At 42.9% G+C, this 57,671-nt stretch carries 48 protein-coding genes and 1 tRNA gene (2 of these 49 running past the window's edge); 36 read left to right on the forward strand and 13 right to left on the reverse strand.

From position 1 onward, the window contains the following. The 4 genes in view from DXN04_RS22200 to DXN04_RS22215 are tightly spaced (at most 18 nt apart) and all read left to right on the forward strand, a layout consistent with a single transcriptional unit that may run on beyond the window. Positions 1–64, forward strand: partial view of a thioredoxin family protein gene (locus DXN04_RS22200; protein WP_116855598.1) — the final stretch only. It extends 380 nt beyond the left edge of the window; the window shows 64 of its 444 coding nt (coding positions 381–444); the start codon falls outside the window, past its left edge; its stop codon occupies positions 62–64. Further along, positions 48–1,004, forward strand: a complete 957-nt coding sequence (locus DXN04_RS22205; RefSeq protein WP_116855599.1) for an FAD:protein FMN transferase — start codon at positions 48–50, stop codon at positions 1,002–1,004. The genes DXN04_RS22200 and DXN04_RS22205 overlap by 17 nt, the downstream gene beginning before the upstream one ends. Then, a complete protein-coding gene (locus DXN04_RS22210; RefSeq protein ID WP_116855600.1) occupies positions 1,001–1,225 on the forward strand; it encodes a DUF4266 domain-containing protein in 225 nt (74 codons plus the stop codon). Before DXN04_RS22205 ends, DXN04_RS22210 begins: the two co-directional genes overlap by 4 nt. 18 nt (positions 1,226–1,243) lie before the next feature. Further along, entirely contained in the window at positions 1,244–2,443 is a 1,200-nt protein-coding gene (locus DXN04_RS22215; RefSeq protein ID WP_116855601.1) for a DUF3570 domain-containing protein, read from the forward strand. Between the two features lie 126 nt (positions 2,444–2,569). Here DXN04_RS22215 and nudK read toward each other — a convergent pair whose 3' ends face one another. Beyond that, positions 2,570–3,148, reverse strand: a complete 579-nt coding sequence (nudK, locus tag DXN04_RS22220; RefSeq protein WP_116855602.1) for a GDP-mannose pyrophosphatase NudK — start codon at positions 3,146–3,148, stop codon at positions 2,570–2,572. A 571-nt stretch (positions 3,149–3,719) separates the two neighbouring features. On the opposite strand from nudK, the gene DXN04_RS22230 reads away from it, so the two are divergent. The 8 genes from DXN04_RS22230 (at position 3,720) to DXN04_RS22265 (ending at position 13,928) form a co-directional block, all read left to right on the forward strand. Then, the gene (locus DXN04_RS22230; protein ID WP_116855604.1) at positions 3,720–8,066 is read left to right on the forward strand and encodes a CusA/CzcA family heavy metal efflux RND transporter; all 4,347 of its coding nucleotides are present in this window, start codon (positions 3,720–3,722) and stop codon (positions 8,064–8,066) included. A gap of 14 nt (positions 8,067–8,080) precedes the next feature. Continuing rightward, positions 8,081–9,280, forward strand: a complete 1,200-nt coding sequence (locus tag DXN04_RS22235; protein ID WP_116855605.1) for an efflux RND transporter periplasmic adaptor subunit — start codon at positions 8,081–8,083, stop codon at positions 9,278–9,280. Between the two features lie 183 nt (positions 9,281–9,463). Then, positions 9,464–11,143 (forward strand): sodium:solute symporter family transporter, encoded by a 1,680-nt coding sequence (locus DXN04_RS22240; protein ID WP_116855606.1) that lies wholly within the window; start codon positions 9,464–9,466, stop codon positions 11,141–11,143. An 853-nt stretch (positions 11,144–11,996) separates the two neighbouring features. After that, complete coding sequence (locus DXN04_RS22245) at positions 11,997–12,218, forward strand: YdeI/OmpD-associated family protein (protein WP_116855607.1); 222 nt, start codon at positions 11,997–11,999, stop codon at positions 12,216–12,218. Further along, positions 12,215–12,643 (forward strand): response regulator transcription factor, encoded by a 429-nt coding sequence (locus DXN04_RS22250; protein WP_116855608.1) that lies wholly within the window; start codon positions 12,215–12,217, stop codon positions 12,641–12,643. The genes DXN04_RS22245 and DXN04_RS22250 overlap by 4 nt, the downstream gene beginning before the upstream one ends. Positions 12,644–12,713: 70 nt before the next feature. Next, the gene (locus DXN04_RS22255) at positions 12,714–13,235 is read left to right on the forward strand and encodes a DUF4199 domain-containing protein (protein WP_116855609.1); all 522 of its coding nucleotides are present in this window, start codon (positions 12,714–12,716) and stop codon (positions 13,233–13,235) included. 1 nt (position 13,236) lies between these two features. After that, the gene (locus DXN04_RS22260) at positions 13,237–13,662 is read left to right on the forward strand and encodes a YciI family protein (protein ID WP_116855610.1); all 426 of its coding nucleotides are present in this window, start codon (positions 13,237–13,239) and stop codon (positions 13,660–13,662) included. 14 nt (positions 13,663–13,676) lie between these two features. Then, on the forward strand, positions 13,677–13,928 hold the full coding sequence (locus DXN04_RS22265; RefSeq protein ID WP_116855611.1) for a helix-turn-helix domain-containing protein: 252 nt from the start codon (positions 13,677–13,679) through the stop codon (positions 13,926–13,928). A gap of 108 nt (positions 13,929–14,036) precedes the next feature. Here DXN04_RS22265 and DXN04_RS22270 read toward each other — a convergent pair whose 3' ends face one another. After that, entirely contained in the window at positions 14,037–15,449 is a 1,413-nt protein-coding gene (locus DXN04_RS22270; protein ID WP_116855612.1) for a S41 family peptidase, read from the reverse strand. A 462-nt stretch (positions 15,450–15,911) separates the two neighbouring features. Between DXN04_RS22270 and DXN04_RS22275 the strand changes: the two genes are divergently transcribed. The 11 genes from DXN04_RS22275 to DXN04_RS35860 all read left to right on the forward strand — a co-directional run bounded on the left by DXN04_RS22275 (position 15,912) and on the right by DXN04_RS35860 (position 28,235). Beyond that, entirely contained in the window at positions 15,912–16,499 is a 588-nt protein-coding gene (locus DXN04_RS22275) for a class I SAM-dependent methyltransferase (RefSeq protein WP_147320032.1), read from the forward strand. A gap of 26 nt (positions 16,500–16,525) precedes the next feature. Beyond that, positions 16,526–18,946: an outer membrane beta-barrel protein gene (locus tag DXN04_RS22280; RefSeq protein WP_116855614.1), complete on the forward strand. Its 2,421-nt coding sequence runs from the start codon at positions 16,526–16,528 to the stop codon at positions 18,944–18,946. A 155-nt stretch (positions 18,947–19,101) separates the two neighbouring features. Next, positions 19,102–19,275 carry a hypothetical protein gene (locus DXN04_RS34870; protein ID WP_158569106.1) on the forward strand — a complete coding sequence of 58 codons (174 nt, stop codon included), beginning with the start codon at positions 19,102–19,104 and terminating at the stop codon, positions 19,273–19,275. 61 nt (positions 19,276–19,336) lie between these two features. Further along, positions 19,337–20,692 carry a radical SAM/SPASM domain-containing protein gene (locus DXN04_RS22285; RefSeq protein WP_116855615.1) on the forward strand — a complete coding sequence of 452 codons (1,356 nt, stop codon included), beginning with the start codon at positions 19,337–19,339 and terminating at the stop codon, positions 20,690–20,692. A gap of 13 nt (positions 20,693–20,705) precedes the next feature. Next, positions 20,706–22,937, forward strand: a complete 2,232-nt coding sequence (locus tag DXN04_RS22290; protein ID WP_199415111.1) for a peptidase domain-containing ABC transporter — start codon at positions 20,706–20,708, stop codon at positions 22,935–22,937. Beyond that, positions 22,937–23,416 (forward strand): hypothetical protein, encoded by a 480-nt coding sequence (locus tag DXN04_RS22295; protein WP_116855617.1) that lies wholly within the window; start codon positions 22,937–22,939, stop codon positions 23,414–23,416. The genes DXN04_RS22290 and DXN04_RS22295 overlap by 1 nt, the downstream gene beginning before the upstream one ends. Then, a complete protein-coding gene (locus DXN04_RS22300; RefSeq protein WP_116855618.1) occupies positions 23,413–25,128 on the forward strand; it encodes a galactosyltransferase-related protein in 1,716 nt (571 codons plus the stop codon). The genes DXN04_RS22295 and DXN04_RS22300 overlap by 4 nt, the downstream gene beginning before the upstream one ends. A gap of 50 nt (positions 25,129–25,178) precedes the next feature. Continuing rightward, on the forward strand, positions 25,179–26,249 hold the full coding sequence (locus tag DXN04_RS22305; protein WP_147320033.1) for a glycoside hydrolase family protein: 1,071 nt from the start codon (positions 25,179–25,181) through the stop codon (positions 26,247–26,249). A 50-nt stretch (positions 26,250–26,299) separates the two neighbouring features. Beyond that, positions 26,300–27,094: a DUF3405 domain-containing protein gene (locus tag DXN04_RS22310; RefSeq protein WP_116855620.1), complete on the forward strand. Its 795-nt coding sequence runs from the start codon at positions 26,300–26,302 to the stop codon at positions 27,092–27,094. 44 nt (positions 27,095–27,138) lie between these two features. Further along, on the forward strand, positions 27,139–28,032 hold the full coding sequence (locus DXN04_RS22315; RefSeq protein ID WP_116855621.1) for a beta-1,6-N-acetylglucosaminyltransferase: 894 nt from the start codon (positions 27,139–27,141) through the stop codon (positions 28,030–28,032). A 68-nt stretch (positions 28,033–28,100) separates the two neighbouring features. Further along, the gene (locus DXN04_RS35860) at positions 28,101–28,235 is read left to right on the forward strand and encodes an SEC-C metal-binding domain-containing protein (RefSeq protein ID WP_394337846.1); all 135 of its coding nucleotides are present in this window, start codon (positions 28,101–28,103) and stop codon (positions 28,233–28,235) included. Between the two features lie 138 nt (positions 28,236–28,373). Here the strand turns inward: DXN04_RS35860 and DXN04_RS22325 are convergent, their stop codons facing one another. Beyond that, positions 28,374–28,601, reverse strand: a complete 228-nt coding sequence (locus DXN04_RS22325; RefSeq protein ID WP_147320034.1) for a hypothetical protein — start codon at positions 28,599–28,601, stop codon at positions 28,374–28,376. 127 nt (positions 28,602–28,728) lie between these two features. Here DXN04_RS22325 and DXN04_RS22330 point away from each other — a divergent pair, with 127 nt between their 5' ends. The 5 genes from DXN04_RS22330 to DXN04_RS22350 all read left to right on the forward strand — a co-directional run bounded on the left by DXN04_RS22330 (position 28,729) and on the right by DXN04_RS22350 (position 31,747). Beyond that, positions 28,729–29,487 carry a hypothetical protein gene (locus DXN04_RS22330; RefSeq protein ID WP_116855624.1) on the forward strand — a complete coding sequence of 253 codons (759 nt, stop codon included), beginning with the start codon at positions 28,729–28,731 and terminating at the stop codon, positions 29,485–29,487. A gap of 11 nt (positions 29,488–29,498) precedes the next feature. Next, positions 29,499–29,903 (forward strand): DUF5675 family protein, encoded by a 405-nt coding sequence (locus DXN04_RS22335; protein WP_116855625.1) that lies wholly within the window; start codon positions 29,499–29,501, stop codon positions 29,901–29,903. Between the two features lie 56 nt (positions 29,904–29,959). Further along, positions 29,960–30,124, forward strand: coding sequence for a hypothetical protein (locus DXN04_RS22340; RefSeq protein WP_199415112.1), 165 nt, complete (start codon positions 29,960–29,962; stop codon positions 30,122–30,124). A gap of 375 nt (positions 30,125–30,499) precedes the next feature. Next, entirely contained in the window at positions 30,500–31,363 is an 864-nt protein-coding gene (locus DXN04_RS22345) for a hypothetical protein (RefSeq protein WP_147320035.1), read from the forward strand. Between the two features lie 117 nt (positions 31,364–31,480). Beyond that, entirely contained in the window at positions 31,481–31,747 is a 267-nt protein-coding gene (locus DXN04_RS22350; protein WP_116855628.1) for a hypothetical protein, read from the forward strand. Between the two features lie 241 nt (positions 31,748–31,988). Here DXN04_RS22350 and DXN04_RS22355 read toward each other — a convergent pair whose 3' ends face one another. The 3 genes from DXN04_RS22355 to DXN04_RS22365 all read right to left on the reverse strand — a co-directional run bounded on the left by DXN04_RS22355 (position 31,989) and on the right by DXN04_RS22365 (position 34,405). Next, positions 31,989–32,411, reverse strand: a complete 423-nt coding sequence (locus tag DXN04_RS22355) for a VOC family protein (RefSeq protein WP_116855629.1) — start codon at positions 32,409–32,411, stop codon at positions 31,989–31,991. Positions 32,412–32,415: 4 nt separating this feature from the next. Then, a complete protein-coding gene (locus DXN04_RS22360; RefSeq protein ID WP_116855630.1) occupies positions 32,416–33,771 on the reverse strand; it encodes a serine hydrolase domain-containing protein in 1,356 nt (451 codons plus the stop codon). An 85-nt stretch (positions 33,772–33,856) separates the two neighbouring features. Beyond that, a complete protein-coding gene (locus DXN04_RS22365; protein ID WP_116855631.1) occupies positions 33,857–34,405 on the reverse strand; it encodes a hypothetical protein in 549 nt (182 codons plus the stop codon). 214 nt (positions 34,406–34,619) lie between these two features. On the opposite strand from DXN04_RS22365, the gene DXN04_RS22370 reads away from it, so the two are divergent. The 8 genes from DXN04_RS22370 (at position 34,620) to DXN04_RS22405 (ending at position 46,703) form a co-directional block, all read left to right on the forward strand. After that, entirely contained in the window at positions 34,620–35,201 is a 582-nt protein-coding gene (locus tag DXN04_RS22370; RefSeq protein WP_116855632.1) for an RNA polymerase sigma factor, read from the forward strand. Positions 35,202–35,274: 73 nt separating this feature from the next. After that, entirely contained in the window at positions 35,275–36,408 is a 1,134-nt protein-coding gene (locus tag DXN04_RS22375) for a FecR family protein (protein WP_116855633.1), read from the forward strand. Positions 36,409–36,684: 276 nt separating this feature from the next. Next, positions 36,685–40,236: a SusC/RagA family TonB-linked outer membrane protein gene (locus tag DXN04_RS22380; protein ID WP_116855634.1), complete on the forward strand. Its 3,552-nt coding sequence runs from the start codon at positions 36,685–36,687 to the stop codon at positions 40,234–40,236. 11 nt (positions 40,237–40,247) lie between these two features. Beyond that, complete coding sequence (locus DXN04_RS22385; RefSeq protein WP_233525663.1) at positions 40,248–41,609, forward strand: RagB/SusD family nutrient uptake outer membrane protein; 1,362 nt, start codon at positions 40,248–40,250, stop codon at positions 41,607–41,609. Between the two features lie 2 nt (positions 41,610–41,611). Next, positions 41,612–42,547 carry a discoidin domain-containing protein gene (locus DXN04_RS22390; protein ID WP_116855636.1) on the forward strand — a complete coding sequence of 312 codons (936 nt, stop codon included), beginning with the start codon at positions 41,612–41,614 and terminating at the stop codon, positions 42,545–42,547. A gap of 261 nt (positions 42,548–42,808) precedes the next feature. Then, positions 42,809–43,942, forward strand: coding sequence for a TlpA disulfide reductase family protein (locus DXN04_RS22395; protein ID WP_116855637.1), 1,134 nt, complete (start codon positions 42,809–42,811; stop codon positions 43,940–43,942). A 180-nt stretch (positions 43,943–44,122) separates the two neighbouring features. Next, on the forward strand, positions 44,123–45,382 hold the full coding sequence (locus DXN04_RS22400) for an erythromycin esterase family protein (RefSeq protein ID WP_116855638.1): 1,260 nt from the start codon (positions 44,123–44,125) through the stop codon (positions 45,380–45,382). A 187-nt stretch (positions 45,383–45,569) separates the two neighbouring features. After that, entirely contained in the window at positions 45,570–46,703 is a 1,134-nt protein-coding gene (locus tag DXN04_RS22405; protein ID WP_116855639.1) for an SIR2 family protein, read from the forward strand. Positions 46,704–46,957: 254 nt separating this feature from the next. On the opposite strand, the gene DXN04_RS22410 is transcribed toward DXN04_RS22405, so the two are convergent. The 7 genes from DXN04_RS22410 to DXN04_RS22440 form a co-directional block, all read right to left on the reverse strand. Then, positions 46,958–47,030, reverse strand: a tRNA-Lys gene (locus DXN04_RS22410). 39 nt (positions 47,031–47,069) lie between these two features. Further along, positions 47,070–48,113 carry a LacI family DNA-binding transcriptional regulator gene (locus DXN04_RS22415; protein ID WP_116855640.1) on the reverse strand — a complete coding sequence of 348 codons (1,044 nt, stop codon included), beginning with the start codon at positions 48,111–48,113 and terminating at the stop codon, positions 47,070–47,072. Between the two features lie 27 nt (positions 48,114–48,140). Further along, positions 48,141–49,331 carry a sugar MFS transporter gene (locus DXN04_RS22420; RefSeq protein ID WP_116855641.1) on the reverse strand — a complete coding sequence of 397 codons (1,191 nt, stop codon included), beginning with the start codon at positions 49,329–49,331 and terminating at the stop codon, positions 48,141–48,143. Positions 49,332–49,333: 2 nt separating this feature from the next. After that, positions 49,334–52,612, reverse strand: a complete 3,279-nt coding sequence (locus DXN04_RS22425; protein ID WP_116855642.1) for a GH92 family glycosyl hydrolase — start codon at positions 52,610–52,612, stop codon at positions 49,334–49,336. Continuing rightward, positions 52,612–53,739 (reverse strand): DUF4185 domain-containing protein, encoded by a 1,128-nt coding sequence (locus tag DXN04_RS22430; protein ID WP_116855643.1) that lies wholly within the window; start codon positions 53,737–53,739, stop codon positions 52,612–52,614. Before DXN04_RS22430 ends, DXN04_RS22425 begins: the two co-directional genes overlap by 1 nt. 2 nt (positions 53,740–53,741) lie before the next feature. Beyond that, complete coding sequence (locus DXN04_RS22435) at positions 53,742–54,845, reverse strand: prolipoprotein diacylglyceryl transferase (RefSeq protein ID WP_116855644.1); 1,104 nt, start codon at positions 54,843–54,845, stop codon at positions 53,742–53,744. Between the two features lie 4 nt (positions 54,846–54,849). Further along, a protein-coding gene (locus DXN04_RS22440) for a SusC/RagA family TonB-linked outer membrane protein (RefSeq protein ID WP_116855645.1) crosses the window boundary here: on the reverse strand, positions 54,850–57,671 show its 3' portion. The gene runs 319 nt beyond the window's last position; only the last 2,822 of its 3,141 coding nucleotides appear in the window; its start codon lies beyond the right edge, outside the window — the gene reads right to left on this strand; its stop codon occupies positions 54,850–54,852.

The following is a 57,671-nucleotide window of genomic DNA, read 5'->3' on the forward strand; positions in this document are numbered from 1 at the left end:
CAATACAAGTCCTGCTGGTTTTGTAGACCAGCTTAAAACCAGCTGTAATGGAGCACGAAAATGATCTTGTATGCTTATCCGAACAGGTATACCGGAGAGTACTGAAGCTGATGGGCAATCGTTTTGAGCTGACAGTAGTCTGCGAAAACGAAACAAAAGCAACAGCACATATCAATGCAGCAGTAGCAGAAATTCGTCGTATTGAACAATTACTGACCACCTTCAGTGATGACAGTCAGACCAGTTTAATCAACCACTACGCCGGTATTCGCCCTGTAACAGTAGATAAAGAAGTCTGTGACCTGATCTTACGGGCCGAAAAAATTTCCCGTATCACACAGGGTGCTTTTGACCTCAGTTACGGATCGGTCGATAAAAGTCTCTGGAATTTCGACAAACAAATGACCAGTTTGCCCGATCCCGCTACTGCAAAGCAAATGGTACGCCTGATCAACTACCGGAATATACGGGTAGACATTACTTCCCACCAGGTTATGTTGCTTGAAAAGGGAATGCGTATAGGCTTCGGCGGTATAGGCAAGGGATATGCTGCTGAACAGGCGAAACTGCTCCTGCAAAAAAGAGGTGTCAGCAGCGGCATTGTAAATGCAGCCGGGGACCTTACTGCCTGGGGCATGCAGGCCGATGGCAAACCATGGACCGTAGGCATTGCAGATCCGGATAGTAAACACCATCCCTTCTCCTACCTCAATATCTCCAACCAGGCCATTGCCACCTCGGGGAATTATGAAAAGTATGTAATCATCGATGGGAAAAAATACTCACATACAATTGATCCTAAAACAGGTCTGCCTGTAACAGGGATCAAAAGTGTTTCCATTATCAGCACCAACGCTGAACTGGCAGATGCAATGGCGACTCCTGTCATGATCATGGGTATCAAAGCCGGCCTGAATATGATCAACCAGATCAGGCAGATCGCCTGCATTATTATCGACGATCAAAACAGATTATTTACTTCCGATAATATCCAATTACAATGACTAAACACACCCGTAAAATGCTACTGCTGGGCGGCATTACCCTCACCCTGCTGGCATCCTGTACCGTCGTAAAAGAATACCAGAAGAATCGCCTGAATGATGGAGAAATGACGCTGGGTAACCGAAAAGTTGAAAAGACTGAACTGAGTTTCGAATCCTACCGGGAAGGTGCTTCCGGCGCTAATGGCGCTAAAAGTGGCGGAGGATGTGGTTGTAACTAAAAACAAGCGACTGGCACTATGAAAAAAATAAACCTGGCTATCCTGGCAATGTTCGCAGGCATCCTGTATGCGAATGCACAGGCACCTGCCGATACCGGTACTTATAAAAACCGGAAATTACAATTGGAAGAAGTGAATATTGTCTCCAGCTACTACCACCAGGATGGTGATCATGCTGCAGTCACCGGTGGCATTGGCTCCCAGCGGCTCACTGACCTGTCCAACTCCATCCAGGTAACACTCTCCAAATATGATGTACATGACAGGAAGCATACCTGGAACCTCGAATTGGGCATTGATCATTACACGTCTGCTTCTTCTGACAATATCGATCCTAAAACGATCTCTTCTGCATCCTCCGCTGATACCCGCTTCTACCCTTCCGTATCCTGGGAAATGGAAAATAAAAATGGAAGAACCCTGGGAGCAGGCGTATCATTCTCTCATGAATTTGACTACCAGTCCGTCGGTGCGAACCTGTTATTCGCACAAAAGACGCGTAATAAAATGGGGGAATTCTCGCTGAAATTACAAACCTACCAGGATAACCTGAAACTGGTTTATCCGATTGAATTAAGAACCAACAGCAATGGCGGATCCGGTGAAGGAGAAGACTATGCTACGGCAGGCAGGAAAACATATAGCGGCACTGTCTCGTGGTCCCAGATCGTCAATAGCCGGTTCCAGCTGATGCTGTTAATGGACGTGATCTACCAGTCTGGTTACCTGGGTTTACCCTTTCACAGGGTTTATTTCAATGACAACAGCGTGCATGTGGAGAAACTACCGGATAGCAGGCTGAAAATTCCCCTGGGGATCAGGGCAAATTATTTCCTGGGAGACAAGATAGTGCTGAGAGGATACTACCGCTATTACCATGATAACTGGCAGATAAACGCGCATACGGTGAGCCTGGAAACATCCGTGAAGCTCTCTCCTTTCTATTCACTCACTCCCTTTTACCGGTATAATCACCAGCAGGGTACCAAATACTTTGCCGCATACCAGGCGCATAGCAGTGCCGATGAATATTATACCAGCAACTATGACTTATCTACTTTTGATAGTCACTTCTTTGGCGCAGGTATCCGCATTATCCCGCCACATGGAGTATTCGGTATGCAGCATTTTAATATGCTGGAACTAAGATATGGACATTATAATCAGAGTAATGGCTTGCAGGCGAACAGTATTTCTTTAAACCTGAAGTTCAAATAAAGATAAAATAAAAGAGCCTGTATCAAAAGTAATCTGCATATATTGAGCATTACATAAAAGAAATTCTCACTATCTGCTACTCCAATTAAACCCGGAAATTTTACTTTTGATACAAGCTCTTTTTTATTATATCAATGCATTCAGCTTCGCATATTGCAGGAGCATAATAGTTTTACCATCCCTGATCTCCCCCTCACTGATCATCTGCATTGCCTTATCCAATGTGATCTCCAGTACCTCGATGTCCTCCTGTTCATGAGCAATCCCTCCCCCTTCAGTTACTTTCATCTCTTTCGTATATTCCGCCACAAAGAAATACAGGATTTCAGTCACAGATCCCGGAGACATGTATGCCTCAAAGATCTTACGAACAGCGGTGATCTTATACCCCGTTTCTTCCTCCGTTTCTCTCCTGATGCAGTCTTCCGGGTTATCTTTATCCAGCAGGCCTGCACAGGTTTCGATCAGCATCCCGCTTTCATTGCCATTCAGGTAAGAAGGAAGTCTGAACTGTTTGGTGAGGATGACAGTTCCCTGTTCTTTGTTGTATAATAATATGGTGGCACCATTACCCCGGTCGTAGGCTTCCCGGGATTGTGTTTCCCATTGGCCATTATTTTTGAGGTATTCGTAAGTCACTTTTCTTAAGGTGTACCAATTATCAGAGAGTACTTCTGTTTTGAGGATTTTTATATGGTGTGGCATGCTGCGAATGTAAAAAAGTCTATACTAAGAATTTGTTAATATCATGACTTGATTAAATTCGAAATTTACAAACAGATATGTTTATATTTGCCGGATGAAATGGGCATCTTTCATATTTTGTTTCATTATCCTGACGCAGGCCTTCTGGCCATGTTCAGATACCTTGTTGCCCGAAACACACATTCATGCGCAACAGGCGCAAAGGGAAAGTAAAAAAGAAGCCGGTTCTGATCTATGTGGACCGCTTTGTACCTGCAGCTGTTGTGCCACCCCATCCATTGTTCAACTGGCAGCTAATATTGCAATCAGGCTGCAAATTTTATCTCCCCTTTATAGCGAATATACCCCCGCTGAATTTAGTGGAGTTGCAATGAGCATATGGCAACCTCCCCGATTGAATGCATAATTACTACAGGCCCATGCCGGGCATTTTTCCTTTTTTTTTGATGCAATGGCTTTGACCGGAAGGTCAATACTTGTGTTGCTATATACCTATCCCTGCTGCCATACAGGCCGGATGGGTGTATGCACATCTCTGCCTGCATGCATTTTACATTTCTATTAAAGCAATATGCTAAATAAAATTATCAGGTTTTCGATCGATCATAAACTGATCATCGGACTCTTTATGCTTGGATTAATTATATGGGGAATTTACTCCCTGAAAAAACTGCCGATTGATGCTGTACCTGATATTACCAATAACCAGGTGCAGGTGATCACCTCCTCTCCTTCTCTTGCTGCCCAGGAAGTAGAGCGACTCATTACATTTCCTGTTGAGCAGGTGATGTCTACTATTCCGGAGCTGGATGAGGTACGTTCTATTTCAAGGTTTGGCTTGTCGGTAGTGACGATTGTGTTTCATGACGACGTGGATATTTACTGGGCACGCCAGCAGGTCAATGAAAAACTGGCGGAGGCGAAGAACAACATTCCCGGGAACCTGGGCAATCCTGAGATCTCACCTATTTCCACTGGTCTTGGAGAGATTTACCAATATGTGATCTCTGCTAAACCCGGTTATGAAAAGAAATATGGTGCGAGGGAATTGCGCAGTTTCCAGGACTGGATTGTACGACGGCAGCTCCTGGGCACACCCGGTATTGCTGAGGTGAACAGTTTCGGCGGTTTGCTCAGGCAATATGAAATAGGGTTGGATCCCGACAAACTGAGAAGCTATAACCTGAGCATTACTGATGTATTCAATGCACTGGAGATGAACAACAGGAATGCAGGAGGTGCTTACATTGATAAAAAGCCCAATGCTTACTTTATACGGACGGAAGGACTGGTAGGCAGTATAGACGATATCAATAAGATTGTAATTACAAACACAGCTGCCGGTTTACCGGTTTTGGTGCGGGATGTGGCGACTGTGCAGATAGGGAACTCCATCCGCTATGGTGCATTGACAAGAGCAACGGCTGATATGAACGGAGAGGCAGTAGGTGGTATCGTCATGATGCTGAAAGGTGCCAATGCGAACCAGGTGGTTAAAGAAGTAAAAGCCAGGATCGCAAGAATCTCGAAAACGCTGCCGGATGGAGTGATCATTGAACCCTTCCTGGATCGGAGCGCACTTGTGGACAGGGCCATTGGAACGGTTGCTAAAAACCTGGTGGAGGGTGCGCTGATAGTGATCTTTGTGCTGGTACTTTTTTTAGGCAACCTACGGGCGGGACTGGTCGTTGCCTCCGTGATTCCGCTGGCTATGTTATTTGCGATAGCCATGATGAATGTATTCGGCGTATCGGGCAACCTGATGAGTCTTGGAGCAATTGATTTCGGACTCATTGTGGATGGGGCCGTGATTATCGTAGAGGCAACCATGCATCATTTGGGGATGCGGAATGCCGGGCGGCTCAGCCAGCAGGAGATGGATACAGAAGTATATGCATCCGCTGTTAAGATTCGTTCTGCAGCCGCATTTGGGGAAATCATCATCCTGATTGTTTACCTGCCGGTGCTGGCGCTGGTTGGCATAGAAGGTAAAATGTTCCGGCCCATGGCGGAAACAGTTTCCTTTGCGATCCTGGGCGCGTTTATTCTTTCCCTCACCTATGTGCCCATGGTGTCGGCATTGCTGTTAAGCAAAAATACTGCCCTTAAAACTACTTTCTCCGACAGGATGATGTTGGCTATTCATAAGGCATATGATCCGGTTATAAAGGCTGCAATTAAGAAAAAAACAGGGGTGGTTTGTATTGCCATTGGCATGCTGGCTGTCAGCATCTTCGTTTTCACCCGCATGGGCGCGGAGTTCATTCCCTCCCTGGAGGAAGGGGATTTTGCAGTAGAGACGCGCTTATTGACGGGGAGTTCCCTGTCTCAGACCATTGACAAGGTCAACCAGGCATCTGCTATCCTGGTAAAACAATTCCCGGAAGTGAAAGAAGTGGTAGGCAAAATCGGGGCTGCGGAAATCCCTACCGATCCTATGCCCATGGAATCCTGTGACCTCACCATTGTCCTGAAGGATAAGGATCAATGGGTATCTGCAAAGAGTCGCGAAGAGCTGGCGGAGAAAATGAGCGAGGCACTAAAACTTGTACCCGGTGTAAGTTTTGGGTTTTCCCAACCTATCCAGTTGCGCTCCAACGAACTGATCTCAGGTGTAAGACAGGATGTGGGGATTAAGATCTTTGGCGATGACCTTGATGTGCTGACGGAATTATCGAAAAAGATCGGAAAGATTGCTGCCGGCGTGAGTGGTGCAAAAGACCTGTACCTGGAACAGGTGGAAGGCCTGCCACAGATTATCGTTAAGATCAACAGGGACAGAATTGCGCAGTATGGACTGAATATAGAGCGTGTAAACCAGGCGGTGACCGCAGCTTTCGCCGGGCAATCTGCTGGTCTCGTGTATGAAGGGGAACAGCGGTATGATATGGTGGTAAGGTATAACCAGCAAAACCGCCAGAGTATAACGGATGTAAAGAACATTTATGTAACAGCACCTTCGGGTATCCAGTTGCCGCTGGATCAGCTGGCAGAGATCACCTTCGAACCCGGGCCAAACCAGATCCAGCGGGAGGACACCAAGCGCAGGATCATTGTGGGCCTGAATGTGAGGGGAAGGGATATCCAGGGTGTGGTCAATGAAATACAAACCAGGATCGACCAGCAGATAAAACTGCCTACGGGATATTATATTACTTATGGCGGACAGTTTGAAAATCTCCGGGAGGCCAGTTCACGTCTTTCGGTAGCGGTGCCGGTTGCACTGGCACTGATCCTGCTTTTATTGTATTTCACATTTGGATCTGTCAGGCAATCTCTGCTCATTTTTAGCGCTATTCCTATGGCGGCAATAGGGGGCATCTTCGCATTGGTACTACGTGGCATGCCATTTAGTATTTCAGCAGGTGTTGGGTTTATTGCACTCTTTGGAGTGGCCGTGCTGAATGGGATTGTATTGATCACTGAATTTAACCGCTTGAAGATGGAGAATAAATATTCGCTCAGCGAAGTAGTGCTGAAGGGGACCGCTATCCGCCTAAGGCCGGTATTGATGACAGCTACAGTGGCTTCCCTGGGTTTCCTGCCGATGGCTATTTCCACGGCAGCAGGTGCTGAAGTGCAGAAGCCACTGGCGACCGTAGTGATAGGAGGATTAGTCACCTCCACCATCCTGACTTTGATTGTACTGCCTGTCTTGTATATCATTTTTGAAAGCTGGAAAAAGAAAAAAGTGATGACCTTACCGCTTGTATTGGTTTTACTTTTGTCCCTTCCTGCTATGAGCCAGGATTCAAAACCGCTTCGTATGGAGGATGCTGTGGAACTGGCGCTCCGGAATAACCAGGGCATCAGGTCATCATCATTGGAGGTAGACAGGCAACAGGCACTGAAAGGCACTGCTATTGATTTAGGTAAGACGAATGCTGACTTTCAATACGGGCAATTTAACAGCAACAGCCGGGATAATAGTATTACTATCTCCCAGGGCATTCCTTACCCGGGTGTATTTAAAAACAGGAGCCTCTTAGCCGAAGCCAGGATTGAGGGAGCTAAACGGGGAGTTGCTGTAAGTAAGAATGAGCTGACCTACGCAGTGAGGAGTGCCTATACCCAACTCTCCTACTATTATGCACTACAGGAATTATATGAACAACAGGATTCCATTTTCGGCAGATTTCAAAAAGCAAGTGCACTTCGTTATCAGACCGGGGAAACCACACTACTGGAATCTACCACTGCACAGACCCAATATAACGAAGTACGTAACCAAATGGAAAAGAACCAGGCCGATATCCGCGCTTATACGGCGGAATTAAAACGGCTGTTGAATACAGACGATTCCATTACACTGTCAAAACAGGATTTCAGGCAGGATCACCTGGAGCTTACAGACAGCTTATCACTGGCCAATCCATTGATTGCACAGCAGCAACAGCAGGTGGAAATAGCAGACAAAACAATCCGGCTGGAGCGTTCACTTTCAGCCCCTGATTTTTCCATTGGTTATTTTAACCAGTCGATCATTGGTAGCCAGACTATCAACGGACAGGATGTATATTTTGGTGGGGGCAAGCGTTTCCAGGGGGTACAGGCAGGCATTGCAATTCCTATATTTTATAAGCCTTATGCAGCAAAAATAAAAGCGGCCAGGATTGAAAAACAAGTAGCGGAAAGCCAGTTGGGCCTGTACAAGGCGAACCTGAAAGGCGCGCTTAGCCAGTCATACCAGGAGCTGTTGAAGAATGCCCGGAGTATTGATTATTATGAAAAAAGTGCCATCCCCAATGCGATGCTGATTTTAAAACAATCACAGCTGGCATTTCAGAATGGTGAAATTGGCTATATAGAGCTCATGCAAAGTCTTAAAACATCTTCGGACATCCGTTTGGGTTATCTGCAGGCAATTAACCAATATAATCAATCCGTTTACCGAATCAAATACCTGGCGGGTATCTAACCAATATAAAAAGTATGAAGAAGAACTATCCATTCATTATAGCTGCTATACTCATGTTGAGTGCATGTGGCGGAAATAAATCTGATAAAGCAGCGGAGACCGGCGAAGCCCAAAAACCGGAGATGGAGAACACAGTAGCCGTGTCACAGGCCCAATACCAGGCAATCGGTATTCAACTGGGTGCTGCTGAAATGAAGCCTGTGAGTGGCTTACTAAAGGTAACAGGGTATATAGACGTGCCTCCACAGAACCTGCAGAGCATCACCACGCAAATGGGCGGTATCATTGTATCTACTCCCTTGTTGCAGGGAAGCAGTGTCACCAAAGGTCAGGTGATAGCTACGCTGGAAAACCAGGATTATGTTCAGTTGCAACAGGATTACCTGGAGAGCAGGAGTCAGCTCGAACTGAATGAAGCGGAATATGAAAGGCAGCAAACGCTCGCCAGTGAGCAGGTGAATTCCCGCAAGACGCTGCAGCAGGCAAAGAATCAATACCAGGTGGCACAGGCCAGGGAAAGTGCCCTACGTCAGCGCCTGCAGCTGATCAACATCAATGCAGCTTCGCTGACGGCAGGTAATATCCGGAGCAGGATAAATATCTATTCACCTATCAGCGGTTATGTAACGAAGGTAAATGTGAATAGTGGCAAGTTCGTGAATCCGAATGATGTGATGTTCGAGATTGTGAACGGGGCGGAGCTGCATGTGGAACTGAATGTATTTGAGAAAGATGCCGCCCTGCTGAAAGCGGGGCAGCAGGTAAGGTTCACACTGTCAGGCGATAATACGGAAAGGAAAGCGGTGATTCAGCTGATAGGTCGTGAGATCAAGCCGGATAAAACCATTACGGTGCATGCTATTGCAACAGCTGGCAGCAATGCATTTGTACCGGGGACTTACCTGACAGCACAGATTGAAATCGGGCAGAAGCAGGCCTTGACCCTGCCTGAAAAGGCGGTGGTGGAATACAGTGGAAAGAAGTACATTTTTGTGGCGGCAGGGGGAGCGGACAATGGAGATAAGGGGAAAATAATGACTGAACAGCCGGACAGTGCTACCTATTATTTTGAGATGCAGGAGGTGACGACAGGTGAGGCAGATTCAGGGTATGTACAGGTAGAGTTGCCAGCCAATAAAGATGTGAATGGGCGGATTGTGCTGAATGGGACTTATGACCTGTTGTCGAAGTTGAAGAATAGTGAGGAGGAGTAAAAACAGCGTGCAAACATGGTTTCTCCTAACGGGGTTTATCAATACCTGTTTATTACCTGTATCTTGTTTGAGCCAATCCAGAATTACCAAACAGCATGACCACAATCAGCCGCCATTTAAATTTTCTGAACCATCTTCGGACGTTGCCATTCTGGCAAATGAAAATTTAAATATCAAACAGCTATGTTACAATTTGACTGGATTATAGTGCTCCTGTACTTTATACTGGTATCGCTGTACGGTTATTGGATTTATCAACGCAAGAAAAAGGCGGAGGCCAGCTCTGCCGACTTTTTCCTGGCGGAGGGTTCATTGACCTGGTGGGCGATCGGTGCTTCTCTCATCGCTTCCAATATCTCTGCCGAGCAGATGACCGGCATGAGTGGTTCTGGCTTTCAACTGGGCTTAGCCATTTCGTCCTATGAATGGATGGCGGCGTTAACCCTCATCATCGTGGCGGTATTCTTTATGCCGGTATACCTGAAGAACAAGATCTTTACGATGCCGCAATACCTGAACCAGCGATATAACGGCAAAGTGGCCATTATCATGGCAGTGTTCTGGCTGCTGTTATATATAGTCGTGAACCTTTTATCCATACTGTACCTGGGCGCAGTAGCTATTGCCGGCATTACAGGCTGGAATTTTACCCTCTGTGTTTTCCTGCTGGCCATATTTTCGGTATTCATTGCGCTGGGAGGTATGAAGGTAGTCGGGTATACTTCGGCCATACAGGTATTTTTCCTGGTGTTGAGTGGCTTTATTGCCCTCTATATCTCGCTGAATATGATCGGCAATGGCAGTGGTATGGTAAAAGGCTTTACCATCCTGCATGCAGAGGCAAAGGACCACTTCCATATGATCTTTGATAAGAAAAGTCCTTTTTACGCCGACCTGCCGGGTATCAGCGTTTTAATCGGCGGCATGTGGATCGCCAACCTGAACTACTGGGGCTGTAACCAGTATATTACACAACGTGCGCTGGGTGCCAGTCTGCCGGTGGCCAGAAAAGGACTCCTGTTCGCAGCGTTTTTGAAAATGCTGATGCCTGTTATCATCGTTGTTCCCGGTATAGCTATATATTACCTGTACCAGCACAATATGATAGACAATTCACTGATCAACATTACCAAAAACGGACAGTTGATCGCCGACAGTAACAAAGCCTATCCAGCCCTGCTGAAACTGTTGCCGGCAGGTGTGAAAGGCGTAACGGTAGCTGCCTTTGCGGCTACGGTGATCGCTTCGCTCGCGGCCAAGGTGAATAGTATCAGCACCATTTTCACACTGGATATTTATAAAAAAGTATACAATGCTGAAGCCAGCGAACAAAAACTGGTGAATATCGGTAAAGTAGCTATCATCGTGTCTACCATCATTGGTATTATACTTACCCTTCAATTGGGCGACGCGCTGATGGGTGAAGGCAAACAGGGATTCCAGTACATACAGGAATATACAGGGTTTGTTTCACCGGGTATCTTTGCTATGTTCCTGCTTGGATTTTTCTGGAAGAAGAGTACTTCCAATGCAGCACTGTTTGCCACTATTGGGGGTTTCCTGTTCTCCGTTATCCTCAAATTCCTGCCAGGTATGGTCAATCTCGAAGCATTGTATGCGATTGGATTTGCGGTGCCTGATGCGCAGGGAGTGTACCAGATACCTTTCCTGGACAGGATGACGATCGTATTTGTGTTATGCGTCATTGGCATGATTATCATCAGCATTATCGAAAACAAAAGAGGCGTTCAACCAAACGGCCTGGTGATCGATGCCAAAATGTTCAGGACATCCACGGGTTTTGCAGTGGGTTCACTGATCATCATTGGACTGCTGGTAGCCTTATATACGGCCTTCTGGTAACAGGTTTTTCAGCACCTATTCAAGAGCATCCCAAACCCTGAGGGTTTGGGATGCTTTTTTCAGGTAAACCGCTCACTTACGGTCACAAATTGCTTTGAACCTTTCCCATTGTTCTCTCTTATTCTCTGAAGTAAATCCCGCGCAGCCCTTTCCTTCCTGCCGGTAATATTCATGACATCCCTGGCGGAAATTACGATGCGGTATGGTATGACATTCTGCGCAATCGGCATATTCTCTGAAGTAAATCCCGCGCAGCCCTTTCCCTCCTGCCGGTAATATTCATGACATCCCTGGCGGAAATTACGATGCGGTATGGTATGACATTCTGCGCAATCGGCATATTCTCTGAAGTAAATCCCGCGCAGCCCTTTCCCTCCTGCCGGTAATATTCATGACATCCCTGGCGGAAATTACGATGCGGTATGGTATGACATTCTGCGCAATCGGCATATTCTCTGAAGTAAATCCCGCGCAGCCCTTTCCCTCCTGCCGGTAATATTCATGACATCCCTGGCGGAAATTACGATGCGGTATGGTATGACATTCTGCGCAATCGGCATATTTGGAAGCGACATTTTTTGGGATTGAAATGCCGGCGTAGCCTGGTGTGGTGATCAAAATATAATGGAATGATCCGGACGGACATGGCGATGAAATTGTCCTTATTAAAGTGAATTAAACGATATCAAAATGGCAAGAGTAGGAGGAATTGTGTCCTTCAAGGGCAGTATTGGAAATATCACCTTTTATTATTGAATACAAATAAACCAGTAAAAGAATACGATTGTGTAGCAGAAGTAAGAAAAGTTCGGGAAAAAGGAATTTTCCTTATTTTGCCCGGAAAATTGGATATATGTTACCTAAAGGAGTGCATATTGAAGGTATACCAGTAGAACTGGAAGCGTTGTTGGCGACCGATAAAAAAGCAAAAGATTTTTTTGAAGGCTTGTCCAGGTCCTATAAGCAAGGTTATTGCGATTGGGTAGGATCCGCCAGGCAGGAAGATACGCGGAAAACAAGGGCCGCAAAAGCCCTCATCATGTTACAGAACGGCCAAAAAACCTTAAAGACATGAGAATAAAAGATATTGCCCGGCAACATGGCCCGATAATCAAGTTTGGCATTTTAACGGGGCTGGCTGTTATATCTTTTGAGTTGATTAACCTCTTTGTGCTCTATCGGCAAATTAAACTGGACTATTACCTGAGCGTTATCGCTGTCACGTTCCTGATTGCAGGTATCTGGATCAGCAGGGAACGGGTTACAAAAAATGCCCCGAAACCAGTCCAACCCGCACCTGATTACCAGTTAACCGCCAAAGAACTGGAAGTGTTGGCACTCATAGCCTCGGGTAAAGCCAACAAGGAAATTGCCGCGTCGCTGTATGTTGAAATGAGTACGGTTAAGACACACATAAACAATATCTACAATAAATTGTCGGTAAAGAACCGTAAGGAAGCCAAAGACAAGTATTTAGAAATCAACGGGATAACACCTTAAAAAAGAAAATCCACCCTTTCTCCACCTGCTTTTGCTTGGTTTTTTACCCTCCCCCCATCATATTTGCTCCATGAAACCATTTGTAAAATTTGGCCTCATTACCGGCCTGGCCGTTGGTATCTGGAACCTTTCCTGTTTCAGCATTGCCAGCTGGCTTAACAGCAGTTTTTCAATAGGCATCCCTTCGGCAAGGTTAAGAGCGTATTCCGGCCTGTTTGGGGTAGTTGTGCTACTCGTAGGGATCTATGCGGGCATGAAATCCATTAAGCGGCAAAATGATGGGACTTTGACTTACAAGCAGGCTGTCACCACCGGCATAGGCATTTCTGTGATTACGGCATTGATAGCCGGTACTTTTGCATTCATCTACTGCACAGTTATCAATCCAGGTTATACTGATTATATGGTCCAGGATGCGCAAAAGGCGCTGTTAGCTGCGCATAAATCTCCAGACGAAATCAACCAGCAGCTTGCGCAGGCAAGGAGGCAGTTCTCCACTACTTCACAGGTAATGCAGGCGCTCATAGGCCAATCTGTTGTTGGCAGCGTGTGTTCCCTCATTATCGGCATATTCACAAAAACAAAGAAATAACATGAAAAGGACTTATTTACTTGCGGCACTTATGTGCCTGGGCTCTCTTGTGTCTTTTGGTCAATCTGGCAACACCTCAACTGACAAGCAATTCTTGTTAATTTTCCGCTTTAAGTCCAATTTTACCCCGCCTTCCCAGGATTCCATACAAGCCAATATCAGGCACTGGCAAGAATACATGGGCGATCTCGGCAAGACTGGAAAACCGGTGAGTGGTTTTCGCCCGTCAAACGAAGGTGAAACCATATCCGGTACTGCAAAAACAGTGCATAAAGGGGTTTATGTAGCGAACAATGAGTTGGTCAGCTCATTTATCATCATTAAGGCCGCTTCGATGAACGAGGCTGGCGAGATAGCCAAAAAGTGCCCCATTTTTGATTTTGACGGCAGCGTGGAAATCAGGCCTCTCCAGAATACCGCCAATTAATTATTCGTGTAAGTATGACAATTGCTTTAATGGATGAAGACGTTAAAATAGTACATAACCTTATCCGCCAAAGGTTCAAATTGAGGCGAAAGGAGTTGAAACTAAGTATTAGGAAACTAGCTGCGGCAGCAGGGGTAGAATATTCCTTAATAGACGAATTTGAGCGGAAAGGCCGCGATATCCGGTTATCAAGCTTCATTGCAATCGCATTGGCGCTTCAAATTGATCCATTGCAAGCCGTTAAAGACGAAGGGGCAGACAAATAGTAAGGCCGGGGTTTGTCCATCCCGGTGTTGTTTAACTAAATAGGTATAATGTACCTCAGTAAGTTATGCAACTATATTTTAGTAAGAGGGCTGTTCTATCAGGTGACCTCAATGGTCGGGGATAAAGTGAACCAGTTTTAAAGCGGCATCCATCGCCTTATCAGCAGGTATTTTTAGATCCGGATTAACACCCTTCCAGTCATTTTTATCCGCGCCGATATTGTAGTAAAGCTTACTTGAAATGGTAAATACCAGTTGTGTATGTGGCAAATGACTGGTGACAATATCACCATAGCTGACAATTAAGCCCCCTGTCTCCTCTCCTATTATTTTTCCCAGTTTATAATGTTTAATGCATTGGGCAAAATCGGCAGCTGATGAAAATGTATAGTAACTGGTAAGTACATATACATTACCGTCAAAACGAAAGGGTGTATTTTTAAGTGGAATATCTTCATAAACTACTGTATCCAATAACCCCTCTGATTTGTTCAGGAAAATGCTGTCTTCTTTGGTCAGTATTTTGCCAATCCTGTGGTCGAGTAATCTTTCTTTTAATAACCTGCTATGTTTTTCGATTACCTTGTCATATTGCCTGAAAGGTGTTTTTGCAAAATATTGTATAAACTCATCTCCGATATCGGAATCCCCGCCGCTGTTTTTCCTTATATCAATAATTATATTTTTTATTTCATTTTTCTTAATGACAGTAAAAGCGGAATCAATAAATACATTAAATCTGTCAAGGTCCTCAAAACTGCGAAAGTCGAAGAGAGCCGTTTTTATTTCAGGCAATAGTTTTAAAGTATAATAAACATTTTCAGGCGATGAGGTGTTGGATACGGAATCACTATAATGTTTCAGGAGTTTTGAAAACTCCTGTTGCGGTATCCCTTTTATAATAATATTATTCTTTTTGTTACCATGCAAATAAGAGATCCTATATGTGCCGTTTGTCTTATAAAGGGATTGTAAATAGAAGTCAAAATAGTTGGCACCAAAGTCTGCTCTGAATGCGCGGGTTTCTCCCGTATTCAGATTAATGATATCATTTACGATTTTGCTGGCAGGTACATTGTTGATACTAACAATTTCAGCACCGTCGGGAAGCTGTTTCGAAAAAGGAAGAGAATATTGGCTTGAAATGATGTATGGTTTCGATGGAGATAATTTGATTATATACGGAAGAACGCTGGGATTGCTTTGGTTATATAAATGTATAGGTGGTTTGATGTCTGTATGACCATCTTCAAGTTTGGCTATTAAAGGTTGAATCAAAAGATAAAAATCCACGGTATTCAGAGGATGCTTTAATTGTTTTTTCAATACACGCACGTCGTTGTAAAAATCTGCTCTGGAATATTTGTAATAGGGATTAATATGAGTATCTTCAATGGACTTGACCAGTGTATCTATATCATCCCTCATCTCTGACAGATTAAAAGTTTTCAAGGATTGACTTATAATAAAATTGTTTATGGAGAAGAACAGAAATAGCGTAATCGAAATTGTTTTATTCATTTGTGATTTCTTTTAAGATACAGCTGTTTGCTTCCCGGCACATAAGCAGGCATATTTTTAATCAGCCATTATCAGGAAGCAGGCAATATAAAGGTGCAAAAAAAATAAAAAAAATTACTTGCATATTGTTTATTTCAATTTTCTTTTTTACTTTCATCATATGAACAGAGCGGTTAACTATTTTAAAAGACCCAAACGAATAATTCATTAAGCCCAACATTGAAATGTTTGTTGAAATTGTTATCCAAATTAGCACGGGGATTCGTTCTTAACCTGTAATATTTTAATAAGTAACCCTTTTCTGTACTATCCAGTTATTCAAATAAAAAAGTAATCAATATACCCATGGTAATTTTTCGCTTCAATAGCGATTACATTACTCTTGTTAATTCCAGGTACCCGGAACAATATTAGAATTGTCTATTTCCGCAAACAAACTTGCAGGGAGAAAATCTTCTTATTATGGAATTTAAGATCGATGAAAGAGGTTCATGGATAAGCGACTCGCTCGAAGGGCATTGCTTTGATCCTTCGTTATGCCGTGCTATCGGTTCTGTTCTGAAGCATGAAGGGGCAAACACTATTGTGGATCTTGGCTGTGGGCCCGGATGGTATGTAAGAGGGCTCTGTGATCTGGGATTTGATGCCTGCGGATATGATGGTAATCCCTATACAGCGTCAATTTCTGCTGATATAGTGGAAAACGGAAGATGTAAGACGCTTGAATTAACAGTTCCGTTTGATCTTCAGGTTAGATATGATTATGTTTTAAGTTTAGAGGTAGGCGAGCATATACCAATTCAGTTTGAAGATCTTTTTATCGGCAACTTACTTCGTCATTCCAAAAAAGGACTGATTATCAGTTGGGGTATAGTGGGACAAAACGGTACCGGACATGTTAATTGCAGAGATAATGATTATATCATTGATAAGATGACATCTAAGGGCGCTGTATTGGACTATACTGCCAGTAATTACCTTAGAAACAAGGCATCTTTATCCTGGTTTTGTAACTCAATAATGGTTTTTAACCTCTCTTCGAAAGATTGAAAGTTCTTTCATTTCATAAAAGAAAAATGAAAAATCCATTACGTGTTATCCTATTCTGTTTTGGTAAATTTTTATTTCTCTCTTCATTGCATAGTTTGGGGCAGGAAAGAATTTCCGGGCAGGTAATCAATAAAAGCAATAAAAGCATACAGGATGTGTCTGTTATTTTATTCAGCAAAACAGCCGGACAGGTGCTGAAAACTTCGATAACGGATGCTGGCGGTCACTTTGAAATCAACTCAGATCATTTACTGGATAACGATTTAAAATTTACTCATTTAAATTATGATGAACGTATCATTCATCTTGATGCCGAAGCCCTGAAAAAAGGTGTAATCACTGTATTATTAGAGGAGGCTTCACACCGCAACCTAAAGGAAGTTCAAGTTACAACGAAAAAACGGCTGATTGAGCGAAAAATTGACCGCACTATTTTTAACGTGGAGAATAGTATAGCTGTTATAGGAGGAGACGCAATGGATGCCTTGAGTAAGGCTCCCGGCGTGAGAGTAGGAAGCAATAATTCTATCAGTATAATCGGTAAAAACACGGTAAAAGTATTAATAAATGACAAGTTGCTTCGATTATCAGGTGATGATCTGGTCAATTACCTGAAATCAATTCCGGCGGCAGACCTCAGCAGAATAGAAGTCATTACAAACCCACCTTCGAAATATGACGCTGAAGGAAATTCCGGCCTAATCAACATTGTTACCAGGAAGGCAAAGCGTGAGGGGTTTTATGGAAATGTGAGAATGAATTTCATTAAGACAGTATATCAATCTGAAAACGGAGGGCTGTCATTTTCATATGTCAAGGATAGAATGACGCTAACCGGGGGAGTAAATGGTAATCATAATAAGACTTATGCCACCAATACAAAACGAACTTTTTACCCGGAACAATTATGGGATGAGTCGGCAAATAAAACAAAAAAGAACAGGAGTATTTCAGGATCGATAGGTCTTGATTATAAAATCAATAGTAAACAGCTGATCGGGTTTCAATATAATACTTCATTCCCAGGAAATGATGATAAAGCATCCTCTCTGACAACTGTTGGGGCGTATGAAAAATTAAACCCCGATTCTTTAATTACAACTAATTCTTTAACGTCGACAAGAATACAAAACCATAGTTTTAATATTCATCACGAAATTGAAATCGATAGTGCAGGGAAAGGGATTTTTACTGATGCTGACTACTTTTATTATACGAAAGGATCCAGTGGAATATATAGTAGTTATGCCCAGGAGGATGCAATGTCTGATCCGGTTCATCTATCAGGAGCCTTGAATCAAACGCCACAGAAAATAAAATTAATGTCGGCACAGACTGAATTCAGGTACCCTGTCAGAAGTTACAAACTTTCGTGGGGAGCTAAGGTTTCAATGATCAGGAATAACAGCAATTCGAATTTCTACATTGAAAATGCAGACACATTGTTACTGGACACTTCAAGGACATTTAAATTCCGCTATAAGGAAAATACTGAGGCACTTTTTTTCAGCGGGAACAGAAGTTTCGGAAAGTTGGAAGTACAATTAGGTGTAAGGGCAGAGTACACGCAGATTAATGGAGTATCTGAAACTTACAACCAGGAAAACGAAGCGTCCTATCTGAAGATCTTCCCAACGGCGTATTTCCTATATAAATTTAATGATGAACAATCATTATCACTTACTTATGGAAGGCGGATAAGCAGGCCCGAATATTCCAGGTTAAATCCTTTCAGGTATTATTCCAGCCCGTACTCTTATTCGGAAGGTAATCCATACTTACTTCCTTCTTACAGCAATAACTTTGAAATCTCACATAATTATAAAGACCTGGTAACGTCGCAGGGGTTTGTAAGTATCCTTAACAATGGCTTTGATCAGATCGGAATTCCGGATAAGAATACTAACATCATAGGAATTGTGCAACGTAATTTTCTTAAAGTTACAAGTTGCGGTATTAATGAAACAATAAATACTACTTATTCAAGCTGGCTGGAGGGTTACCATGAAATATCGGTATATCATAACAGTACAGTTTCGTCCAATATCAATACTCCTAAAAAAGTCGATGGCTGGGGAGCGTATTTATCTACGAGTAACACAATAACATTCAATAAAAAGAAGACCATTTTTGGAAGTACAGATTTCTGGTTCCAGTTTCCGGAGGTAAGTGGGGTAGACAAAGTAAAAAGCTATTATAATTTGGATTTGGGACTAAAACTATTACTTCTTCACAAGAAATTGACGGTAGTTATTAATGGGACTGATTTGCTTAAATCAAACAAAGTATATTTTAGTAGCATTACCAATTCCATTGTACAGAATTACGGAGGTTATTCCGGTGCCAGGTCTGTCCGACTATCCCTTTCTTATAAGTTTGGTGCCGCTATAAAATCACCTCGGAAGAAAAATTCTGTTAGTAACGATAGCGAAAAGAAACGGATCTAATCATACCATAAGAGATTGTAGTAACGTATTGCGATTGGCCATAAGCATTCGTTTATTACACTATGCGACTATATCGCATTAAAAAAAATAGCGTTGAAATGACTTAACAACGAGATCAAGTAAGTCGAATTGTTTTCAATCCAATTCTTTGTAACATGAAAAACAAAAATTTGCAGGATCTGCTTAATAAAGTAATCGAGGAAGAAAAGAATGAAATTAACCCTTTAGACGATTATTCATCCCACCTTATTAAAGGCGGATATGATGAACTATCCTTAGATGATGATGGATGTTCAAAGCTGAAAGGATGTTCAAAAATTAAGAATTAATCCAATTGATCAGGCAGCATCATGCTGCCTGATCTTACAACTAATCTTCATATTCTTTTATATGGTTACTGATTATAAAAAATCATTTTACCTGGTGTCTTCTAATTCTCTGAAATTTGATAATGATTACTCCGAAAGGCTGATTTTCTCTACCAGGACAAGTTCGCTTTTGTTGATGCGTGAAGATCATTTCCAGGAATTCAATGAGGAAAGGTTCGGAGAAATTCCAGAACAGGTTTTAGATGAGTTGATTAAGATCCAGGCTGTTGTGCCAAAGGAACAGGACGAATTGGATTATGTAGTATCGGCGAATAATGCTGCTATTGAAGGAAATGAAACGCTGGATATTGTAATTCAGCCAGGCGCTTCCTGTCAGCTCGGTTGCCATTATTGCGGACAGCAGCATACCAGCAAGTATATGGATAAAAATCTGCAGGAGAAGGTAGTTAACAGAATACGGTTAAAAATTGAAGCATCCGGATGTAAACAGTTAAATGTAACATGGTATGGAGCTGAACCCCTAATGGCAGTCAATCATGTTTATGAAATGAGTGAAGCGCTGTTACTTGTCTGCAAAGAATATAATATAAGTTATACAGCAAGCATGGTGACAAACGGCTTGAGTCTAAAACACAACATTTTCTTAAATCTGATTCAGAAATACCAGATTAAAACCTTTCAGATAACGTTGGACGGGGTCGCAGCTTATCATGATTTGAACAGGTATACGAAGAAGGAAAAAGGACCGACATTTTCTATCATCTTCAATAATATTCTTACTATTGTGAATGCACCCGGGTTTAAGGAGCTGGATGCAAATATTGTGATAAGATGCAATGTGGATACAAATAACGTTGATGGCCTCAATGAATTTATTGATCTGCTGGCAGCGCATAAATTGCAAGATAAAATTAGTTTTTACCTTGTCCCTATTCATAACTGGGGGGATAATGGTATTGAAAATAGCAAGGGTGTGGTAAAAGACGATTTTTCAGTTGCAGAGATTGACTGGATGATGAAACTTCTACAACTTGGGTTTGACATAGAAATATTGCCGGAAAGGACAAAGATTGTTTGTAGTGCAGTGAAGAAACATTCTGAGGTATATGATGCGTATGGAACAGTTTCTACATGCTGGGAAGTACCCTATACCCCCTTGTATAACCAAACGAAGTTTGAAATCGGACATCTGGATGTACCGTTTGAAGAAGATGTAAGTAAGACCCCCATGAGGAACTGGAATAACGATGTAAAGAACAGCGATGAATCTACCTGTATGAAATGTAATCTGTTACCTGTATGTGGAGGTAGCTGTCCTATACATTGGTTAAGCGGAACACCTGCCTGTCCTTCCTTTAAGTTTAATATGCAGGATCGTCTCGTATTACAATATCTCAGGAGTAAAAAAGTAATCTGATAAATTGTTCCCTTTGTTTATAAGCAAAAAAAGAACGGCTTTTTATCGGCAGTATGACGCAATGGATTGTGGTTCTACCTGTTTGAAAATGATAGCCAGCCATTATGGTAAAGAATATCCCCTGGATTTCTTAAGGGAAATTTCGTTTATAGGCAGAGAAGGTGTCAGTTTATTAAACTTAAGTTATGCTGCAGAAAAAATCGGCTTTAAATCGCTTAGAGCAAAGCTGACCATTAATGCCTTAATAAAAGACTGTCCCCTACCCTGTATATTACATTGGAATCAGAACCATTTTGTTGTTCTTTATGCTGTAAGAAAGTCAATCAATGGGAAGGTTAAATCTTTCAAAATAGGCGATCCGGCACATGGAATGTTGACGGTTGACAAAGAAGAGTTTTGCCGCCGGTGGCTGACTACAGCTCATAATGAAGGAGTGGCTTTATTGTTGGATCCTACTCCTGAATTTTATAAAAGAAACGATACGATTAAAAACCGGAGGAGTGCATCTGATTACATTTACAGATATCTGAAACCTCATTACAGGTATATATTTCAGTTCCTGGTTGGCATGCTTGCATCCAGTGGTATTTCATTGATGTTCCCTTTTTTGACACAAGCGCTTATTGATCATGGAGTGGGTGATAAGAATATCAAGTACGTATATTTAATACTTTTCTCCCAACTGTTCCTTTTTTTTGGCATGTTTGCCATCCAGATGGTCCAAAGCTGGTTAATGCTTCATATTAATATCCGGATCAGTCTTAATATTATTTCTGATTTTTTGATTAAGTTATTAAACCTGCCAATAAAATATTTTGATACAAAAACGGTCGGAGATATTTCCCAAAGACTTAATGACCATCACAGGATCGAGGATTTTTTAACAGGGGTAACCCTTAACACCATCCTGTCAATAATAAATATTGTTGTCTATTCTATTGTGCTCATGTTTTATAGCACTTCCATCATAATTCTTTTCTGGGGCTTTACACTACTTGCACTGGCCTGGATCTTTATTTTCCAGAAAAAACGCAAGAATATAGATTATAAGCGTTTCCGACTGAACAAAGATAACCAGGATAAGCTTACGGAGTTAATATACGGAATGCAGGAAATTAAGTTATATGGAGCAGAAAGATCTAAAAGATGGGAATGGGAGCATCTCCAGATAAAGTCTTTCAAACTGAATATGAAAAGTCTGACTATTGAACAATATCAGAAATTCGGATATGTATTCCTCACGCAGATAAAAAATATCATTATCACATTTATTGCTGCAGGAGCAGTAATAGAGGGAGAATTATCACTTGGTATGTTGTTGAGCATCTCATATATAATTGGACAGACTAACGGTCCGATTGAACAGCTGGTTGCTTTTATAAAGTCCGCGCAGGATGCCTCTTTAAGTATTAATCGTATGAATGAGATCCACGCGCAGAAAAATGAAGTTGCAGAGAATATTGATAATGGTGGGGAGAATAGCGCCAGGGAAACTGACTATTCACAGCAGGATATTGAAGTAGCGAATGTTTCCTTTCAGTATGAAGGCCCCAAATCGCCTATGATATTAAAAGACATTAACCTGACAATCCCTCAGGGTAGTATTACCGCAATAGTGGGTGCCAGTGGCAGTGGAAAGACCACACTTATGAAATTGTTATTGGGATACTACCCACCCTCGCATGGAAAAATTTATGTGGGTAATAGGGAGTTAAAAAACATTGAACCAGCTGAGTGGAGAAACCGGTGTGGTACTATCATGCAGGAAGGATACATATTTTCGGATACGATTGCCCGGAATATTGCATTGGGAAGAGATGATATCGATCATGAAAGAATGAGGATCGCTGTACATACAGCAAATATAGAAGAGTTTATTAAAACAAAACCCCTGGGTTATACTACAAAAATAGGAAATAATGGTGTAGGGATCAGCGGAGGGCAAAAGCAAAGGATCTTTATAGCCAGGGCTGTTTATAAAAACCCTGCATATATTTTTCTCGATGAAGCCACTAGTAGTCTCGATGCAAATAATGAAAAGGAAATTATGGAAAAACTCGATGTGTTCTTTGAAGATAAAACGGTAGTAATTATCGCACATAGGCTTAGTACTGTAAAGAATGCAGATCAGATCATTGTTTTGGACAATGGAGAAATAGTAGAAAGGGGAAATCACAGGGAGTTGATTCGAATGAAAGGTGTTTATTTCAAACTAATAAGAAATCAACTTGAATTGGGAGAATAATGCCAGTAAAGGATATATACGAGCAACGCAGTATGGAAGTGCAGTCGGTCCTTAATCGTCCGCCAGGGAAAATCATTGTCTGGGGAAATCTTGTTCTGGTGACTGTCATCGGGCTTTTTCTTTATTTATCAGATTTGATTAAAATCCAGAAACGGTATTCAGGTACGTATAGTATGGAAAATCAAAGTGTAAAGCCCGATTCTATAATTATGTTATCAACGGATCTGTCCCGCGATATATTTCTGAAAGAGAAACTTCCTCTGAAGGCCAGGCTATCTGCTATAGGAGCCCCGGATGACACTGTTACATGCGAAATAGTTTCGTTCAAAACAGTAAAAAACAAGGTATACCTGTATGTACGCTTTTTTAATATTGGGGAAGAAAATGCAGGGCAAATAGTCGTCGAGGCAGGCAGTGAAACCTTGCTTACAAATATATATAATGGAATAGTTAAAAACAGCATAAAAAGACCACTATGATATTTATGTGTGCTCAGCCGGATTCGGTATATCTGAGGTGGCAATTGGAGGTATTACTTTTTAATTTAAAAAGACTTTCAGTTGCCAGAGAAGATATTCATATATTAATTGGATATGATCCAACAAGAGGACTAAATCCATTATATACCAGGCCATCGGACCCCCTTTTTGATTCCGCCTGCTTTTATTTTTACGAGGATACCCGGACTAATAAGACTTATGAACCCACTATCAGGCCGCATATAATTAAGAAGCATTTTCTTAAACACCCGGATCTCAATAACCAGTGTATATTTTATCATGATGCGGATATTATATTCAGGGAGATACCGGATTTTTCTGCCATGACAAATGATGACTGTTGGTATGTTTCTGATACGCTTACCTATACCAGTGCCGATGCTATAAAAAAGGCCGGTAAGATTGTACTGGAGGAAATGTGTTTTGTTTTAAAAATCCCTGTTCATTTGGTTGAACAAAATTCCATTCATTCAGGGGGAGCGCAATATTTAATGAAGGGGCTTACATATGAATATTGGGATAAAATAGAGTATGACAGCCTCAAACTTTACCTGCATCTGAAAAAGAATAAAGACAGGTATGTACAGCTCTTTGCTGAGCAAACGCTTAAAAGTAAAGATGATTATGATAGTGTAATAGAATGGTGTTCAGATATGTGGGCCGTTCTCTGGAATGCATTTGACGCAGGATTTAAAGTAAAGGTTTCAAAAGAGCTGGACTTCTGCTGGCCGAAAGATGAGCTTAAAAAGTGGCATGAGGTGAAGATCTTTCATAATGCAGGTTTAGATAAGCACGAGTCATGGGAGTATTTTTTTAAAGGTGATTATATAAATACGTTTCCTTTTAATGTTTCCCTGGATAATGTAAGGAAGGATAAGTGTACCTACATGTATGTAAAGGAAATAGAGAATTATAAAGAATCAAAAAAAATCGATTTACGTGATGTCACATTTCTGATTCCTGTGAGAATAGATTCGGGAGACAGGTTATTAAATGTAATCACTACCACCAGTTATTTGTTCAAACACTTTAAAACTAATATAATACTTACTGAAGCTGATAAAGAACAAAAAATTGATTTAAAAAAGTTACCTCCAAATGTGGAATATACATTTATATATGATACAAACAGGTGGTTTCATAGGACAAAGTACAATAACTATATGGTTGAAAAAGTGAAAACGCCAATTATAGTATTGCATGATGTAGATGTTATTATTAATCCGGATCAACTATTACAGGCTGCGAATGCAATCAGAAATGGCGAAGCAAAAATTTCGCTGCCGTTTGACGGTTGTTTTAAAATGTGTCGTTCAAAAACCCAGATAGACCTGTTCAGAAAACAACTAGATGTTAAGATACTGGAAACCGAAGAATCTTTTATTGCAAGGGAAAAGGCCTGCGGGGGATGCGTGATGATAGATAAAGCTACTTTTATTGAGTGCGGGAAGGAGAATGAATCATTTTATAAATGGGGACCTGAAGACATTGAAAGAGTAAGACGTATGGAAATTATGGGATACAAAGCGAAGTGGATAGATGACGGTCATCTTTACCATTTGCAGCACGAAGTATTTGAAAATTCTGAATATACTTCAGATGAGGAGTATGCTGAACTCATGAAAATTCAGCTAAATATAATAGGAATGACCAAACAGGAACTTAAAGAACATATTTTGTTATGGAAATGATAATTTCATCCATTAATGAAAATCCGGGAACTAATAGTGTGAAATGTGAAATGTCACAGTATATAGCCGATAGATTCGCCAGTCAGAAGTATCGCTTCAATAATGACTTTGTACGTACACCCAGTGCCGCGATTTTATTCTTTTATTATCTTTCTGAGGTATTAGCTACTGACAAGTATGAACAATACACCAATGAACTACTTGTAGATACATTCCGGATTCTCCTGAAGACAAAGAAGGGGGTTAATGAAAGTATTGTTTCTGGTAACGCCTGGATTTTCTCGCACCTGGTTGATAAAGATATGATCAATATTAACCTTGATAGTAACCTTGAGGATATTGATTTATTGATTTGTAATGATGTTCAGACAAAATTCAGTAACACCCTTGTTCATGGAGGTTTGTTAAGTAAGGCCGCTTACCTCACAGACCGGCTGAGAAATACAGTATGTAAAATAAACAGGCACAAAATTGCGGAGAGTCTTGCATATGTGGTTGAAGAAATTGATTACCGTTTGACACTGATAAATAAGCACGATATTACAGTAGCGGATCTTGAAGACTTACAAAGGATTTTCTTTTACATGAATAAGCTGTATCCTGAAAAAATTTATTTGATCAAACAGGAAAGCATTTTTTCAAATGTCGTCTCCAAAATATTGACTTCCTTCAATCCACTTATCAGGGGAGAGATCAGTTATTTTAATCTTTTGGAAGATATGGCATTGACATTAGGTATTTATAATTCTCTTCTGAGATTCGCCGGTAATAAGATGCTACCTGGAGATGTTCCCGATTTATCAGCTTATATTAAGAATATTAACCAGGATATTATTAAACCGGAAACAATTAAGCATCCATACGCAGCCATTAAATGTATGAAGCTGCTGTTAAATATCAGGCCTTTGTATAAGGAATTGCATGAGTATAATACCTTACTGCATCGTTTTTATGATGCGCTGTCTTTATATTCACTTAGCAGGCAACCAGGGCATTTTTCCAGCAATATGGGCTTCCCAAATATTGGATTTTCCGGAGCCACAGGGATAGGGCTTGTATTACTTGAATTTGAGTCTGATAAAAAGATAGATTGGGAAGATGTATTTATGCTTTATTCATAAGACTAAATAGAAGAAGGAACATATTTGAGCGCTGTTAAAATCCGAAAACAATGAGTATCAGGCAAGTGGTTTTATTGCTTACTAATAATTTATGTTTATCAACGAAATCTCTTTTCAAAGAAATTGCTGATGGCGCTGATATTTCAGACGATGCATTTATGTTATATCATCATCAACCGGGCAATGAAATACCGGGGTTTCTCATGGAAGTGAAGAGCCACATTTTCACCGATGATATTCTTTATAATCTCGGGTATGTTCCTTTGTTCAACAAGCTTTTACCTGGAAGTAATCACTTCCCTTTACTGGACTTTTATAAAAAATATTCTTCCTATGACTATTACTGGATGATTGAAGATGATGTTCGCTTTACAGGAGACTGGTTCTTCTTTTTTCAGTATTTTTCTAAATTTGAAGAATATGACTTAGTTACTTCCCATGTCAGGATTTTTGAGGAAGAACCCTATTGGTATTGGTGGAATACATTGAAACATTCGAGATATTTTATACCATTTGAAAGCAGGATAAGATCGTTTAATCCTATTTACCGGGTATCAAGAAAGGCGCTGGAACTCCTGAGTGATGTACTTGATATGAAATGGATAGGACATCACGAAGTACTTTTGCCCACTATAATTTCCCTTGGTAATTTGAAGCTGCTGGATTTTGGAGGAAATGGCCGGTTTGTATTACCTGGTTCTGAGAATAAGTTTTATACAAGTGAGAATGAAATAGGTGCCTTAAAAAAGGGAACTATGAGATTTCGACCTATAAGGAGGAATGCAGGTCCGCTGAAAAATAAGCTTTATCATCCTGTTAAAGCAATACATTCTTCTCTGTTATAAGTGGTTTTATAATTTCCTGAGGATTTGCCAGCAAAAAAGAAAAAATGAGAATTGCATATCTGATCTTAGCTCATAGGAATATTTCACAGTTATCAACTTTAATAGACCTGCTGACAATTGATACTGATAACTTTTGCTTTATTCATCTCGACGCTAAAATATCGAGCAACAGGGTTAAAGACCTGGTCGCCAATAAGGTTACTTCGGGAAAATATAAGATAATTAGGCACACAATAGATGTTAAATGGGGTGGATTCTCTATGATAGAAGCATCCCTGCATTTAATTAAAGGGGCCTTAAAACATAAAAAGATAGATTTTGATTATTTCGCTTTATTGAGTGGAATGGACTTGCCTATAAAAGATAATAACTATATCGATAAATATCTGATTAGTAATTCTGGAGAATATTATCTGGAGAATTTCAAAATTCCTAACTACGACCAATGGAGTGGAGATGGCGGAAAGAATAGACTTGAACATTATTGGTTTGTAGATGAATTAGGTATAAAGGAATCTACAAGACTAGTTAGATGTCAAAAGGAGATGGGGCTAAAAAGAGAGATGCCGGCGTATGTCCGGCAGTTTTACGGAGGGTCTCAATGGTGGACAATTTCAAGGAGATGTGCGGAGTTTGTCATAGATTTTGTAAATAATAACATGGAAGTATATGAATTTTTTAAACGATGCCTTATTCCTGACGAACTCTTCTTTCATACAATTATAATGAATTCAAGATTTGCATCACGGGGATATAATAATAACCTGCGTTGTATAGATTGGGCGTCCGGACCGGAATTTCCTAAAGTTTTTGATATCAGCGATTTTGATTTTCTTATTACTCATGCTGCATTATATGCGCGTAAGTTTGACATTCTCCATGATGCTGATATCATGGCAAAAATAATAAATCATATAAAAAACAGGTCTAGTGAATAAAACGGAGCATGTTAGTAATTACCCTGTTTTGTGATCCCATTGCACAATACACGAACTTATTTTATAAGATGCTTAAATCAAGATCCCCACTACGAACTGGTAAGTGTTTTTGCGAAAGCGGTTTAAAATATAGACATTGCCATCGTTCAGCATATCAACAGCTTAATCAATTACCCAAGGAGGAGCTTTTAAAGGACGATTAGGTAATTGCAAAGCGTTTTGGTTTACTGGATGAAAGTCATAAGTAAGATAAATTATAACTCAGAGTATGGCATTTTAAGTGAGGACAAATTGCTCTCCTTAAACGAAAATTTGATGCACATCTGTCTTTTCTCTCTTCTTTAAATAAGAAAAGATTTTACTTCGTTCTCAGGCAGTCCTGTATATTTACAAAACTCACTTACAGTTACAAATTGCTTTGCACCTTTCCCATTATCCTCTCTTATTCTCTGCAGCAAATCCCGCGCAGCCCTCTCCTTCCTCCCGGTGATATTCATCACATCCTTGGCGGAAATTACAATGCGGTTTGGTATGACTTTATGCGAAATCGGCATATTCGGATGCGACATTTTTTTGGGTTGAAATGCCGGTGTAGCTTGGTGTTAGTGATCCAAATGTAATGTATTCTGCGCAGAATGAGCCTGACGGACATGGCGATGAAATTGTCCTTATTAAAGTGATTTAAATGATATCAAAATGGCAAGAGTAGGAGGAATTTTGCCCTTGAAGGGCAGTATTGGAAATATCACCTTTTATAAAACCAAAGCTGGAAACCTGGCGAGGGAGAAAGGAGGTGTTGAGGCTAACCGTATTGCGACGGATCCGGCGTTTGAACGGACGAGGGAAAACGGGGAAGAGTTTGGCAGGGCTGGAAAGGCAGGAAGACTGATGAGGACCGCTTTAAGGGCTTTGGTGCAGAATGCCAGTGATACCTACGTGACAGGGAGGTTGACGAGGGCTTTTGTAAAGGTGATTCAGGCTGACCAGGTCAGTGTGCGTGGAAAGCGGAATGTGATCGATGGAGAGGCAGAGTTATTGCAGGGATTTGAGTTTAATGCCGGGGCTTCCCTGGGAAGTACCTTTTATGCGCTCTATGTGGCAACCATTGACCGGGTTGCAGGCACCGCAACCTTAAATGTGCCTGCCTTCATACCCTTTAATATGATTGCTGCCCCTGCAGGTGCGACCCATTATAAAATCTCTGTGGGAGCTGCGGAGATTGATTTTGAGGCGGAGACTTTCGTGAATAATATCCTGGATAGTGGTGAACTGCCTCTGGATAAAGTTGCGACGGCACCACTGGTTTTATCTGCTGCGCTTACGGCGAATAGCACGAAGCCACTTTTTTTGGCTTTGGGTATTGAGTTCTTCCAGCAGGTCAATAATGGGCTGTACTCCCTGAATAATGGAGCATTTAACGCCCTATCCATTGTCGCGGTATCTGGTACACCTTAATACCTCTTGCTATGGAACTGGTATTGATGCGGGAGTATTTTCATTCGGGTACGAATGGTGCCTTATACATGAGTGGGACCCGGCTTTGTTATACTATTGAGTTGCCCTGGCAGGATAACCATGTGGGCTGTTCATGTATTCCGGAAGGGACTTATGCATTGCGAAAGCGGTTTAGTGAGCGGAAGAAATGGCACCTCGAGGTGCTGGAAGTACCTGGTCGGAGTATGATCTTGATTCATCCCGCGAATAATGCGATGAAGGAGCTGCAGGGATGTATTGCGCCGGTGACCAGTGTTCAGGGGGAAGGATTGGGGAGTTATTCCCTGCGGGCCATGGATATTGTGAGGCGGAACGTGTATAAGGCGCTCGATGAGAAGGAACAGGTTTTTTTAACGATCAAAAAAATGCAACTATGAATATTGCGGAGCGGTTGGTGGCGCCCACGCCACCATTTTTTCAGAAAGTACGTAATGTGGGATTGGTGCTGTTGGCGATCAGTGGAACGATTGCAGGGCTGCCGGTGGCAGTACCTGCAGTCCTGACACAGATTGCCGGGTACCTGGCCGTGGCCGGGACGGTAATGAGTGGGATTAGCCAGGCGACGGTGGATACCGGAGAAATGGCTAAGAGTAGATGAAATGGATTCAAGCCGGTGGTGTAGCTTCCTGAAGGCTGGTGTGGTGAGGGGCTGTCTCAAAACTTAGAGACAGCCCCTTTTATCCGAGTACCTGATGGAGAGAATTTTTGTACATGTAATTCTCAGCGCCTTCCGGCAACTTATGATCCACCCGTCTAATTTAAACTACCGGCTGGGAGACTATGGTTTTAATATTAGAACGATATTAGCATATGAAGAGATAATTTAGAGCACGCATACTTCTCACTCTCGTAAGCTGCCCCTATGGATACTAAAATGAACAATGATAAAGAAATAAATTTCTTATTTGTATCAGTTAATCTATCTTTACATCCGGTACAATTCTGTTAATCTATTAGAATCCCTACATCATTAATGAAAAAGTTATTTCTAATGCTTGGCTGTTTGATAGCAGCAGGCAGTTTGTATGCCCAGTTTTCCTCTTACCAACAAGTAAAATACCCGGGCGCATTCAGTAGTTTTCGTACAGACACTGCTGCTACTTACCCCTCTATTTACGGTGCACTTGCTGGTTCATCTTACCCCTTCACGGTAAACAACCTGGTAATACAGGGTGCTAATGGCAGTAGTAATGACGTTGTGATCGCCACAGGTACTACCCCATCGGCTAACCTGGTAGTGAAATCAGCTGGATTAGTAGGGATAGGTACTACAGCCCCAGGGTATAAACTGGATGTCTTAATGAACTCTTCTCAAGCAGGTTATGCATTCCGCGTGATGTCGGCTGATAATCGCTTCATTGTGATGAATACAAAATTACCTTCAGGTAGCTTTAATTCAATAGTGAAAGCGAATGATCAGGGTATCATTTACTCTGGCGGCACAGTAGGTACTGGTGGATTAGTCATCGCGCCATGGCTGGCGGGACCAGCAGGAATTAGAATGGATAGTTTAGGTAATGTGGGAATAGGTACGGCTAATCCTGTTAGTACACTTTCCGTAAAAGGTACTGTCACTGCTATGAAATTGAAAGTGACACAATCCGGCTGGGCTGATTTTGTATTTGATCCCGGATACCATGTCCCATCATTGTATGAAGTGGAGTCTTATATTAAAGAGAATAAGCACCTGCCTGATGTACCTTCCGCTGCCGTAATAGAAAAAGAGGGGCAGGACGTGGGTGAAATGAATAAGATCCTGTTGCAGAAGTTAGAAGAAATGACCTTACAATTGATCCGCCTCCAGAGGGAAGTAGATGAATTAAAGAGTAAGAAATAAAAAAAAGGGGTGTCTCAAAACGTGGAAATCCTTATATAGGCCCTTATATAAGATTTGAACCGGGAGACAAACCTACATTTCATCCCAAAAGTGATAATTAGTTTAAAATAATATTATATGTTAAGATATTGGTTTGAATTTGATTTAAATTTCGCGGATGTTGCCAAAATACCCTCTGGTACACTAATAGGTTGTGGTATTACTGCAAATAATTATGAAGATGCAATTGGGATTTTGAAAGAAAAAGTCTTTAAAACCAATGACCTTCCGGTAATAAAGGGAATGGTTGAAAATGTTGATATAAGAACATTAGATCAAGGTCATGTAATACCCAACATGGCTCCCCCTGTTGCAAGGGGAGTGTGGTTTCCAATGGGGTATTGAAAAAGGACCGATGCAGGAAAGTGCTGATGATGACTGCGATGATTGGCAATAATTCGTTAATAGCAATCTTCTAATAATGAGTAAAATAGCTTTTCTGTTGCAATTGTAAGTAAGACAAAAGGCAACAAGATTTTGTTGCCTTTTGTCTTACTTATTATCGACACTGAGCTACGGAATCTGATCCCATTTTTCTCAAACGGAGCGCGAAGACAGGAAAATATTTATCCCTACCATATAAGTTTTATAAACCTGCGAAATTAAATGCTTTATTATTTTCATTTGGTTGCAATAAATCCCAAAGATTACCATATAAATCTTCAAATACCGCCACCATTCCATAAGCTTCTTCCTTCGGTGGCCGGACAAATTTCACCTGCCGCTCAAGCATTTTATTATAATCCCTCAGGCAATCATCTGTAAATAAAAAGAATCCCACTCTCCCACCTGCCTGGTTCCCAACACTCGCCAGCTGTTGCTCATTGGCCGCCTTCGCCAGCAGCAGGCAACATTCTCCTGCACCTTTGGGGGCGATCAATACCCATCTCTTCTCTTCAGATAATGGAGTATCTTCGATTATGCAGAAATCTAATTTCTCCGTATAGAATTTAATCGCGTCGTCATAATCTTTTACGACCAATGCTACTTGTGCGATCCATTGCTTCATACCGCTATTTAATTTTCTTCCATTCAAACAGGCCGTTCTGGTGGACAATCATCTTTGTCACCACCCCATTTTCCCGTATAAACTCCCCACTCATGTCCTTCATATTCTTCAACTGGAACCTGGTAGCTGTTTGAAATAATAATTCAAAATTACTTTGTCCCGGGATCTTCAACACCAGCTTATCCTTTTCTTTTGCCAGGGTAATCGTTCGGTTGGCATCGGTGCTAAGAGAATATGTACCTATATAAGTGTTCAACACATTTTCGTCCAATTGAGTATCTGTTTGCAACTGCCTTCCCAAAACTATCTCTGAGATGCGGACAGACAATTCATCTCTTGGCGCGTCCTCACAATTTAACAGGATAGCAATAAAAATCTTTTGCTCCGGGTAATAAATTTCATTGGTAATAAACCCGTTCATTTTACCACCATGTTCAATGGATTGAATGCCATCCTGGTTTTGTATATACCATCCATAGCCATAATTAACAGGGCTCCCATTTTTAAGTTTAAATGGTGTAAAAGCTTCCGCCAGTGTTTCCGTCCTGATCACCTGCCCGGCTAGCAGCGCATTGAACCATTTCAACAGGTCCTGGGTATTGGAAAGCAAACCGCCGGCTGCATAGGCGATGGTCGGGCTCCAGTAATCTGCATTTTTAAATACAGTACCTTCTTTCCGGTAGCCATTCACCCTATTGGGTATAATGATGCCATCCATATCAAAATACGTATGCTCTAATCCCAATGGCTGTATTATATTTTCCTGCACATATTTTTGATAACTCCTCCCTGAAACCTTTTCAATAATATATCCTAATAAATAATAGCCGGAGTTGCTATAGCTATATTTCGTACCCGGTTCAAATTCCAGTGGAAAGTATTTAAAGCTGTCGATTAACTGCTTAGGACTAAAGTCCCAACGTTCCATGTACAATGCCGGGTAATCGATTTGCATATAATCCCTGATACCTGAAGTATGTGTCAACAGCTGCCTGATGGTGATGGCATGTCCTTTGGAAGGATAATCAGGAATGAACTTTTGCAGGCTATCCTGCAGGGAGAGTTTGCCCTTCTCCAGCAATTGAAGCACGGCGATGGCTGTAAATTGTTTGGTGATAGATGCCAGTTTAAAGACCATATCAGCAGTGACAGGAACATTCAATTCCAGGTTGGCACTACCGAAAGCTTTATGATAAATGCCTTTACCATCCTTAGCTACTAATACTTCACATCCGGGTGTTGTGGGCTTGAATTCTTTGGTAAAGAGGCTATCCAGTTGGGGACCAATTTGCTGGTCTTGTCCATAGGTACGGAGTACGGAGAGTAACAACAATAATAAAGCATGGGTTAATTTGTTCATAAAATGGCAGGCATTTCTCAAATATACCAAATTATGAATACATTAAAAGGTCAGGTCCTATAGCATAAGACCCGACCTTTTCCCCCTAAAAATAATATCCCAGCTTCAGCGATGCTTCCGGATTTACTAGCGGCAGTGTAAATCGCTTATCATCCACCGCTACGTTTTTATCACCTGCTACGCGGAGGCTCAAACTTCCCCATGGTGACAGGTACAAATGTTTATATAATGTAAAATTATACCCCAGGCTTCCGTTCAGCAGCACATTGTTGAACTTCGCCGTTTGTAACCTTGCATCTGTCTGGATCGAACTATTCCAGTACACCACCCCAGCTCCGATCCACCATCCCTTCCAGTCTTTTTGCAGGAAGCGGTCTAACAGCAATGCATAGGCATGTACCTGGTGATTGGAAAAATCCTTTTCTGTGGACCAGTCAGGCTTCTTTACAAAAGCAGTCAAGGCTCTTATTCTCCATACATCTTTCCCTATCCAGGCACCACCAAAGTAACCACCCGTAGCATAGGGCAGTGCATCCAATTCCAGTCCAAACTGTACTTTAGCAGCTTGTTTTTCCTGTGCCTGCGCATACAGGGAGAGAAAAAGTGAGACGAGTAGCAAGCAGTATTTTACCATTGTTCTGTATATTAATCCGCATTCAATGCGTGATAAGGTCATTAAAGGTCCGCAATTGCAACATTAATTTTGCTGACTACAATCATGCTGCCCCCTGTCTGATCCCGGTATTTCTATTTGCACTGATTCCACTGCACCTAAAACATGGGGAAAATATCCCGCCATTTTTTGTAAGTTTATCCCTGACCATGCCAAAAGCAGCCGGATTGATTATATGCACACAGAAAAAGATGATTTGGTAAAAGCCGTGGCCAAAGGGAATATTAAAGCCTTCAACCAGCTTTTTGAGGAGTTTTATGCACCGCTTTTTTATTATTCGTATAATCTTGTACAGGATAAGGAAGAAGCGAAAGACATCGTGCTGACCGCGCTATACAAAGGCTGGGAACGAAGAGAACAATTCCTGCAATACCAACACATTAAATCTTTTCTTTACCTGGTCGTACGCAATGCCGGCCTGAATTTCCTTAAAAAAGAACAGCATTCAGCTACCCGTATGCAGGAACTCTCCCTAACTGCGGAACTGCACACACAGGAAGACGATTACCTGGCTACAGAAGCCGAAGTATTAAAAAAAGTTTTTAAGGCTATTGATGAGCTGCCTAAAAAATGCAGAGAAGTCTTTAAGCTCAGCTACCTGGAAAATAAATCAGTACAGGAAATTGCAGACCTGCTGCAAATCACCCCCTCCAACGTATCAGCTCAACGGCACCGGGCCCTCTCCCTCCTTCGCCTGGCCCTCGCTGAAAGCCCCTTTGCCTTATTATATTTATACATCCACATTATAGGACACTAATTTTTTTTAAAAATATTTTTCAATTTTTTTAAGATTCAGCCGACCAGGTTGTATTAGGATATATTCATCCGGAATGGGACAAACAACATTTGATATAGAAGAATTATTATTCAAACACTTACAGGGGACACTCTTACCTGAAGAAGCCGCTTTCCTGGAAGCATGGAAAGCTGAAAAACCAGGTAATGCAGCGTTTTTCAGCCAGCTGACAGCGCCTGCACAGCTTAACGAAAAGCTCCGCATTTACGCGGATAATGACCTGGAATCAGCCAGGAAGGAAGCGCTCTCCCGGCTCTTTCCAAAGCGCCCTGCTTACCATTGGTGGGCAGCGGCAGCAGTTATCGCTTTGTTCCTTTCTGTAGGTGGCTATCTATATTACCAAAAGTCCACCCCACCTGCCATCAGCCAGACTATCATCGCCCCCGGCCATCAGGGAGCCATCCTTACCCTGGCCAATGGTTCTCAGGTGCAGCTGGATACCATTCAAAACGGTGTCATTGCCTTACAGGGAGGTGTGACTGCCAAAATAGTAAACGGCACCCTGCACTATGAAGGGAAGCCCGCAGGCATGCTGTACAACAAAATGTCTACACCCAAAGGCAGGACCTTCCAGCTCAGACTCCCGGATGGTACAGACATCTGGCTAAACAGTGAAAGTTCAATCCGGTACCCGATAGCATTTAACGGTCCCGACAGGAAGGTAGAGATTACGGGGGAGGCCTATTTTGAGGTCGCTGCTGACCCGGAAAAACCTTTCCTGGTATCTGTAGCCGACAAAACTACTTTGACCGTTTTGGGCACTCATTTCAACGTAAATGCATATGACAACGAAGCAGCCATCACCACTACCCTGCTGGAAGGGGCCATCCAGGTCAAAAAAGTCGTCCTGAAACCGGGGCAACAGGCCTTGCTGGATGCAAATGATCAACTGCAGCTGGTACAGTCGCCAGACATGAATAAGGTAATGGCCTGGAAAAACGGCCTCTTTGATTTTGAAGGAGCCACCCTGCAGGAAGTAATGCGGCAGCTGGAAAGATGGTATGATATAGATGTGGTGTTCGAAGGCCCGGTACCGGATATCCGCTTCGGTGGTAAAATGACCAGGGGCATTCCCCTCAATGAAGTACTGGAGATCTTAAAAGGGTTTGAAGGAGCAGATTTTACTTTTCATATGGAAGGCAACAGGCGCCTTATCATCAGCCAATAAATATTGACAACCAAAATCAGATCAGATAACATGAAAAATTAACAACCAACCAGGATCAGGAAAAAAGCCTGAAGTGGTTCGAAGCACTTCAGGCAAAAAGTTCAGCTGATCAATACTGAGGTCTTAAGTTCCTTATTAATCAACCAAAACCTTTTCAAAAGTATGAAAAAAACTGCAACGTGTAGTTGGAGTAGGGTGTGCTATGCACTAATGGTTTCTACCCTTGTCACATTTATTCTTATACCTACCCGGCTACCTGCACAAACAGCCAGAATAATGAAAATGTTCGTAATCTTCCTGCTGGCCGCAACCTTCTCTGTATATGGCCATGGGTCAGCACAAACCATCACCTTATCGGGTCACCACCTGGACCTGAAACAGGTATTTTCTGCCATTGAGCAACAGACGGGTTATGTTGTTTTCTACCGGCAGGACCAGCTGATACATACCAGGCCACTGAGTCTGCAGGTGAACAATATGCCCCTGAAGGCTTTTTTGGATACGGTTTTATCACAACAGCAACTGGATTTCAGGATCCGGGACAAGACCATCATCCTGCTGCCGCAGGCTCCTCCTGCGCAGGAAAAAGCGGTATGGCAAATATTGCCGGCAGGGGCCACCCCCATCAATATTCTTGTAATGGACGATGGCGGGCTTCCTTTACAGGGTGCCAATGTAAGCATCAAGGACAAAAAAGAATTTGCAGTCACTGATGTGTTGGGAACCTGTAAGATTAAGGCGGATGAAGGGGATGAGATCACCATCACTTATATCGGCCAGGAAAACCGTACGATCAAAGTGACCAAAGCCATGCTGAAAAATGGCTCTGTGGTGGCCATGCTGCAACCCTCCACCACCAAACTGGGAAGTGTGGAAGTAGTGGTAAATACAGGGTACCAGCGCATTCGCCCTGAGCAGAGTACCGGTGCCATATCCCAGATCAGTACAAAGGAATATGAATCCAGGATCAGTACCAACTTCATTGATGGACTCGTAAACAGGATGCCAGGACTAATGATCAACAACAATGTGAGTTTTACCAGTACTGATGGCAACGGGAATACCAGCTCCCGTAGCCTGTTCAATATACGCGGCATCTCTACCATGTCCGCCAATCAAAATCCCCTGATCGTGATTGATGGTTATCCCACCGAACTGACCATGGATATGATCGATCCCAATGAAATCAAATCTGTCACGATCCTGAAAGATGCCGCTGCCGCTACTATTTATGGGGTCAGAGCCTCCAATGGTGTAATCGTGATTGAAAGGAAACAGGCAAAAGCAGGTAACCCAAAATTTTCTTTCAGAGCCACGGCAGGCATTAGTCCTAAACCTGACTATAGTCGTTACAGGTGGGAAGCACATCCCTCCTCCGTTGTGAGCGGCTATGAAAGAGATTTATATAAAAGCAGCATCAGCGCAGGTACCTGGGACCAGTTGATCAACAAAAGTACTTTTTCCTCGGTCGCTTACTCCCCTGTGTATTATATTATGGCGCAGCAGGCGGCGGGTATCATCACGCCTTACCAGGCAGAAAAGAGTTTCCAGGAGCTGGAAAATTATGATAATACCAAGGACTACAGCAAGCTGTTTCAGCGATCATCACAAACTCAAACTTATAGCCTGGACATCTCTGGTGGCAACCTTGGTGCACTCTATTATATCACGGCCAACTATACAGGCAACCGCGACAATATTATTAATAATAACAATAACAGGATGTCTATTTCCGGCCGCAGCACGCTTAAGCTGACCCGGAAACTCTCCCTGGAACTGACCACCGATTACCAGGAACAACGTTTCAAGAGCGCACCTGTTCCTGATATCTATTCAGTATATCCATTCGAGCATTTCAAGGATGCAAACGGGAATCCGACAGCTATTGCCAGTGGTTCCGGAGGCAATCCTTATTACAATGCAGAACTGCTGTCCTGGGGCTTACAGGACAACCTCTCCTACCCCCTTATTGATGTGAATGAAATAAATGACAAAACAAAAGTTATCAACAACCGGATCACAGCGAAATTTAACTATGCAATCGGATGGGGGTTTGATCTCTCCTTCGGAGGCATCTATGAAACTTCCCGTACTGACAAACGCCACTATGCTTCTGAAAAATCGTCTGAAGCAAAGCAATATGTAAATAGCTATATCACCCTGAATACGGATGGTACCCTAAAATATAATATTCCCAACGGCGGTTTTCTGAAACAGGAAACGTATAATACTTCCAGTTATACTGCCCGCGTTCAGCTGAACTATAATAAAAAGCTGGGTGAGCAACATACCTTTAACGGGATCCTGGGTACCGAGATCCGAAGTGTATTGGACAAAAGCAACTGGGCATCCTACTTCGGTTATAACGATGAAACCTTATTGCAACAACCCGTTAACCTGGCTGACATGATCAACGGAACAATTACAGGTGCCTACATCAACACCCGGAGTATCCGTGATAATTACGCTTATCTCTATGGGCAGGGGTATACGGAGAACAGGTATTTGTCAGGCTATGCAAACCTTGTGTATGCTTATAAGAATACTTACTCATTAACGGGAAGTATACGTATTGACCAATCCAACCTGTTTGGTACTAATCCAAAATATAAATATAAACCGCTGTGGTCTTTGGGAGCTGCATGGAATATTCACAATGAAAAATTCATGCAGGAAATCACCTGGATCAAACAATTGAAACTCCGTGTTGCGGATGGCTTTAATGGCAATGTGGCTAAGATGTCGTTGCCACAGGCTATTGCTATCACTGTTTTAAATAACTATACCTCCCCTTCCAGCGAAGCCCTTACCAAACTATCCTATGCCAACAGTAGCTTACGCTGGGAGCAAACGCACAACCTCAACCTGGGACTGGATTACACCCTGATTAAGAATATTTCAGGCAGTATCGATTACTATAGAAAAACCAGTACCGACCTGCTTGGAAATGCACAGATCGACCCGACGATCGGGGAAAGTCCCACACTGATTAATACCGCCTCTATCAGGAACAAGGGAATAGAACTGAGCCTGCATGCCGACTGGATAGCTACCAAAAAAGTGAACTGGAATACAGGCCTTGTAATATCCAGGAATACCAGTGAGGTAACAGATGTATACCAGACAGGTGAATATTCCCCACAAAGGTTGAATTCACTGGGTTATGTGAAAGGCTACCCGGTAGGTGCCATGTTTGCCTACCGCTATGCAGGTTTGGACGGTGCAGGTATACCGCTGATCAAAAATACAAAAGGAACATTGTATCATACCGATGATAGCAGAACGGGGTCTGCAACCACTGTGCTGATGAGCAGCGATACATCGGGGGTGACAGCCTACATGGGTTCCTCTATCCCTACCATCAATGCAGGATTAAGCAACCGCGTAGATATCGGCAATTTCTACCTCTATTGCATGATCAGTTATTACGGTGGATTTAAAACCAGGATTCCCCGTCCGAACCCGGCATCCCTAAGACCCCAGGAAGGTGCAGGTAACTACTGGAAACAGCCTGGCGATGAGAATCATACAAATGTAATGTCACTCGCAGGATTTAGCAGTTACAATGCACTCAGTGCCTACAACTATGCGGATGCTTATGTGGTGAACGGGGCATACATCACACTTTCAGACCTGACACTTTCTTATAGCCTGGACAATTTTGCAGTGATCAGGAATGCGGGGTTCACCCATTTTGAATTAAAGCTGCAGGCATCCAATCTCTGGACAAAAGGCTTGAATGATTATAACTATAGTGCAGCCACCGGCACCTATCAGAAATCCTATATCACGCCGACCTATACTATCGGAATTTTTACCAATTTCTAAATCGAATACAAGTGAAAAGATGTCTATATAGCATACTGGTATGCCTTGCACTCAGCAGCTGCGATCAATACCTGGATATTACGCCAAAGGGTTCGACCTTATTGACCACAACGAAGGACTATGACCAATGGCTGAATGATCCGAAACTTGCCCAGGGAGTAGCAGCGCCTTATTGTGACCTGAATTTCCTGGGAGACAATGTCGATATCCCGAATGTTCCTGTACCTGCTGTCACCACTGTGCAATTGATTTATTTGTGGGCGCAGCAGTATTCACTGGTGCTGAATGTATCGCCTGAATTCTGGGGTGATCATTATGCCACAATCAATAAATACAATACGGTACTGGCAGGTATAGATCAGGCAACAGGCGGTACGAATAGCCAGAAAAGAAGCCTGAAGGCAGAAGCATTATTAGGTCGTGCCTTCGAATACTTCTATCTCGTGAATGAATATGGCAGGGAGTATGACTCCAGTACAGCGAATACGGACCTGGCAGTACCCTACATCACATCCAATGATGTAAGTCAGCAGGTACCTGGCCGAAGCACTATTGCTGAAATCTACCAGCACATCATTGACGATCTCACTGCTGCGATTCCGGACCTGCCTGCCGATAACAGCAGCAACCGTTTGCGCGGGTCAAAGGCAGCTGCCTATAGCGTACTCGCGAGGCTCTACTTCTATGCCAGGGATTATGCAGATGCAGGTAAATATGCAAAACTGGCACTGGAAAACACCAAAGCAGTGATGATGGACATGAATGGTACCCTGCCTACCACAGCAATGTTATCAATACAGCAGGATGTGATTTATGGCAGGATGGCCCTGGGGTATATACCAGCTACCCTGGATTTCATGCGCACTTTTGAAGCCGGTGACCTGAGGGTAAAACTACTCTACTATAGTAGTGATGGGTATACGTACGTCACAAGAGGCGGTACCAATTATGTTCCGGCTTTTGTAACAGCCTCCTTACAATATACCAATATCGGCACTTCTGTACAGGAGATGAAACTGATCATAGCAGAGGCGGCAGCACGCAGCAATGACCTGGCAACGGCATTGCAGCAGGTAAATGAGATCCGTAAAGACAGGTTTCCGGCAGCCAGCTACCAGCCTGTGGAATCAGCTGACCAGGCGGCTGTACTGGAGGCCGTATTGAGAGAAAGAAGTCATGAGCTGCCCTTCGCCGGCTTACGCTGGTTTGACATGCGCAGGCTTGACAAAGAAAACAGGATGGGAACTGTGTACAGGTACGATGCGCAGGGCAATGTGCTGACGGAATTAGCACCACATAGCCCGCATTATACATTGCAAATCCCTGTACAGGTTTTAAGTTTTAATCCGGACATGCCACAAAATCCTTATTAATCATGCGTTACTTACTTTATACTCTTTCTATTTGCATTGTAATGGCTTCTTGCAGTAAAGATAAAGATGCACCTGTTCCGTTGCCGGAGGGCAGTGTCAGTTTCCAGCTGAATGGAGAATCAGATACACTGGAAGTACCGGTGTCTATCCTGAAAGATTCCATCATCGTATTTGGTATAAAAGCCACCTTATCCACCGGCGCTGCTACAGCTACACACTGGGTGAACTTTGCCACCGATACCACTGCTATCAGGGATTACCAGGCGCAATACGGGAGTGCTTTATTATTGCCTTCCACCTGTTATTTCTTTTATAAAACAATGACACAGATAGCGGCGGGTGCCACACAGTCTGATTCTGCAGAACTCAATATCAATACGCAGACACAATTAAAACCATATACGACTTATGTACTTCCCATTACTATTCAGTCAGTAGATGGTAATATGGAGGGGGCAGGTACAGACAAGGTCTGCTACTATGTTTTTAAAACGGGGCCATCCGGGTCAATCAGTAAGACAGGCTGGAGTATTACATCCTATTCTTCTGCCAGCGGATCAAACCTGCCGACGAAGCTGATAGACGATAATGAGCTTACGACCTTCTGGACTACCAATATTACACAATCGATGCCACAATGGGTGATCATCAACTTTGGGAGTGCCCTTACCTTTTCGGCGGTGAACTATTATTTACCGCCTGCACTGAAATATCCTACGCTGGGTGGTTATCCTACTTCTATAGAGATCGAAACCAGTATGGATGGTACGACATGGGCGGTGAAAGGCATCTATGCAGGCAACATTACCGACAATATGCAGACGCTGAATACGGGGATTACAACAGCGAAATATTTACGCTTTACGGTGCTGTCTTCAGTGATCTATAGTTCAACATATAACATTGTATCAATAAGTGGAATCAAATTACTCCCATAAAGATCAATCATAAATGAAAACGAAAATTTTCAGCTGGTTGCATGCTCTGCGCCAATAACTATGTATCAAATTACTCCCATAAAAATCAATCATAAATGAAAACAAAAAATTTTCAGCTGGTTGCATGCTCTGCGCCAATAACTATGTATGAAATTACTCCCATAAAAATCAATCATAAATGAAAACAAAAAATTTTCAGCTGGTTGCATGCTCTCCGCCAATGACTCTGTATCAAATTACTCCCATAAAAATCAATCATAAATGAAAACAACAACTTTCCTGCTGGCGGCCTGCAGCCTGCCAATGAGCCTGATGGCACAAAAGACCTTCACTATTCATGGGAAAACCGGCACTCTGGATGCACCGGCAAAAGCCTACCTGAGTTATGTAGATGGTGATACCAAAGTACTGGATTCAACTACTTTGAAGAAAGGTCGTTTTACCTTCAAGGGGACACTGAAGAGCCCAGTGCATGCAGAGATCACCCTTCGGCATGATACAGCAGCACTGGATCCTAATAAATATGCCGACAACCTGCCTTTCTACCTGGAAAATTCAGTCATTACTATTACCAGTGCTGATTCCATTTACAATGCTGTTGTAAAAGGCTCTGCCACGAATGATGATGACAAGGCATTGGCTGCTTTGCAGCGCCCTTACAAAAAGGTGGCAGATTCTATCATGGCGGTATACTATAAACGTAGCCCGGAAGAACGTAAGGACAGCGTATGGCTGAATGCCATCCGGCCTATTATGGCGAGAAATGAGGAGGGCTACAATGCGGTAAGCCGTGCTTTCATCGCCGGGCATCTTAATTCCTATGCAGCTTTGGTGGCATTCCGCCAGTTTGAGCTGGGGTATAATTTTAACCCGGACACTGCCGTGGCAAAGTTTGCAAAGTTCCCAGCCAGCCTCAAAGAAAGTGCTCTGGGGAAAAAGTACATGACTATCATCACCATCGGTCAAAATACGAATATTGGTGTGATGGCGCAGGACTTTTCCCAGAATGATACAACCGGGAAAGAAGTTAAACTGTCTGATTTCAGGGGCAAATACGTATTGGTTGATTTCTGGGCATCCTGGTGCAAACCATGCAGGGCAGAGAATCCGAACCTGTTGAAGGCATATAATAAGTATAAGGATAAGAACTTTACCATCCTGGGGGTATCTCTGGATGAGGAGCAAACCAAAAAAGCCTGGACAGGCGCGGTACAAAAGGATGGACTGCCATGGACACAGGTATCGGAGTTGAAGGGTTTTGAAGGAAAAGCGGCAAAGTTGTACGGCGTAACGGCCATCCCGTCTAACTTCCTGATAGATCCTAGTGGGAAGATCATTGCAAGAAACCTGAGGGGTGAGGACCTGGAGAAGAAACTGGCTAGTTTAGCATTATAATAATAAAGAGGTTGTAGCAAAAGTAATCTGAAGGCAGCGGGAATTACATGAACAAAAATTCTCTCCATCAGGTAACCGGATTAAATCCCGGGATTTTAACTTTTACTACAACCTCTTTTAAATTTGAGGATTAAGGGGGAATTTTTATATTTATGCTACACCAACAGGAATAACCCATTTATGAAACCCATGCTTTTCAGTGCATTATTTTGCCTCCTATACTTAACCACCATTGCACAAGACATCCAGGAATTTGTGACCAAAAACCTCACCCCCATTTCAAACATCGACACCGCTTCTAATGACTACAACGACCTTGAACCGATTGGAACTGCTATCGGCAATGCCCGGATTGTCATGCTCGGCGAACAGGATCACGGAGATGCGCCAACCTTCCTCGCCAAAACACGACTGATTAAATACCTACATGAAAGAAAAGGATTCAATGTACTGGCCTTCGAGAGTGATTTTTACGGGCTGACCACGGGCTGGGAGAACACCCGAAAAACACCTGATTCTATCTATAAATTTTTAAGGGAAAACATCTACTCTCTCTGGACATCCAGTGATGCCTGTAACTATTTATTTAAAGAATACATCCCGGGTACATTTAAGACTGGCCAGGCATTAAATATTTCAGGCTTTGATCCACAGGTTTCCTTGGCTTATAGCCATGCGAATCTTAAAAACGATCTAACTGCCTATATCAGTACACATCACCTGAAAGAAAAATTTACAGGTGACTCTACCTATGAGAAGTTCCTTGTAGCCTTGCAGGAGCTGGTGGGTCAACAACGTAGTGTAAAAGTATTCGGCAATGATGAACGTCGCAGCATCCTGCAAAATGGATTATCGCTCCTGAAAGAAAATACCAGCGACACCTCCTATTGGCGTACCATCATTGACAACCTGGTAGATTATAATAACAACTCGAATGAAACCAGGGATAAAAGAATGTCATTGAATCTTAAATACGTGGTAAATGGAAAATACAGGAATGAGAAAGTGATAGTCTGGGCGGCCAATACACATATCATAAGATATACCGACCGGATTACCAGTAACAAGAAAAGACTAAAAGGTATCATATTTGAAAATATGGGGACAGGCTTTACTAATGATCCACAGTTTACAAAAGACACCTATATCCTGGGATTCGCATCTTACGAAGGATCAGCGGGCCGGTTGGGGAGCAGGATATACAAGCTTTTGCCACCTGAAAAGAAAGGATTTGAAAACTGGATCCCGGAGAATGTAAAATTTGGCTTTGTGGATTTTAAGAAATATAACCAGGCGTTTAATACACCTGACAATGCATTTCTGATGAAGGCACCTTCGCATTTTACGATTCCGGGGAATGTAGCTAAAATCCCTTGGAATCTGGTGTATGATGGGGTGTTTTATATAAGAGAGATGTATCCGGTGAAGAGGCTGGAATAGGATGCAATTTAAAAAGAATATGCTGCCCTGGAAAATCCGGAAAAATACAAACTAGTTGGTATTGTTATTAAATTATAATTCATTCACCTTTGCCTGAAGGATAACAAGATGTTAGCATTCTGATGATCCTTCCCCAAAAGTTAATAGGTATTTATTATCCCCTACGAATTATTAAAGTTCCAGAACTATGAAAAACATTGTTCTATTTCTTGGAGCAGGAACCTCAAAAGCATTTGGTTACCCACTTACCAGGGAAATACTGCCAAATATCATTACTGCAATTAATGAAGAGACTTTGTTTAAAAATGCAGGGAAGGTTTTAGCTGCAGAGTATAGGTTTATGCTAAAGAACCTTTTAATTTCATTATCTCCCGGGATAGCGCATTACCTTGAAAAAAGAACAATTGAAGACAAATCAAGTTTACCATTGGTCACCGAGTTATTGTCACAAGTTGATTATTCGATCATTTCTTTCAGGGATATTAAAGATTGGAATTTTGAATTTGGTAACCAAATAATAAGAAAACCGGAATCTCTTCGCAGCAGATGGCAACTAGATGATCTCAAAGCATTGTTTGAATGGGCAATAATATCTGAAATACAACCTAAAAAAAGAGAAATTACTAAAGGAAAGGAGGGAATACCACATTCGCTGGACGGTTTTATCGAATGGATAAAAAAGACGAACCGGTCAGGAAAAGCATTTGCTACGGTAATCACCTCAAATTATGACTATTCCCTCGAATGGAGCTTGCTAGATTGGGGAGAAGCAAATGACGCTTATAAAATATTCGATTATGGTTTGTCCTGGAGAAATCCCTTTGACAAAGGAGAAGTTTTTTTAAGGCCTGCAAAGTCAAGATTTAAGATTTTTAAACTACATGGCTCAAGTGACTGGCTTCAATGCCAACGTTGCGGTTATATCTATATAAATACTACAGAAGATTTGATGAAAATTCCGTTTTCTAACAAAAAAGAAGAATACAATACCTGTCATTGTGGCTATTGGCCCCTGAAACCCATTTTGGTAACGCCCTCGTTTGCCCGAAGCTTTTATGATTCTAATCTCTACGAGATCTGGAAGGCCAGTCTGGAAGCATTGCGTACCGCGAATGAGTGGATCATTATAGGCTATTCTTTACCTGCAGAAGATTTGAATATAAAGTCGCTTTTTTTACGTTCCCTGCAGGGAAGGGAAAATTGGCCGGTAATAAAAGTTATCCAGCAACCTAATAGCTCAAGTGTGCAGTATGATAATTTTTTTGGAAAAGGCAAATATGAATTTATCACCGATGGATTTGAAAATTATGTCTTTCATTAATGACGAGCATAAGACTATTTAAAATTGATTCGCTGAGTAAAGAATTTAAATACGAATCACAAATATTGAAGGTGATAAGGGTAGTGATCCAGGCCTTGAGTTGATTGCAAAGGAGGTATTTATTATTCCTGGATAGGTAATTAGGTTAATAAAGTAAAAATCCAACTGCGATTTAAAAATGTAAAGACTGTTTGATTTTCATAAAAAAGAAGAAACCCGACCTTTTGAGATTATTCTCAAGAAATCGGGTTTTGTGATCCCGTTGGGACTCGAACCCAAGACCCATACATTAAAAGTGTATTGCTCTACCAACTGAGCTACGGAATCATTCCGTTTGTATAAAACGGGACGCGAAGATAATAGATTCTATTTACTCTCCAAATATTTTTTTGAATTTTTCACCACTGACGACCCCCTTATCTTCATTTTCGTTTTCAGCACCACCTCTCTCGGCTCCGCCGCCCCCCCCTCTGCATCAAGCCTATCCAGCAACAACCCAATCACCTTATGCGCAATTTTTTCTATCGGTTGTGCTATAGCCGTTACCGGTGTAGCAAACAATTCAAATATATCATGATCATCAAAAGAGATCACCGCCAGGTCTTCCGGCACTTTCAGTTTCATCTGCGTCATCGCTTTCAACCCACAGGAACCAGCCTGAATCGCACCAAACAAGACGGCATCCAGTTTAGGATTTGCCACCAGGAACTCACGGATAGTCTGTACCATCACTTTCTCCTCCGGCGTAAAGTCTATTTCCAGCACATAAGGCTTCAGCCCTTCTTCCTTCAGCGCATTCTTATACCCTTTCAGCCTACCTTTCATCTGCGTAAGCGAAGAGGAAAAGGTGATCATCCCGATATTGCTATAACCTTGCCTGATCAGGTACTTCGTTGCATTTTCAGCACTCGGCTCATTGTCTATAACCACATAATCCGTCTTTACCTTTGGCAGATAACGGTCAAACATCACTACCGGCATCCCTGCCTTAATTAGCTCATTGACTTCTTTCTCCACCCCTGGAGGCGGAGAAATAATATACCCATCTACGTTCCTGTCCTTCAATACATTGATCAGCTCTTTCGTCTTCTCCGTATCATTGTCAGTACTGCAATAGATAATCCTGTACCCTTCCTTATAGGCTTCGTTCTCGATTAAACGTGCTATCGTTGCAAAGAAGGGGTCAGAGATGCTCTCCACCATCAAACCGATAATATTCGATTTGCCCGTTCTCAAACCCCGGGCAATAGGACTTGGCCGATAACCTACCTCCTGTATATACTTCTCTACCCGCTCCACCAGTTCCTCACTGATCCGCTTCTCCTCTGCCTTTCCATTCAGTATAAAAGAGACCGCTGTCTTGGAAATCTTCAGTCCATCAGCAATATCCTTGATTCTTAATTTCTTCACAAGTGGTTATTTAAGATCAAAAATAAATTATTTTTTAGCCAGCCCCGGATAATTATAGCCGAACAATAATATCACGATATAACAAATAACAGGCAGATAGTACGCCGCAGCTACATTGTGATTGGCAATCAATCCCATCAAAGGAGGAAAGATCCCGCCTCCTACCACACCCATCACGATGAACGAAGAAGCCTGCTGCGTGTGCTTTCCCAGGTTTTTCAGGCCCAGACTAAAAATGGTCGGGAACATGATACTGAAAAAGAAATTGATCATTAACAGGGCTACAAACGACATCCATCCCCATTGCTGCGCGACTATTATACACATCAATATATTCATTCCTGCAAACACGGCCAGTAATTTATAAGGAGCAATCACTCTCATCAAAGCCGTACCTACAAAGCGCCCTATCATCAGCAGGATCATACTCAGCGAAAAGAAATACCCGGCCTTCTCATCACTCAATCCCATTACATCATGGCCATAATTTATAAAATATGCCCAGGTACCTCCCTGTGCTGCCGTATTGAAAAACTGCGCGATGGCTGCGCATACAAAATGCTTTTGCCTGATCAGGGGCTTTGCCTCAGCCAGGTCCTCATGCGCAGCATACTGCACTTTGGGTATACGAATAAATAAAAAAATCAGTGCCAGCAGGGAGATCACCCCTCCTATCGCCATGTACAAATCCCTGACCGCCAGCAAATCGTTGGACTCTTTCAGGATCACATAACTCCCCAGCGCAGGACCTATCACCCCTCCCAGTCCATTGAAGGACTGCGCAAAATTGATCCGCTGGTCGCTGGTGCGCTGATCGCCCAAAGCCGCGATCAGTGGATGCGCCACCGTCTCCAGGGTGGCCAGCCCACAGGCCAGCACAAACAGCGCAAGCCTGAAGAAATTGAAAGAGACTGCTTCTGCCGCCGGGATAAATAAAAACGCACCCGAGGCATACAGAACTAACCCTAACAGGATGCCGCGCTTATAACCAAACCGCTTCATGAATATACCCGCCGGAATCCCCATCACTGCATATGCCCCAAAAAGGGACAATTGTACGAGGCCGGATCTTGACTTTGAGATATGCAGCACATGCTGAAAATGCCGGTTCAATACATCGCCCAGTGTGAGTGCCACTCCCCAACACAAAAAAAGGGAGGTCACAAATAAAAAGATAGTCAGGTATTTTCTTTCCGTGAAATTTGGTTTGCCGCTCATTATTATTCCTTTTTATCGGCGACCGCGACCGCTACTCTCGAATCCGCACAGCCGTAATAAAGGAACCATTTATTCCTGAATAACACAAGTCCTTCTATAAAAACAGTACCCGCCGGATACTGACCACTCTTCTCAAATGCCTCCTGTGGCACCAGGAAAGGCTGATCCAGCCGGTCCAGCAAGTGCTCAGGATTTTGCAGGTCAAACAAGGCCTGCCCCGCAGCATAAGTCTTAGCGGTATAGCGCTTGTCGCCATTGGTCGCACTGTTCTTACCATTGTACAGCAGCACAATTCCCTGAGGGGTCTTTACTGCCGGAGGGCCACATTCTGTCAGGTCACTATCAAAATACCCTTTCCGGGGCGACATCAGTTCTTTCAGCTTACCATCGGGTGTCGTCAGCGGTGTCCACTCATAGAGGTTATCAGAAGTAGCCGCATAGACATGGTACTCGCCCCAGTACATCCAGTACCTGCCATTTACTTTGGAGATCACCAGCTGCCCATTGTCCACTTCTGTGAGAATGGAAGCGGATTTGGACGCAATATCCCGGAATGCACCTTTGAACACCGGGCCTTTTTTCTCCCAGTGAATGAGGTCTTTCGAAAGTGCTGCTCCCAAGCGCGGCACCTTGTTATTCCATTCCGTATACAATACCAGGTAGGTGCCGTCTTTCGTGACTGCTACACGGGGATCTTCACAACCTCCTTTCCATTCGAATTCCTTTGCATTGTCATTGTCAGGGAAGAGCACGGGCGTTTTCGAACGACTTATCACATGAATCCCATCCTCACTGGTAGCCAGTCCCAGGCGGGAAGTACGCATACCAATCCCTTTACCTGAGCGGTCTTCTGCACGGTACAGGATGCAAATTTTGCCATCCTTCAATACAGCACCAGGATTGAATGTATCATTCGATTCCCATCCAACCAGTTCACCTGTCATAGGATCCCGGAAGCTGGTAGTAGAATCAGGGCTTATCAGGGGATTTACGCCCCCGGGACGGGTAAATGGACCCAGTGGCCAGCTACCCGCAGATGTGAGCGAAAAAGGTCTGTCTGCCGCCTTTATACCTCTTTTATAATTCGGTTCGGGCCCCATCACCAGGTGAAGGGTACCTCCATTCATAATGGCGTTATGGGTAATAAAATTATGCTCATACGGCACGCCGTTCAGGGTAGCGGACTGGATGTATACATTCTCAGGACTGTTATTTTCTGCCTCTACAATGAATGAACGGCCATTTTCAAGACTGATCGTCATCTTTGGGAACAAAGGACTCCCTATTACATATTGGTCTGTGCCCGGGCACACACTATAGAACCCGGCAGCACTCAGCACATACCAGGATGACATCTGGCCCTGGTCCTCATCGCCGGGATAACCATTTTCTGTCGCATTGTACATATTTTGCATGATCTGCCTTACATGCCACTGCGTCTTCCAGGGTTGCCCTGCATAGTTATACAGGTATACCAGGTGATGAATCGGCTCATTTCCCTGTGCATACTGCCCCATTTTGAATGCAGCCATTTCAGTCATTTCATGAATCACCTGGCCATAACCTCCCACCTTGATGGTCCCCGGCACACTGAAGACTGAATCAATCTTATTGGTAAACTGCTGCTCCCCTCCCATCAGGTTGATCAATCCCTGCACATCATGGAATACGGACCAGGTCCAGTGCCAGGCATTGCCTTCTGTATAAGGACCTCCCCAATCCAATGGATCGAAAGGCGTAATCCAGTTACCTGCTGCATCCTTTGCACGCATAAAACCGGTAGCAGGATCGTAGAGGTTCCTGTAGTTATACATCTGTCGACTAAACACATTCTCATAGAATGGCTGATTCGTCATCTTCGCCAGCTGGTAGCCGCAAAAATCGTCATAGGCAAATTCCAGTGTCCAGGAAGATGCGCCCAATGTCTTTTCTGAATAAGGGCAATAGCCCATTTCATAATATTCTTTAAAACCGGGTCTGCCATTCGCACTTCCCCAGGGACCTTTGTTGGTGGCTTCATGGAAGTAAGCTTTCAGGGCTTTCTCCGGATCAAAAGTGCGGATACCTTTTACCCAGGCATCTGCCAGTAAGGAAATGGCATGGTTGCCCAGCATACCACCTGTTTCTCCCGGGAATGACCAGGCCGGAAACCAGCCACATTGCTCCTGTGCATCCAGCAATGCCTGCGCATAACGCCCTTCCATCGCCGGATGCATAATAGTATTCAATGGGAACTGCCCCCTGAAGGTATCCCAGAAACCATTGTCGGTATACATATACCCCTGGTGAATTTTTCCATCGTAAGGACTGTAATAGTAAGGATTGCCATCCTTGTCATACTCAAAAAACTGGTGTGAAAAGAGGTTGGCATGATACAGGCAGGAGTAGAAAGTAGCCTTTTGTTCTTCTGTACCGCCTTCTACTTTCATCCTGGAAAGTAAGGTATTCCAGACCTTATCAGCTGCTGCATGGGTATCTTCAAATTTCCCTTTTACCTCCCGCTGTAATGTGAGGGTGGCTTGCTCTGCACTGATATAGGAAGAGGCCACTTTTGCTTCTATTTGCCTGGCATTACCAAAATCGATGTAGGCACCGACACCTTCACCTGCTGCCTCACTTTCATTTGCCTTTACGGTATTCTGCTTATTCTCCCAGGTACCATATGCTTTGAAAGGTTTATCAAAAGTGATTTCAAAATAATTGCGGAAGGACTGTGGTACCCATCTTGCATTGTTTACATACCCGGTAATTTTCCTGTTTACAGGATCTATTTTCACCTGGCTCATTTTGGTATAACCATCCAGTAAGAGAATGGATTTCTTAGATGGGAAGGTAAACCTGAAATGCGCCCCTCTTTCCGTAGGAGAGAATTCTGTTTTGATCCCATTATCGAATGTCACCTTATAATACCCGGGTTGTGCGATCTCGTTTTCATGTTTAAATGCCGCGGCACGCTCATCTTCATTCACCACTAATTTATCAGCTTCAGGAAAAAGAGAAAAAACAGCATAGTCATTCACCCATGAACTACATTGGTGTGATTGCTGAAAGCCCCTGATAGTATGTACAAAATACTGGTACTTCCAGCCATCGCCATTCTTCCCCGTTTGCGGGGTCCAGGTATGCATGCCAAAAGGCAATGCTGTGGCCGGATAGGTATTACCATAGGAAAATTCGTACCTGCTATTCGTTCCCTGCCTTGTATTTACATAATTCACCTGCCCCCTGCCCGGCAGGAAAGCTACAGTACAAAATAACAAGGCTATAAATATTTGCTTCATCAATGAGTTAATTTAAGTCTGAGAAACCGTGGACGATATAAATGTGGATGTTTTTGTAAATCATTAAAGAACTCTACTGAATTGACATTGTAGCTGATTAAAAGTTCGCCGGGGGCAGAGATGCCGGGATGCGCTTTCGCATTGTACATCACATAGGTCTTTTCTTCTGCATCCTTACTGCAATCCCAGAGTTTGATCACGGGGCCAAAAGGGCCAATTGGCGTAGCACCTACCCGCATTCCGATAGTAGTGCCTAAACCTCCCTCCTGGAAGATAAGGGCATACCTGCCATCCGGCAAGGGAGACACACTTAGTTCATTGGAGACCTTGTCCGTCACATCTGCCGCTTTATCCATTTCCTTTACCCATTCTTTACCATTATAAAATCGCCACTGATCGAAATGATCGAATTCTGCTGGTTTTACCCTTGCTACGACCATCCCCTTTGCCATGCCATGCACGCCATAAATGTATACATAGCCATCAGGTGCCGGTGCACCTGCTTTCTTTGTATTCACATAGATGCCTGCACCATAAGAGCCGGTCTGGCCGGATTTATCTGTAAAAAAGAAAGGCGTATCCATCTGCTCATACTTTGCAAATGGCAGCTTTGTTCCTTTGGAGATCTTAATCAGCGTATTGCCCACTTCCCTGAAGCCAAAGGCTTCCTGAGATACATTGCGGACACGGTAACCAAAGATATAAAGGGTATTGTCCTGCTCCTGGTTTACAAAACCATCACCCAGCCAATAATAATCGTTCTTCTCTGTGAGTGGTGTGGAGGGTTCAAATACGGAGATGGCTTCATGTTCCTCATTTTCAGGCCAGTAAAATTTCATCTCATGACCATTCCAGATAGCCACACTATTGTGGATCATGCGGGAGCCTGGTTGCAATGAATCATGCTCAATCGTGCCGATCATGGAATCGCTGAATATAAATAACAGACTATCTGAACGGCGGTTTTCCACCCCATTGAATGGAATGGAATAAATGCCATCACCACCAAACCAGCCATTATTCCTGATAAAACGTGCTGACCACTCAGGCACTTCTTCCACCTTGTATTGCGCCTGGCAGTTAAAAAGCAGTAATAAACCCGAGAGCGTAAAAACCAATCTCTTCATAACTATGGAATTTGTTTTGTAGATGAAAAATAAGATCTACCTGTTAACCAAACAAATCCTGCTACCCCTCCGGCCATAAAAACCAGGGCTATGATCTGCGCCTGGCTCAGCTGGAAGATGGTATATTTCGGCGTTATCCTTATTAGTTCTATGTAATAACGTTCTATACCGTTTAAGATTAAATACAAAAAAAACATAACTCCGGGGGTGCGGAGCCGCTTCCTGATCCCCCACATGAAGGCGAACAACAGGATGCATAACACCGCCTCATACAATGGTGTAGGGTATACTCCTAAAGGTAATTCAAAATATCCCTGTTTAAATACACCCGCATCTATCGCATTGTGCGGATAGGTATAGGCCCATGCCCATTGTGGGATCCAGTCAGGCTTTATGTGCCTGTTCACGATTCCCCAGTCGCCGTCGCCGGACAACTGGCAACCTATCCTCCCGATTCCATAAGCCAGCATCATACCGGGAGAACCGATATCCGCCATATGGATCAGTTTGATTTTATGCCTGTAGCCTATGTACAGATAAGTCAATGCGCCGAAGATGAGACCACCATAATAGGTAAACCCGCTGCGTGAGAACAGGACTGTGACAGGATTATAGATCAGCTCCTGGAAATGCTCTGCTGCATCAAACAACTTGGCACCTAAAAAGCCCCATACCGCTACCATAAATACAATATAGGGCATGAGCTGGTAGGGATGAATAAAGGTAGCTGTTGACTCTTTATAGGAAACCCAGGCCCATATGCCCCATACCAGGGCAAGGGCACTACCCGCTATCCAATTGCCTCTTAGTGAAAACAACAGGCTTACCGGCTCCTGTCCCTGTATGAGTGCAAGTACTATCGCCACCACCTTGTACCCTATCAGAAATCCTATGCCAGCATTTACAATTACTTCCACCGGTTTGCCGGCCGCTTTGATCTGTATACCACTAATGGTACCATCCTGCTCCTTCCGCTTAAACTCGGATACAAATACAACATAGGCCCCGGCAAAAGCCAGGGCCATACATGTACCAAATGTCTGAAGGTTGACCTTCACATTAACGTGGAATATGTAGCTGAAAAGATCTCCGATAGTAGGAAACATATGCTTATAAACTTAATTGCACACCTAAGTTAACTACGCGCTGGTTAATATACGCATCCCCTGCAGTATTAGTACTGATTTCAGGATCCTGCTGATATTTACGGTAATTATCCCAGGTAAACAGGTTGTAGGCACTCATGTAAATCCTCGCACTGTTCAGTTTGAAAGGCAGCATCTTTGTCGGGAACTGGTATCCCAGGTCTACTGTCTTCAGGCGGATGTAATGTGCATTCACCAACCAATAATCAGATGGATAATAAGTAGGACTATTTACAGATGATTTGTTGGTAGTCAGTCTTGGATATTTAGCACTACCTGCAGTCTCAGGTGTCCATGCCTCCAGGTGGATCGGCTGGAACTGGCCAATGAATGGTTCGATACCCGTACCGGTGATGATAAAGCTGTAGTTGAAAGAGCCCTGCAGCAATACGCTCAGGCTAAAACCCTTGTAGGATGCCTGCAGGTTTAGCCCCAGGTTGGTATTGGGCAGATTCGGATGCCCGATAGCACGCTGGTCAAATACATTGATAAAGCCATCTCCGTTCAGGTCCTGGTATTTCAGATCACCTGCATGCAGTGGTAAACCATTGTCAGGCACCGCCACATTCTTGTTGCCGGCATTACTACCACCATTGCCTGCCATATAGGAATTTACATTATCGATATCTTCCTGCGTATAGTAGCCCAATGAATGGTAACCGAATGGCTGGTTCAATGGCTTGCCGGTGTGCGTCAACCATGGATAGGCAGGTGATGCCTCACTCTGGTAGAGAATCTTGTTCTTTGCATAAGAGAAAACAAAATTGGCTCCCCACTGTAAGTTATTGATACTACTGTGATAACCGATCTGACCATCAAAACCCTGGTTTTGTGTACGGCCAATGTTCACAGCAGGCAATCCTACCCCAAGGATATCAGGAACATTGTTAGGTACGATCAGCTGATCATAACGAATATTCCTGAAGACCTCGATAGTGGCAGAAAGCTTGTTATCTTTCAGCATATTCATATCCAGGGCAATGTTAGTTTCTTTTTGCTTTTCCCATACCACGTTGCTGTTTGCCAGGTTGCCTTCGTAGAACATTGTATAGTTGGAAGGTGACTCACCAAAGGGATATGTGCTACCATTCTGGATATAGTTCTGGGCATAGATATACCTGTTGTTCGGTGCCACATCAGAACCCACTATACCATAGGAACCACGAATTTTGAACAGGCCGAATACAGGGAATGCTTCTTTAAAGAACTTCTCACCAGACAGGTTATAACCCAAACCAATGGCAGGGAATAAACCAAAGCGGTGATTGGATGCAAACCTGTCAGTACCATTGTAAGCAGCCTTCAGATCTACCAGGTACTTACCGTCATATTCATAGTTGCCGGATGCAGATACACCCTGGAATTTCGCAGGTACACCTATTGATGCAGGATCCAGGTTGTCATAAGCATCGAATGTCTGTGACTGCTGGTTCAATAATAATAAACCTGTCACGTGGTGCTTCTGGTTGAAGGTGCGGTCATAGTTTGAAAAGAACTGCAGGTTGACATTATTTGTATAAATATTGGTATTCCCTGAATAGTAAATATTGGAGAATACATAGGTACCTGCAGGATTCAATGTATAGGACTTATCGACAGGATTATAGTGATAAGAAGGTATAGAACCAAAATTACCCGTACCTCTTGTATACTGCTCCTGGCTGGAATAAGCGATACGTGCACTGATGGACAAACCATCCGTGATCTTATTCAGCTGCTGGGTAGCATTGAATACGATGTTATAATCTGTTCTCTTTGCATTCTGGTACCCCCCTGTAGCCAGTCTCGCATTCAATGTAGGTAAATGACCTGTATTGAAACGGGAATAAGCATAGGCATAAGAGCCGTCAGGATTCAGGAATGGTGCAGTGAAAGGAGTCAGTTTACTAAAGTCAAAGACTTCAGACAATGCACTGTTTGCAGACAGGTTGGGTGAGTTCGTTGTTGAGAAACGGGTAGTCACATCCAGGCGCATTGTCAATGTCTTATTAGCTCTCAAATCCAGGTTTGACCTGAAGTTGTACCGCTTGAAATTGTAATTGGTATTTACAGTACCACGGGGATCAGGGAAGGTACGTACCAGGCCATTCTGGTTCATAGCACCACCTGAGATGAAGTACTTCACGGTTTCGTTACCACCTGAGATATCGAGATTCGTATTCTGCTGGAAACTGAATTGTTTGAAGATAGCATCATACCAGTTTACATCCGGGTGACCGTAAGGATCGGAATGGTCTTTAAAAGCATTCAGGTCCTCCTGTGTAAATTCTGCTGTCAAACCATCGTTCGCATCCGCCTGGTTGATGAGGCGAGCAGATTCGTATGCATCCAGGAACTTAGGGATCCGGGTAGGTGTCTGTGTACCACCTTCCACACGTACATTGATCTGCGGCTTACCCAGCTTACCACGGCGTGTAGTCACCACCAGTACACCATTCGCACCTTTGATACCGTAGATAGCAGTCGTACTTGCATCTTTCAACACTGAGATAGAAGCAATTTCATTCACATTGATCTGTTGCAGCTGATCATAGGTGTATTCCACATCATCTACAATGATCAGCGGTTTATTGCCCGCAGGGTTCAGTGAGCTCACCCCTCGGATATAGAAGTCGGAGGCATCTTTACCCGGCTGACCGGAAGACTGTTGGGAGAAGAAGCCCGGCAATCTGCCTGATAAGGCATTCTGCACATTCGCCGTAGGCACATTCCTGATTTCGGCAGCATTGATGGTGCTTACAGAACCGGTGGTGGTGATACGGGTCGTCTTTCCATAACCTACTACTA

Origin of the sequence: Chitinophaga silvisoli (assembly GCF_003412465.1) — a bacterium.
Lineage (GTDB): Bacteria > Bacteroidota > Bacteroidia > Chitinophagales > Chitinophagaceae > Chitinophaga > Chitinophaga silvisoli.

What these genes read in the sequence shown, in the direction of transcription:
- DXN04_RS22205 (WP_116855599.1), top strand. Translation starts at nt 48, where the DNA reads ATGGAGCACGAAAATGATCTTGTATGCTTATCCGAACAGGTATACCGG.
- DXN04_RS22210 (WP_116855600.1), top strand. Translation starts at nt 1,001, where the DNA reads ATGACTAAACACACCCGTAAAATGCTACTGCTGGGCGGCATTACCCTC.
- DXN04_RS22215 (WP_116855601.1), top strand. Translation starts at nt 1,244, where the DNA reads ATGAAAAAAATAAACCTGGCTATCCTGGCAATGTTCGCAGGCATCCTG.
- nudK (WP_116855602.1), bottom strand. Translation starts at nt 3,148, where the DNA reads ATGCCACACCATATAAAAATCCTCAAAACAGAAGTACTCTCTGATAAT.
- DXN04_RS22230 (WP_116855604.1), top strand. Translation starts at nt 3,720, where the DNA reads ATGCTAAATAAAATTATCAGGTTTTCGATCGATCATAAACTGATCATC.
- DXN04_RS22235 (WP_116855605.1), top strand. Translation starts at nt 8,081, where the DNA reads ATGAAGAAGAACTATCCATTCATTATAGCTGCTATACTCATGTTGAGT.
- DXN04_RS22240 (WP_116855606.1), top strand. Translation starts at nt 9,464, where the DNA reads ATGTTACAATTTGACTGGATTATAGTGCTCCTGTACTTTATACTGGTA.
- DXN04_RS22245 (WP_116855607.1), top strand. Translation starts at nt 11,997, where the DNA reads ATGTTACCTAAAGGAGTGCATATTGAAGGTATACCAGTAGAACTGGAA.
- DXN04_RS22250 (WP_116855608.1), top strand. Translation starts at nt 12,215, where the DNA reads ATGAGAATAAAAGATATTGCCCGGCAACATGGCCCGATAATCAAGTTT.
- DXN04_RS22255 (WP_116855609.1), top strand. Translation starts at nt 12,714, where the DNA reads ATGAAACCATTTGTAAAATTTGGCCTCATTACCGGCCTGGCCGTTGGT.
- DXN04_RS22260 (WP_116855610.1), top strand. Translation starts at nt 13,237, where the DNA reads ATGAAAAGGACTTATTTACTTGCGGCACTTATGTGCCTGGGCTCTCTT.
- DXN04_RS22265 (WP_116855611.1), top strand. Translation starts at nt 13,677, where the DNA reads ATGACAATTGCTTTAATGGATGAAGACGTTAAAATAGTACATAACCTT.
- DXN04_RS22270 (WP_116855612.1), bottom strand. Translation starts at nt 15,449, where the DNA reads ATGAATAAAACAATTTCGATTACGCTATTTCTGTTCTTCTCCATAAAC.
- DXN04_RS22275 (WP_147320032.1), top strand. Translation starts at nt 15,912, where the DNA reads ATGGAATTTAAGATCGATGAAAGAGGTTCATGGATAAGCGACTCGCTC.
- DXN04_RS22280 (WP_116855614.1), top strand. Translation starts at nt 16,526, where the DNA reads ATGAAAAATCCATTACGTGTTATCCTATTCTGTTTTGGTAAATTTTTA.
- DXN04_RS34870 (WP_158569106.1), top strand. Translation starts at nt 19,102, where the DNA reads ATGAAAAACAAAAATTTGCAGGATCTGCTTAATAAAGTAATCGAGGAA.
- DXN04_RS22285 (WP_116855615.1), top strand. Translation starts at nt 19,337, where the DNA reads ATGGTTACTGATTATAAAAAATCATTTTACCTGGTGTCTTCTAATTCT.
- DXN04_RS22295 (WP_116855617.1), top strand. Translation starts at nt 22,937, where the DNA reads ATGCCAGTAAAGGATATATACGAGCAACGCAGTATGGAAGTGCAGTCG.
- DXN04_RS22300 (WP_116855618.1), top strand. Translation starts at nt 23,413, where the DNA reads ATGATATTTATGTGTGCTCAGCCGGATTCGGTATATCTGAGGTGGCAA.
- DXN04_RS22305 (WP_147320033.1), top strand. Translation starts at nt 25,179, where the DNA reads ATGTCACAGTATATAGCCGATAGATTCGCCAGTCAGAAGTATCGCTTC.
- DXN04_RS22310 (WP_116855620.1), top strand. Translation starts at nt 26,300, where the DNA reads ATGAGTATCAGGCAAGTGGTTTTATTGCTTACTAATAATTTATGTTTA.
- DXN04_RS22315 (WP_116855621.1), top strand. Translation starts at nt 27,139, where the DNA reads ATGAGAATTGCATATCTGATCTTAGCTCATAGGAATATTTCACAGTTA.
- DXN04_RS35860 (WP_394337846.1), top strand. Translation starts at nt 28,101, where the DNA reads ATGCTTAAATCAAGATCCCCACTACGAACTGGTAAGTGTTTTTGCGAA.
- DXN04_RS22325 (WP_147320034.1), bottom strand. Translation starts at nt 28,601, where the DNA reads ATGTCGCATCCGAATATGCCGATTTCGCATAAAGTCATACCAAACCGC.
- DXN04_RS22330 (WP_116855624.1), top strand. Translation starts at nt 28,729, where the DNA reads ATGGCAAGAGTAGGAGGAATTTTGCCCTTGAAGGGCAGTATTGGAAAT.
- DXN04_RS22335 (WP_116855625.1), top strand. Translation starts at nt 29,499, where the DNA reads ATGGAACTGGTATTGATGCGGGAGTATTTTCATTCGGGTACGAATGGT.
- DXN04_RS22345 (WP_147320035.1), top strand. Translation starts at nt 30,500, where the DNA reads ATGAAAAAGTTATTTCTAATGCTTGGCTGTTTGATAGCAGCAGGCAGT.
- DXN04_RS22350 (WP_116855628.1), top strand. Translation starts at nt 31,481, where the DNA reads ATGTTAAGATATTGGTTTGAATTTGATTTAAATTTCGCGGATGTTGCC.
- DXN04_RS22355 (WP_116855629.1), bottom strand. Translation starts at nt 32,411, where the DNA reads ATGAAGCAATGGATCGCACAAGTAGCATTGGTCGTAAAAGATTATGAC.
- DXN04_RS22360 (WP_116855630.1), bottom strand. Translation starts at nt 33,771, where the DNA reads ATGAACAAATTAACCCATGCTTTATTATTGTTGTTACTCTCCGTACTC.
- DXN04_RS22365 (WP_116855631.1), bottom strand. Translation starts at nt 34,405, where the DNA reads ATGGTAAAATACTGCTTGCTACTCGTCTCACTTTTTCTCTCCCTGTAT.
- DXN04_RS22370 (WP_116855632.1), top strand. Translation starts at nt 34,620, where the DNA reads ATGCACACAGAAAAAGATGATTTGGTAAAAGCCGTGGCCAAAGGGAAT.
- DXN04_RS22375 (WP_116855633.1), top strand. Translation starts at nt 35,275, where the DNA reads ATGGGACAAACAACATTTGATATAGAAGAATTATTATTCAAACACTTA.
- DXN04_RS22380 (WP_116855634.1), top strand. Translation starts at nt 36,685, where the DNA reads ATGAAAATGTTCGTAATCTTCCTGCTGGCCGCAACCTTCTCTGTATAT.
- DXN04_RS22390 (WP_116855636.1), top strand. Translation starts at nt 41,612, where the DNA reads ATGCGTTACTTACTTTATACTCTTTCTATTTGCATTGTAATGGCTTCT.
- DXN04_RS22395 (WP_116855637.1), top strand. Translation starts at nt 42,809, where the DNA reads ATGAAAACAACAACTTTCCTGCTGGCGGCCTGCAGCCTGCCAATGAGC.
- DXN04_RS22400 (WP_116855638.1), top strand. Translation starts at nt 44,123, where the DNA reads ATGAAACCCATGCTTTTCAGTGCATTATTTTGCCTCCTATACTTAACC.
- DXN04_RS22405 (WP_116855639.1), top strand. Translation starts at nt 45,570, where the DNA reads ATGAAAAACATTGTTCTATTTCTTGGAGCAGGAACCTCAAAAGCATTT.
- DXN04_RS22420 (WP_116855641.1), bottom strand. Translation starts at nt 49,331, where the DNA reads ATGAGCGGCAAACCAAATTTCACGGAAAGAAAATACCTGACTATCTTT.
- DXN04_RS22425 (WP_116855642.1), bottom strand. Translation starts at nt 52,612, where the DNA reads ATGAAGCAAATATTTATAGCCTTGTTATTTTGTACTGTAGCTTTCCTG.
- DXN04_RS22430 (WP_116855643.1), bottom strand. Translation starts at nt 53,739, where the DNA reads ATGAAGAGATTGGTTTTTACGCTCTCGGGTTTATTACTGCTTTTTAAC.
- DXN04_RS22435 (WP_116855644.1), bottom strand. Translation starts at nt 54,845, where the DNA reads ATGTTTCCTACTATCGGAGATCTTTTCAGCTACATATTCCACGTTAAT.